The sequence below is a fragment of the Sinorhizobium sp. 8-89 genome, assembly GCF_030124325.1.
Taxonomy (GTDB): domain Bacteria; phylum Pseudomonadota; class Alphaproteobacteria; order Rhizobiales; family Rhizobiaceae; genus Sinorhizobium.
The window spans coordinates 1-56,790 of sequence record NZ_JASKLR010000016.1; the positions used below are offsets into that span (position 1 = coordinate 1).

At 63.1% G+C, this 56,790-nt stretch carries 52 protein-coding genes; 21 read left to right on the forward strand and 31 right to left on the reverse strand.

Going from position 1 to position 56,790, the window contains the following annotated elements; all coding sequences use genetic code 11:
• Window positions 1-542 precede the first annotated feature (542 nt).
• From QN219_RS23880 to QN219_RS23890, 3 genes are all read right to left on the reverse strand, one after another.
• Window positions 543-1,538, reverse strand: coding sequence for a carbon-nitrogen hydrolase family protein (locus QN219_RS23880; RefSeq protein WP_284002556.1), 996 nt, complete (start codon window positions 1,536-1,538; stop codon window positions 543-545).
• A gap of 641 nt (window positions 1,539-2,179) precedes the next feature.
• Window positions 2,180-2,782 (reverse strand): class I SAM-dependent methyltransferase, encoded by a 603-nt coding sequence (locus QN219_RS23885; RefSeq protein WP_284002660.1) that lies wholly within the window; start codon window positions 2,780-2,782, stop codon window positions 2,180-2,182.
• Between the two features lie 179 nt (window positions 2,783-2,961).
• Complete coding sequence (locus QN219_RS23890) at window positions 2,962-3,954, reverse strand: threo-3-hydroxy-L-aspartate ammonia-lyase (RefSeq protein WP_284002557.1); 993 nt, start codon at window positions 3,952-3,954, stop codon at window positions 2,962-2,964.
• Between the two features lie 308 nt (window positions 3,955-4,262).
• Between QN219_RS23890 and QN219_RS23895 the strand changes: the two genes are divergently transcribed.
• Window positions 4,263-5,489 (forward strand): PLP-dependent aminotransferase family protein, encoded by a 1,227-nt coding sequence (locus tag QN219_RS23895; RefSeq protein WP_284002558.1) that lies wholly within the window; start codon window positions 4,263-4,265, stop codon window positions 5,487-5,489.
• A gap of 262 nt (window positions 5,490-5,751) precedes the next feature.
• Window positions 5,752-6,213 carry a nuclear transport factor 2 family protein gene (locus tag QN219_RS23900; RefSeq protein ID WP_284002559.1) on the forward strand — a complete coding sequence of 154 codons (462 nt, stop codon included), beginning with the start codon at window positions 5,752-5,754 and terminating at the stop codon, window positions 6,211-6,213.
• Window positions 6,214-6,243: 30 nt separating this feature from the next.
• Here QN219_RS23900 and QN219_RS23905 read toward each other — a convergent pair whose 3' ends face one another.
• Window positions 6,244-6,552, reverse strand: coding sequence for a hypothetical protein (locus tag QN219_RS23905; protein WP_284002560.1), 309 nt, complete (start codon window positions 6,550-6,552; stop codon window positions 6,244-6,246).
• 283 nt (window positions 6,553-6,835) lie between these two features.
• On the opposite strand from QN219_RS23905, the gene QN219_RS23910 reads away from it, so the two are divergent.
• Window positions 6,836-8,845, forward strand: coding sequence for an acyltransferase family protein (locus tag QN219_RS23910; RefSeq protein ID WP_284002561.1), 2,010 nt, complete (start codon window positions 6,836-6,838; stop codon window positions 8,843-8,845).
• A gap of 55 nt (window positions 8,846-8,900) precedes the next feature.
• Here QN219_RS23910 and QN219_RS23915 read toward each other — a convergent pair whose 3' ends face one another.
• Genes QN219_RS23915 through QN219_RS23925 form a run of 3 tightly spaced genes read right to left on the reverse strand, consistent with a single transcriptional unit; the run spans window position 8,901 to window position 11,822 of the window.
• Window positions 8,901-9,599, reverse strand: coding sequence for an ABC transporter ATP-binding protein (locus tag QN219_RS23915; RefSeq protein ID WP_284002562.1), 699 nt, complete (start codon window positions 9,597-9,599; stop codon window positions 8,901-8,903).
• On the reverse strand, window positions 9,596-10,837 hold the full coding sequence (locus tag QN219_RS23920) for an ABC transporter permease (protein ID WP_284002563.1): 1,242 nt from the start codon (window positions 10,835-10,837) through the stop codon (window positions 9,596-9,598). The genes QN219_RS23915 and QN219_RS23920 overlap by 4 nt, the downstream gene beginning before the upstream one ends.
• A gap of 7 nt (window positions 10,838-10,844) precedes the next feature.
• Entirely contained in the window at window positions 10,845-11,822 is a 978-nt protein-coding gene (locus QN219_RS23925) for an efflux RND transporter periplasmic adaptor subunit (protein WP_284002661.1), read from the reverse strand.
• A gap of 257 nt (window positions 11,823-12,079) precedes the next feature.
• Between QN219_RS23925 and QN219_RS23930 the strand changes: the two genes are divergently transcribed.
• A complete protein-coding gene (locus QN219_RS23930) occupies window positions 12,080-12,766 on the forward strand; it encodes a TetR/AcrR family transcriptional regulator (RefSeq protein WP_284002564.1) in 687 nt (228 codons plus the stop codon).
• Window positions 12,767-12,862: 96 nt separating this feature from the next.
• Here QN219_RS23930 and QN219_RS23935 read toward each other — a convergent pair whose 3' ends face one another.
• The 3 genes from QN219_RS23935 to QN219_RS23945 all read right to left on the reverse strand — a co-directional run bounded on the left by QN219_RS23935 (window position 12,863) and on the right by QN219_RS23945 (window position 14,410).
• Complete coding sequence (locus tag QN219_RS23935; RefSeq protein WP_284002565.1) at window positions 12,863-13,237, reverse strand: VOC family protein; 375 nt, start codon at window positions 13,235-13,237, stop codon at window positions 12,863-12,865.
• A 76-nt stretch (window positions 13,238-13,313) separates the two neighbouring features.
• Complete coding sequence (locus QN219_RS23940) at window positions 13,314-14,009, reverse strand: RES family NAD+ phosphorylase (RefSeq protein ID WP_284002566.1); 696 nt, start codon at window positions 14,007-14,009, stop codon at window positions 13,314-13,316.
• Window positions 14,006-14,410, reverse strand: coding sequence for an antitoxin Xre-like helix-turn-helix domain-containing protein (locus QN219_RS23945; RefSeq protein WP_284002567.1), 405 nt, complete (start codon window positions 14,408-14,410; stop codon window positions 14,006-14,008). Before QN219_RS23945 ends, QN219_RS23940 begins: the two co-directional genes overlap by 4 nt.
• A gap of 248 nt (window positions 14,411-14,658) precedes the next feature.
• Here QN219_RS23945 and QN219_RS23950 point away from each other — a divergent pair, with 248 nt between their 5' ends.
• Window positions 14,659-16,503 (forward strand): adenylate/guanylate cyclase domain-containing protein, encoded by a 1,845-nt coding sequence (locus QN219_RS23950; protein ID WP_284002568.1) that lies wholly within the window; start codon window positions 14,659-14,661, stop codon window positions 16,501-16,503.
• Between the two features lie 28 nt (window positions 16,504-16,531).
• Here the strand turns inward: QN219_RS23950 and QN219_RS23955 are convergent, their stop codons facing one another.
• The 5 genes from QN219_RS23955 to QN219_RS23970 form a co-directional block, all read right to left on the reverse strand.
• Window positions 16,532-17,581 carry an aldo/keto reductase gene (locus QN219_RS23955; RefSeq protein ID WP_284002569.1) on the reverse strand — a complete coding sequence of 350 codons (1,050 nt, stop codon included), beginning with the start codon at window positions 17,579-17,581 and terminating at the stop codon, window positions 16,532-16,534.
• A 91-nt stretch (window positions 17,582-17,672) separates the two neighbouring features.
• A complete protein-coding gene (locus QN219_RS34050; protein ID WP_309486617.1) occupies window positions 17,673-18,284 on the reverse strand; it encodes an EAL domain-containing protein in 612 nt (203 codons plus the stop codon).
• Complete coding sequence (locus QN219_RS34055) at window positions 18,281-19,450, reverse strand: CSS-motif domain-containing protein (protein WP_309486618.1); 1,170 nt, start codon at window positions 19,448-19,450, stop codon at window positions 18,281-18,283. The genes QN219_RS34050 and QN219_RS34055 overlap by 4 nt, the downstream gene beginning before the upstream one ends.
• Before the next feature lie 56 nt (window positions 19,451-19,506).
• Window positions 19,507-20,181, reverse strand: coding sequence for a glutathione S-transferase family protein (locus QN219_RS23965; protein ID WP_284002570.1), 675 nt, complete (start codon window positions 20,179-20,181; stop codon window positions 19,507-19,509).
• Window positions 20,182-20,295: 114 nt separating this feature from the next.
• Window positions 20,296-20,874 carry a TetR family transcriptional regulator gene (locus tag QN219_RS23970; protein ID WP_284002571.1) on the reverse strand — a complete coding sequence of 193 codons (579 nt, stop codon included), beginning with the start codon at window positions 20,872-20,874 and terminating at the stop codon, window positions 20,296-20,298.
• A 79-nt stretch (window positions 20,875-20,953) separates the two neighbouring features.
• Between QN219_RS23970 and QN219_RS23975 the strand changes: the two genes are divergently transcribed.
• The 3 genes from QN219_RS23975 to QN219_RS23985 all read left to right on the forward strand — a co-directional run bounded on the left by QN219_RS23975 (window position 20,954) and on the right by QN219_RS23985 (window position 23,610).
• The gene (locus tag QN219_RS23975) at window positions 20,954-21,862 is read left to right on the forward strand and encodes an SDR family oxidoreductase (RefSeq protein WP_284002572.1); all 909 of its coding nucleotides are present in this window, start codon (window positions 20,954-20,956) and stop codon (window positions 21,860-21,862) included.
• Between the two features lie 197 nt (window positions 21,863-22,059).
• Entirely contained in the window at window positions 22,060-22,872 is an 813-nt protein-coding gene (locus QN219_RS23980; RefSeq protein ID WP_284002573.1) for a methyltransferase domain-containing protein, read from the forward strand.
• A 156-nt stretch (window positions 22,873-23,028) separates the two neighbouring features.
• Window positions 23,029-23,610 (forward strand): VOC family protein, encoded by a 582-nt coding sequence (locus tag QN219_RS23985; protein ID WP_284002574.1) that lies wholly within the window; start codon window positions 23,029-23,031, stop codon window positions 23,608-23,610.
• Between the two features lie 129 nt (window positions 23,611-23,739).
• On the opposite strand, the gene QN219_RS23990 is transcribed toward QN219_RS23985, so the two are convergent.
• The 7 genes from QN219_RS23990 to QN219_RS24020 all read right to left on the reverse strand — a co-directional run bounded on the left by QN219_RS23990 (window position 23,740) and on the right by QN219_RS24020 (window position 32,315).
• A complete protein-coding gene (locus QN219_RS23990) occupies window positions 23,740-24,816 on the reverse strand; it encodes a diguanylate cyclase domain-containing protein (RefSeq protein WP_284002575.1) in 1,077 nt (358 codons plus the stop codon).
• Window positions 24,817-25,229: 413 nt separating this feature from the next.
• The gene (locus QN219_RS23995) at window positions 25,230-28,463 is read right to left on the reverse strand and encodes a multidrug efflux RND transporter permease subunit (RefSeq protein WP_284002576.1); all 3,234 of its coding nucleotides are present in this window, start codon (window positions 28,461-28,463) and stop codon (window positions 25,230-25,232) included.
• A 3-nt stretch (window positions 28,464-28,466) separates the two neighbouring features.
• A complete protein-coding gene (locus tag QN219_RS24000; RefSeq protein WP_284002577.1) occupies window positions 28,467-29,585 on the reverse strand; it encodes an efflux RND transporter periplasmic adaptor subunit in 1,119 nt (372 codons plus the stop codon).
• Window positions 29,586-30,041: 456 nt separating this feature from the next.
• Window positions 30,042-30,281, reverse strand: coding sequence for a 30S ribosomal protein S21 (gene rpsU, locus QN219_RS24005; protein WP_284002578.1), 240 nt, complete (start codon window positions 30,279-30,281; stop codon window positions 30,042-30,044).
• A 188-nt stretch (window positions 30,282-30,469) separates the two neighbouring features.
• On the reverse strand, window positions 30,470-30,757 hold the full coding sequence (locus QN219_RS24010) for a cold-shock protein (protein WP_284002579.1): 288 nt from the start codon (window positions 30,755-30,757) through the stop codon (window positions 30,470-30,472).
• Between the two features lie 142 nt (window positions 30,758-30,899).
• Window positions 30,900-31,109 (reverse strand): cold-shock protein, encoded by a 210-nt coding sequence (locus QN219_RS24015; RefSeq protein WP_284002580.1) that lies wholly within the window; start codon window positions 31,107-31,109, stop codon window positions 30,900-30,902.
• 303 nt (window positions 31,110-31,412) lie between these two features.
• Window positions 31,413-32,315, reverse strand: a complete 903-nt coding sequence (locus QN219_RS24020; protein WP_284002662.1) for a LysR family transcriptional regulator — start codon at window positions 32,313-32,315, stop codon at window positions 31,413-31,415.
• A 92-nt stretch (window positions 32,316-32,407) separates the two neighbouring features.
• Between QN219_RS24020 and QN219_RS24025 the strand changes: the two genes are divergently transcribed.
• Window positions 32,408-33,073 carry a DUF924 family protein gene (locus QN219_RS24025; protein WP_284002581.1) on the forward strand — a complete coding sequence of 222 codons (666 nt, stop codon included), beginning with the start codon at window positions 32,408-32,410 and terminating at the stop codon, window positions 33,071-33,073.
• Window positions 33,074-33,587: 514 nt separating this feature from the next.
• Here QN219_RS24025 and QN219_RS24030 read toward each other — a convergent pair.
• From QN219_RS24030 to QN219_RS24045, 4 genes are all read right to left on the reverse strand, one after another.
• Window positions 33,588-34,010 carry an NUDIX domain-containing protein gene (locus QN219_RS24030; RefSeq protein WP_284002582.1) on the reverse strand — a complete coding sequence of 141 codons (423 nt, stop codon included), beginning with the start codon at window positions 34,008-34,010 and terminating at the stop codon, window positions 33,588-33,590.
• 170 nt (window positions 34,011-34,180) lie between these two features.
• Entirely contained in the window at window positions 34,181-34,450 is a 270-nt protein-coding gene (locus tag QN219_RS24035) for a hypothetical protein (RefSeq protein WP_284002583.1), read from the reverse strand.
• Entirely contained in the window at window positions 34,440-35,282 is an 843-nt protein-coding gene (locus tag QN219_RS24040) for a hypothetical protein (protein ID WP_284002584.1), read from the reverse strand. The genes QN219_RS24035 and QN219_RS24040 overlap by 11 nt, the downstream gene beginning before the upstream one ends.
• Window positions 35,283-35,459: 177 nt before the next feature.
• Window positions 35,460-35,786, reverse strand: a complete 327-nt coding sequence (locus tag QN219_RS24045; RefSeq protein WP_284002585.1) for a hypothetical protein — start codon at window positions 35,784-35,786, stop codon at window positions 35,460-35,462.
• Window positions 35,787-36,371: 585 nt separating this feature from the next.
• Here QN219_RS24045 and QN219_RS24050 point away from each other — a divergent pair.
• The 5 genes from QN219_RS24050 (at window position 36,372) to QN219_RS24070 (ending at window position 43,595) form a co-directional block, all read left to right on the forward strand.
• The gene (locus tag QN219_RS24050; RefSeq protein WP_284002586.1) at window positions 36,372-37,352 is read left to right on the forward strand and encodes an ABC transporter substrate-binding protein; all 981 of its coding nucleotides are present in this window, start codon (window positions 36,372-36,374) and stop codon (window positions 37,350-37,352) included.
• A 7-nt stretch (window positions 37,353-37,359) separates the two neighbouring features.
• The gene (locus QN219_RS24055) at window positions 37,360-39,378 is read left to right on the forward strand and encodes an iron ABC transporter permease (protein ID WP_284002587.1); all 2,019 of its coding nucleotides are present in this window, start codon (window positions 37,360-37,362) and stop codon (window positions 39,376-39,378) included.
• Window positions 39,366-40,436 (forward strand): ABC transporter ATP-binding protein, encoded by a 1,071-nt coding sequence (locus QN219_RS24060; protein WP_284002588.1) that lies wholly within the window; start codon window positions 39,366-39,368, stop codon window positions 40,434-40,436. The genes QN219_RS24055 and QN219_RS24060 overlap by 13 nt, the downstream gene beginning before the upstream one ends.
• Before the next feature lie 573 nt (window positions 40,437-41,009).
• Window positions 41,010-41,618, forward strand: a complete 609-nt coding sequence (locus QN219_RS24065) for a glutathione S-transferase family protein (protein WP_284002589.1) — start codon at window positions 41,010-41,012, stop codon at window positions 41,616-41,618.
• Window positions 41,619-41,888: 270 nt separating this feature from the next.
• Window positions 41,889-43,595: an HAD-IIB family hydrolase gene (locus tag QN219_RS24070; RefSeq protein ID WP_309486620.1), complete on the forward strand. Its 1,707-nt coding sequence runs from the start codon at window positions 41,889-41,891 to the stop codon at window positions 43,593-43,595.
• Window positions 43,596-43,651: 56 nt separating this feature from the next.
• Here the strand turns inward: QN219_RS24070 and QN219_RS24075 are convergent, their stop codons facing one another.
• Window positions 43,652-43,846 carry a hypothetical protein gene (locus tag QN219_RS24075; RefSeq protein ID WP_284002591.1) on the reverse strand — a complete coding sequence of 65 codons (195 nt, stop codon included), beginning with the start codon at window positions 43,844-43,846 and terminating at the stop codon, window positions 43,652-43,654.
• Window positions 43,847-44,139: 293 nt separating this feature from the next.
• Between QN219_RS24075 and QN219_RS24080 the strand changes: the two genes are divergently transcribed.
• Together QN219_RS24080 and ftsZ are read left to right on the forward strand one after the other, a co-directional pair.
• The gene (locus QN219_RS24080; RefSeq protein ID WP_284002592.1) at window positions 44,140-44,523 is read left to right on the forward strand and encodes a cupin domain-containing protein; all 384 of its coding nucleotides are present in this window, start codon (window positions 44,140-44,142) and stop codon (window positions 44,521-44,523) included.
• Window positions 44,524-44,719: 196 nt separating this feature from the next.
• Window positions 44,720-45,763, forward strand: a complete 1,044-nt coding sequence (gene ftsZ, locus QN219_RS24085; RefSeq protein ID WP_284002593.1) for a cell division protein FtsZ — start codon at window positions 44,720-44,722, stop codon at window positions 45,761-45,763.
• Between the two features lie 183 nt (window positions 45,764-45,946).
• On the opposite strand, the gene QN219_RS24090 is transcribed toward ftsZ, so the two are convergent.
• The 3 genes from QN219_RS24090 to QN219_RS24100 form a co-directional block, all read right to left on the reverse strand.
• Window positions 45,947-47,767, reverse strand: a complete 1,821-nt coding sequence (locus tag QN219_RS24090) for a tetratricopeptide repeat protein (RefSeq protein WP_284002594.1) — start codon at window positions 47,765-47,767, stop codon at window positions 45,947-45,949.
• A 130-nt stretch (window positions 47,768-47,897) separates the two neighbouring features.
• Window positions 47,898-48,554, reverse strand: a complete 657-nt coding sequence (locus QN219_RS24095) for a phytochelatin synthase family protein (protein WP_284002595.1) — start codon at window positions 48,552-48,554, stop codon at window positions 47,898-47,900.
• A 199-nt stretch (window positions 48,555-48,753) separates the two neighbouring features.
• A complete protein-coding gene (locus QN219_RS24100; protein WP_284002596.1) occupies window positions 48,754-50,088 on the reverse strand; it encodes a sorbosone dehydrogenase family protein in 1,335 nt (444 codons plus the stop codon).
• A gap of 191 nt (window positions 50,089-50,279) precedes the next feature.
• On the opposite strand from QN219_RS24100, the gene QN219_RS24105 reads away from it, so the two are divergent.
• From QN219_RS24105 to QN219_RS24125, 5 genes are all read left to right on the forward strand, one after another.
• Window positions 50,280-51,422: a TRAP transporter substrate-binding protein gene (locus QN219_RS24105; RefSeq protein ID WP_284002597.1), complete on the forward strand. Its 1,143-nt coding sequence runs from the start codon at window positions 50,280-50,282 to the stop codon at window positions 51,420-51,422.
• Window positions 51,423-51,535: 113 nt separating this feature from the next.
• Window positions 51,536-52,204, forward strand: coding sequence for a TRAP transporter small permease subunit (locus QN219_RS24110; protein WP_284002598.1), 669 nt, complete (start codon window positions 51,536-51,538; stop codon window positions 52,202-52,204).
• On the forward strand, window positions 52,201-53,943 hold the full coding sequence (locus QN219_RS24115) for a TRAP transporter large permease subunit (RefSeq protein ID WP_284002599.1): 1,743 nt from the start codon (window positions 52,201-52,203) through the stop codon (window positions 53,941-53,943). The genes QN219_RS24110 and QN219_RS24115 overlap by 4 nt, the downstream gene beginning before the upstream one ends.
• 89 nt (window positions 53,944-54,032) lie before the next feature.
• On the forward strand, window positions 54,033-54,623 hold the full coding sequence (locus QN219_RS24120) for an ankyrin repeat domain-containing protein (RefSeq protein ID WP_284002663.1): 591 nt from the start codon (window positions 54,033-54,035) through the stop codon (window positions 54,621-54,623).
• Between the two features lie 143 nt (window positions 54,624-54,766).
• Window positions 54,767-55,288, forward strand: coding sequence for a YHS domain-containing (seleno)protein (locus tag QN219_RS24125; RefSeq protein ID WP_284002600.1), 522 nt, complete (start codon window positions 54,767-54,769; stop codon window positions 55,286-55,288).
• Window positions 55,289-55,385: 97 nt separating this feature from the next.
• Here QN219_RS24125 and QN219_RS24130 read toward each other — a convergent pair whose 3' ends face one another.
• The gene (locus QN219_RS24130; protein ID WP_284002601.1) at window positions 55,386-56,624 is read right to left on the reverse strand and encodes an MFS transporter; all 1,239 of its coding nucleotides are present in this window, start codon (window positions 56,622-56,624) and stop codon (window positions 55,386-55,388) included.
• Between the last annotated feature and the right edge of the window lie 166 nt (window positions 56,625-56,790).

The following is a 56,790-nucleotide window of genomic DNA, read 5'->3' on the forward strand; positions in this document are numbered from 1 at the left end:
CGCCAATGCCGTCGTTGCGCAAGCCGGCGGCGCCAGGGTTCTGCCGACGAGTTCGCGCCAGCTCGGTGCCACGAGCTACAGCGTCGAGGTCGATGCCGGCGGCCGCAAGTTCAACTGCGTCGTCGACAGCAGCGGCGGCGTCAAATCCGTCCAGCCCGCCTAATGGGCGCAAAACCGTGATGCCGATTTGCCGCGCCTAGGAGCAACGATAGGCTGGAACTACCTCTTCTGCACGCGCTGCCGCTTGATGGCTCGATGTGGCAAGGGCAGATGCATCTGGCGACGACGACCGCGCGCCTGGACCTGAGGCCAGCTCAATGCAGGCAGCGCAGGCGCGGCACGGACGCCTGAAGGTTGTCCGAAATTGCGGCCATTATGTTCCGCTGGAACAACCGGAATACCTCAACGCAGTGCTGCAAGAGCTGATAAGCGAACAACAACGGTCGGCTCCAGAGCAGCATCTTCGTTGACTTGATCGCTTGACGAAAGTCGGCGAACGGGAAGCGCTCTCCCGCTCGCCGCTTGTGGTCGCCTACGCTAGTTCAGAACATATCGCGGTTGCGGCTTCGTTGGTCGTTGTCCGCCAGGTGCGGCTCGTAAATGCCTCCCCGTGCCGTTCGCCTCCAGGACCGCGCAAGGTCTCCCGGATTGTCGTTGATATCGACGACGGCAATCGAGGGTGCTCCATCCGCTGCACATTGTGCGCCCCATTGACCGCCGGGACCAACGATTCCCGAAGGAGCGGTCAGGCCACGCCGCGCGAGAACAGAGAAGCTAATCCAATATCTGTTGCTTGCGGCGTGTCCCTGCGCTTCGGCGGCGAAAGCCAGGTCATTGATGGAGCCGCCGGTGGTCGAGAACAAAACACAATCGACAGCAAGCCGCTCGTATTCGATGAAAATCTCCGGAAAGTGCGACTCCATGCCCAGCGCGCAGCCGAAGCGGACCCCGTCAACCTCGAACGTCACCGGGGTTGAACCCGGCGTATACATAAACAGGACTTTGGTGTTCGACAGCATGCGCTCGTCGTAACGCGTCACCACTTCCCCACGATCGGAGATGACATACAGGCTATTGTGAGGCCTGTGAGGTGGGGTGAGTTGGTGCACTGATCCGACGATCGTCCAGAGACCCAGCTGCCGTGCTAGCTTCCTGGTAGCTTCCAGTTCCTCACGCAGGACGGTCCATTCGAACCGGCGCCAATCTGAAGCACCGATTTGCTCGGGACCGTTACTGGACATGATGCGCTTGTTAGGGGAGCAGGTCGCGCCTTCGGGAAAATGCACGAGTCTTGCTCCGGCTTCATGCGCTTGACGCATGAGGCGTCTCATCTCCAGCCCGCTGGTGCGAAGCGCCGCGGTGTTGCGAGGATCATCGTGGACAGTGGTTTGCGCTACAGCCAAACGCACTGATTTGGCTTCAGGCTTTATCTCGTTCGACGAACTCCGGCGAACATGCATGAGAGCCGTCGTGTAGGACTCACCTGTCTTAGCCGCGCGGGCGCGTACACGACGTTTGAAGATTCCGTTTTGCGTCATTGTCGGGCCTTTCACGTCCCGGACGGAGTTCCCCAGCAACTACGTCGGAAACGATCGGACCAGGACTGCGACCCGAGACAGAAGCCCCTTTGCCTCCATTTAAGACCGTGCTGGGGAAGGTCCTGGGAGGTTAGGCGTAGGCCACGCCGAGCAGAAAGCTGCCGATGCGATTCTGATTCGTCAACTCCGGGACTGCCCGTCGCAAAATTCGTATTTGATGCTGGCTATACTCGAGCGAGTTTTGCGAGAGAAGTATTGCGCATTTATGTTAGCCGCCGCACGTCACGCCCCGGCTTTCGCGGACATGCAACTTTCCTGAAAAATCTATTGTGCAATGCAGAATAGTGTTGTGCGGTGCAAGAATATCAGCCGTGTCGCATGGTATCTCGAAATAATATTCCGCACTTCTTCTTTCTCTGGAAACCAATTCATGTTCTTATGTGTTGGTTGGCAGGAGGACGCGCGATGCAGGCGATTCTGCAAAACTTCGCTCTCTTCGATCTCCTCATTCTGGCTGGGATCTGTTTCTTGCTGATCTGCAGCTATCTGGACGAGGGCGAGGCCTGAGCGGCACCATTCAGGCTGGAAAGGCCTTTTGGACCGGATGCAATCCGGCCTTCCCCTTTTGTTTTGCCAACGGCTCATGAAATTGGTTTGGCGGCCGACACATGCAGCCAGTGGGTCGGTTCGCCGTCGTAGCCGCTGCCATCCATTTCGGCGATTTCCAGCTTGGCCCAGTCCTTCTTGTCGAACCGTCGCGTCAGCCAGTCCCGCGAAGGATAGTTGTAATAGCGCCCAAAGCGATCGTGACCCTCGCCGTTTCCGGCCTTGAAGCTCGCTTGAAGTATCCCGCCGGCTTTCAATGCGCGCTGGATGCGGGCAAGCACGCCGGCGAGGTCGGCACGCGGCACATGCAGGAGGCATGCTTCCGTCCAGACGGCGTCGAAGACTTCGTGCCATCCGATCTCTTCAAATCGGACAACCTCGACCTGCCGGCCGAGCAGACGTTCTGCCTCCGCCGCAAGTTCCGGCGAGCCGTCGGTTGGCGTCACGTCGAACCCCCTGGCGAGCATATAGGCGCTGTCCTGGCCGCCGCCACAGCCGAGTTCAAGAATTCTGGCGCCGGGTTCAAGCCTGGCGAGAAACCGATCGAGGCGCGCGACTGGCACCTTGCGCTCCCGGCTTGCATAGGCTTCAGCGTTGTCGCGGTAGAAGGCATTCGTCTCGTCGCTCACCGGCGGCATCTCGTCTCCTTCATCGAGCGTCATCCGTGCCTGATAGGGCGCGCCGTGACGTAGGACAAGCGCCGAGGGCGCGCGGGGTGAGGGGATCTGGCGCATGTCGCCCAAAAGTGTGCAGCGGTTTTGGGACAACGACATGGACCTAAAGCGCGTCACATGCGTCCGATTGAACGCGACCCGCTTTAGCGCCCGCTCAGGAGCTCATTGAACATTTTCAGATCGACATTTCCGCCGCTTAAGAGAATGCCCACCCTCGCACCCACACAGCGCAGAACGCCTTGCAGTACGGCCGCCGCCGCCAGGCAGCCGGTAGGCTCCACGATGATCTTCATGCGTTCGGCGAAAAAACGCATGGTCTCGACCAATTGGACGTCGGTCACGGTTACGATGTCGTGGACCGTGTGTTTCAGGATGGCGAAGTTGTGATCGCCGACATGGGTGACGATCGCGCCGTCGGCAATGGATTTCGGCGCCGGTATGCGCACGACCTCGCCCTTGCGGAGCGACTGCTGGCCGTCGTTGCCCGCCTCCGGCTCGACGCCGACAATCTTGCACGCGGGTGACAGTGCGCGGGCGCTGAGCGCGCTGCCGGCGAGCAAGCCGCCACCGCCAAGCGGCGCGACGATGAGATCGAGCTCGCCGACCTCTTCGATCAGTTCCAGCACGGCGGTGCCCTGTCCCGCAATCACATCCGGGTGGTCAAAGGGGGGGACCAGGGTTGCGCCGCGCTCGGCGGCGAGGCGTCGGCTTATTGCCTCGCGATCCTCGGTGTAGCGGTCATAGAAACGGATTTCGGCGCCATAGGCCTTCGTCGCCGCGATCTTTATCTCCGGCGCGTCCTTCGGCATCACGATCGTTGCCGGAACGCCTTGCAATCTCGCCGCATCGGCGAGGGCTTGAGCGTGGTTGCCGGAGGAGAAGGCGACGACGCCCTTTCTCCGGGAAATATCATCGAGGGCGGCGACGGCGTTGTAGGCGCCACGAAACTTGAACGCGCCGGCGCGTTGCAAGTTCTCCGCCTTGAAGAAGAGAGACGCCTCGGCCATTCCGTCCGCCGTTCGCGACGTCAAGACGGGGGTGTGGTGTGCTGCGCCGGAAATGCGCTCCCGCGCGGCTTCAACGTCCGCAAATGTCGGAACCTTAAGTGAAGCGGAAGCTGATGAAGTGTCGATCATGCGAACCTCCCGGCGCCGTCCCTACGCATCGAAAATAGCCCTGGCGTCAGCTCGCGAGTCTAGCACGGCGCGAAGATATCCACGAGCGCCGGAGACGCGTCAAAGATCTCACGTAAGGTTATGAAAGTCACCATGCGGCAGCGACCGGTTTGAAGCCGGAGACGACGAAAAAAGAACTGATTTAGGTCAATAACGTTGACATAAAATGGCGGACGTGATCCTGTCGCCGGACAATCGTAAAGAAACGCGGGACTTCGGAAAGCCGTTTCGTCCGTGGTCCCGTTGCAAAGATCTCGAGGAAACTGCCCATGCTGAATTGGGACCATATCTTCGCGACGCGTTCGAGCCGGATGCGCGCTTCCGAAATCCGTGAGCTTCTGAAACTGCTCGATCGTCCCGATATCATTTCCTTTGCCGGCGGCATTCCCGATCCCGAACTCTTTCCCGATGCGGAATTCAAGGAAGCCTACGCCGAGATCTTCGACGGCCCGGCCGTCAGCGCGGCGCTGCAATATTCGGTAAGCGAGGGCTATCGCCCCTTGCGCCAATGGCTGGCCAAGCAGATGGCGGCCCTCGGCATCCCGGCGACGGTGGACAACATCTTCATCACCTCGGGCTCGCAGCAGGGGCTCGACTATCTCGGCAAGCTGTTCCTGTCGCCGAAGGATACCGCGCTCGTCACCTGGCCGACCTATCTCGGCGCGCTGCAGGCCTTCAATGCCTACGAGCCGACCTACGACCAGCTGAACCCCGGCGGCAACCGCACGCCCGAAGCCTATCGCCAGCAGGCCGCGCTGGCGGGCGGCCGGGTGAAGTTCGCTTACCTCTCGGCCGACTTTGCCAACCCGACCGGCGAGACGGTTGATCGCGCCGGCCGCGAGCGCGTTCTCGATCTCGCCGAGGAACTCGACGTCGCCGTCATCGAAGATGCGGCTTACCAATCGCTGCGCTATGACGGCGAGGCGATCCCGCCGATCCTGGCGCTGGAGATCGCGCGCAAGGGCGACATCAACAGCACCCGCACGATCTATTGCGGCAGCTTCTCCAAGACGCTGGCGCCGGGCCTTCGCGTCGGCTGGGTCTGCGCCTCCGAAACGGTGATCCGCAAGCTGGTGCTGATGAAGCAGGCGGCGGATCTGCATTCCTCGACCATCAACCAGATGGCGATCTGCACCGTTGCCGAGCGCGGCTTCGACGAGCAGGTGCAGAAGATCCACAGGGTCTACAAGCACCGCCGCAGCGCCATGCTCGCCGCACTCGAAAAATACATGCCGGCAGGCGTGACCTGGACCAAGCCGGAAGGCGGCATGTTCGTCTGGGTGACGCTGCCGAAGGGCACCGACGGTGCCGAGCTTCTGGCGAAATCGATCCAGACGGCGAAGGTCGCCTTCGTCCCCGGCCGCGCCTTCTTCGCCGACGGGTCGGGCGAGAACACGCTGCGCCTGAGCTTCTCCTGCGCCAACGACAAGATGATCGACGAGGGCATTCGCCGGCTCGGGGATCTCGTGCGCGGCGAGATGGCGGAGGCGGCCTAAGCCGGGAGAGAACGACATTCCGGTCAGCGAGACCCGGCAAACGCCGGGCCTCGCCGTCGGTTGCCTGTGTCGCGCTATCATTGAAAGCAGAGCGAGCCACAGCAGTCGTCTCGCTCGTCAGTTCGGAGAGGCCGCTTTTGCGTGATTGCGGCCCGGTGCAATCGAGAGCAAACTGCGTGGGTGCAGCGCCGCACTTCGTGGCGCAAGAGTACCATCGTTTCCGATTCACGAGAGTTGTGCAGCAACCGAGGGGAGGACTGCCATGACCAATCGAAGCGAACTTGAAAACATCATGCAGGCGATCTACCAGGCGCGGGCCGACAACGACCTCGACGCGTTGATGGCCTATGTTCATCCTGCCTGCAGCTTCCGCATCGCTGGGAGCGATCGCCTCGGCCCGATGGCGCAGAAGATCGAAGGCGGGGACGCCGTGCGCCTCAATTTCAAGTCATTGATGGACGTTTGGGACCTCTCCAAGGTGGGAACACTCGCGCTTCATGTCGACGGCGAGACGGTTTTCGCACATCGCGCCGGCGAGGTGCGTTTCGTCCCGAGCGATGCCCGCTTCGAAACCGAGTTTGTCGACAAGATCACGTTCAGGGACGGGCTGATGGTGGAGATCATGGAGTTCGTCGACACGCAGCAACTGGTCGAGGTGGCGACGCCGGTCGGTATCACGGTGCCGCTTACGAGCTTCGCGGTGACAGGGCAGGCGGACGCCTGAAACAGCCACGGCGTTCCGGTCGCAACCGAATCATCGACGCGGCGATCTGATTCGTGCGGCGGCCGTCGGGCAAAACAGATGTTTCATGAACGCCTCGAGGGCGCCGGCGACGCCGGGCGCCTTACCGGCATACGTGCTCTCGTGGCGTTTGCGCCTGCGGCGTTTCACATTTCTGAAGCACATCTCTCTCGTGGTCACCGGCAATGTTCCCGCTCCGGCTGGAAGAGGCTGTGCTTCCGACGCCACGCTGCGCAGGGTCGCGTCGAGCCGTTGAGTTTCTTGGGTTTTCGGCACGCCGGCCCTTTCTTTTTGAGGGGGCGTGATATTCTTGTTATTCAATCCAAGATTGCGCTCCGGCCGCACGACGCTGGGGGCGTTCGGACGGCAACTGTCCGGTCTCGGTGAAGGGCATGTGACCGGCCGGGCCGGGGTGATGATACAAAGCCGGCGGAAAAAATCGAAAACGGCCCCATATTGATGCCTTATTTTCGGGCAGGATCACCGCACCATGATGTGCTGCGTTGCGGCAGGGAATGCTGCGTCGCGTCAAGTAACCCCTTGCCCCCAGATCTGTTCGTGCCATGAATGACTGGGGTGCCTGAGAAGGTATGCAACCAGCGGTATGAGTACACAAGCCCTGAGTATACAAGCAGCCCCAGGAAGCTTTCGTCCTGATATCGAAGGGCTGCGCGCCCTGGCGGTCTCCGGTGTCGTGGCCTTTCACTTCGGCATGACCGGTCTGCCCGGCGGCTTCGTCGGGGTCGATATCTTCTTCGTCATATCCGGTTACCTCATCACCAGGCATCTGCAGCAGGAGATTGCCAGGAGCGGCACGGTCAATCTCTGGCGCTTTTACGGCCGCCGCGCCCGCCGTCTGCTTCCGGCGTCACTGTTCGTCATCCTGGCGACGCTGCTTTTCGGCTACTTCATTCTCGCGCCGTCCGAGCAGCAGTTTTATTCGAAAGGCTCGCTGTTCGCCTCGTCCTACATGATCAATCTGTGGCTCATTCGCTGGGCTGTCGATTATTTTGCGTCGGACGCGTCGAACAACCCGTTCATCCATTACTGGTCCCTCTCGGTCGAGGAGCAGTTCTATCTCGTCTGGCCCGCGCTCCTTCTGGTCCTTGCGCGGGTTTGTCCGGGCAAGCGTGGTCTGTTCCTCCTGCTCGCCGCCGTGGCCGCGGTTTCCTTTGCGCTTAGCTGGCGGATGACTGCGATTTCGCAGCCCTGGGCGTTCTATTTCTCGCCGCTGAGAGCTTGGGAGTTCGCCGCCGGTGGCCTGGCTTCGATGGCGGTCTCGCAGGAGTGGGCAAGACGGTTTCGCTTTTCGCCCGTGCTCGGCTGGCTTGGGCTCGTCTTGATCGCGGCGGCCTATCTGACCGTGACGGAGGATATTCCCTTTCCCGGCTCCATTGCCCTGGTACCGGTGTTGGGCACGGTGCTGGTGCTTCTCAGCGGCGCGCATGAAAGCCGCGCCGGCCCGAGGTCGGTCCTCGCCCTTCAGCCGTTCCAGGAGATCGGAAAACTCTCCTATTCCCTCTATCTCTGGCACTGGCCGGTCATCGTCTATGCGGGAATCCTCGAGCCGGACCTGAGCATCGCCGATCGGCTCCTGTGTCTGGCGCTCACACTCGTACTTTCGCTTTTCAGCTATCATTTCATCGAAAATCCGGTGCGCCACAGCGGCTGGCTGGCGGCCAGGACCAGCCGGTCGCTGGGTCTCGCTGCGCTTCTCACGGCGGCGGGGGCGACGGTTGCCTACGGAAGTGCCACTCTTGCAGGCCTCAACCTCGATTCCGAGCAGCGGCAGGTCCTCAAAAGCGCCGAGCGGAAATCGGCGGCGCGGGAATTCGATTCGGCCTGCGTGCTCGAGAGGGACGAGATTGCGCCAAGGGCCTGCGAATTCGGCGCCAAGAACCCGAAAAAGACGATCGTTCTCTTCGGCGATTCCCATGCCGACCATTGGTCGACGCCGCTCAAGCGGATTGCCGAGAACAACGGCTGGCGGCTCGTCACCTATCTGAAGTCGTCATGTCCGGCCGCAAGTGTCACGACCTGGAACTCGGTGTTGGCGCGGGATTATAGCGAGTGCGACCAGTGGAGGAAGCTGGTGCTTGGTGAGATTGCCTCGCTGAAGCCGGATGTCGTGATCCTTTCGCAATATTCGTCGAGCTATGTCCGAAACGACATCAATTACATATCGAGCTACCAGATCGATGTCAGCGCGTGGGCGAAGGGCATCAAGCGCACGGTCGAGACATTGAAAGACACCGGCAGCGATATCGTCTTGCTCCGCGATGGCCCGCTGCACAAATCCTACCTGGACAAATGTGTTGCGCGCGCCCTGTGGCAGGACGAGAACCCCAGCGTTTGCGACACCCCGCGCGACGAGGCGGTGGAGGAGACGATCCCGGCGGCGGAACGGAGGGTCGTTTCGGAAGTGGGCAATGCGTCCTATGTCGATGTCGTCGATCTGTTCTGCAACAAAACCACGTGCCCCGCGGTGATCGACGGCAAATTGACCTTCCGCGATCGTCATCACATCGCCACGCCCTATGCGGAATCACTCGCGGCCTCGCTTCAACGCGCGATCTTCGGCGAGACGATCGTCGGCGCGGTCCGGAAAGAGTAAGGCTGCGGAGGCGGTGCAGTGGCCGGGCCGAACGCCGGTATCTTACGCGAGTGGTCTATAATCCCGGTTTAGCGCCTTCTTCCTCGCTGATCCGGCCGTCCACGAGATGGATGCGCCGGTGCATGCGGGCGGCCATGTCGAGGTCGTGCGTGACGGCGACGACCGTCTTGCCGCGCTCGTTGACGAGCGCTTCCAGGATCGCAAACACCTGCTCCGAACTCTTGCTGTCGAGGCTGCCGGTCGGCTCATCGGCGAGGATGAGCGGCGGATCGTTGGCGAGCGCTCTGGCGACCGCCACCCGCTGGCGCTGGCCGCCGGAAAGCTGGTCGGGTCGCTTGTGGAGGTGATCCTCCAACCCGAGCGAGGAGAGCAGTGCCGTCGCCCGTTCACGCATCTCGGCGCGGGTGAGGCGGGCGAGCTTGCGCATCGGGATCTCGACATTTTGGCGCGCGGTGAATTCCGGCAGCAGGAAATGGAACTGGAAAACGAAGCCGATGTTGGCGAGGCGCGTCGCGGCGCGCTCCCTCTCGCTCATCGGCTCGGCATCGCGGCCGCGAACGCTTATCGTTCCCGCGGTCGGTCGGTCGAGCAGACCCAGGAGATAGAGGAGCGACGACTTTCCCGATCCGGAAGGGCCGGTCACGGCGACAAACTCCCGCTCTCCGATGCTGAGCGTGACGTTTCTCACCAGCGTGACCGGTACCGTCTCGTGGAGGATACGCGTGAGGTCCGTCGTCTCGATCAGGCTCGTCATGTCGCGCCTCTGATGATGTCGACCGGATTGAGATGGGCCGCACGCCGGGCGGGCAGGTAGCCGGCGACCGCCGCGGAGCCGACCGCCGAGGCCGTTGCGATCAGGTAGTGGAGCATGCTCCAGGCGATCGGCAGCCGTGTCATTTCCTGGCCGGTCGCGGCAATTTCGAAGTGCACGAGCGAAAGCGCATAGGTAATGGAAAACCCGAGCGCCCAGCCGAGGAGCGAGCCCGCGGCGCCGATTGCCAGCCCTTCGAGCACAAAGAGGCGCCGCATGTCGGCTTCCGAGAAGCCGAGCGATTTCATGATCGCGATGTCGCGCGCTTTCTCGTGGGTGATGGTCGAGATGATGTTGAAGATGCCGAAGCCGGCGACAAGCATGATGGCGGCCACCACCGTATACATGATGATGTTGCGCACCACGAGCGCCTCCAGAATGGATTCGTTCGCTTCCTGCCAGGCCACCGCCTTGTACCCGAGTTCCGCCTCGACGCGTCGTGCAATCGTGGGGGCGGCATTCGGATCGTCGAGCTTGATACTGATCCGGTTGATCGCGTTCGGCCGGTTGGAAAGGATCTGTGCATTCTTCTGCAGCACATAGGCCTCGCCTTCGTCGCGCGCGGTGGTTCCGGTGTGAAACAGCCCGACGATCTTGAAGTTGCGGGTAAGCCCCTCGGACGATACCGCGGTGATCGTATCGCCAAGCCCGGCGCCCAGCCTCGAAGCCATCGTATCGCCGATCACGACATTGTTGCCGCCGGCGGTGAGCGCGTCGAAGCTTCCCTCCCGGAAATCCTCGACGATCGGCGAGACGCTCGCTTCTCGCTCCGGATCGATGCCGATCACCACGGCGCCGACCTCGCGACCGGAATAGCGGATGACGCCCTCAGCGTTGAGCCTTGCGGCGAACCGTCCCGGAATCCATTCCTCAAGCCACGATTGCGCTGCCGTCGGGTTGATGATGCCGCGGCGGTCGTCGCGCGGCCGCAAGCCCGATATGGCGGCGACCTCAAAGACGTCCTCCGCCGGCTGCCGGCGCGCCGAACGCTGCTCGTCGCTCACCTCGACGTGGGGCATGGTATCGACGAGCTGGCGGACGAAATCGTCCTGTCCGCCCTGCATCAGCGCCGCCATCGCAATGGAGAAGCCGACGCCGACGGCCACGCCGACCATCGCGACGATGGTCTGGCGGCCGCGACCGGCGATGTGGGTCCACGCGATGTCGAGGATAAGGTGCATGATCGCCTCAGTTCCTGCCGCCTCCCGCAATGGTCACGCGCGTCCCCTCGGTAAGATCAGCGGGGAAGGGGGAGATGACCTGTGCCGTTTCCTCAAGTCCTGAAAGCACCTCGACGCCGCCCGCGCCGCGTATGCCGGTCTCGATCTCGCGCAGGCGCACGTCACCACCTTCGACCACGGCGACCCGCTTGCCACTGATGGCGCCCGAGGGAAGGATCAACGTGTTCGGCGACTGGCGCACGATCACGTTGACATCGGTGGACATGCCGATCCGGAGCGGCGTGTCATCGGGCAGGCGGAAGCGGACGCGGTAGGTCTTCGTCACCGGATCGCCCTTCGGCGTGATGATGTCGACGACCGCCTCCAGTTCACGGCCGGGAAACGCATCGGACCTGAGCAGCGCCCGCTGGCCCACCTCGACGCGCGGGATGTCCTCCTCGTTCACTTCGGCCGTGACGATCAGGGGCCTCCGTTCGCCGACCCAGAAGAGCACGGTGCCGAGCTCCGCGACCTCGCCGATCTCGCCGTCCTGGCGCAGCACCTGCCCGGCACTCGGCGCGCGCAACACGTAGCTCGCGAGCCGTGCCTGCTGGGCGGCTATCAGCGCCTCCAATTGCGCCACTTCGGTGCGGGCCCTGTCAACCTCCTGCTCGCTGATCGTGTTGCGCGCGGAAAGAGCGAGCTTGCGGCGATACTCCTCCTGCGCCAGTGACAGCCGCGCCTGGAGTTCGCCGCGCGTGGCGCGTGCCTCCGTGTCGTCGAGGCGTGCGAGCACATGGTCCTTTTCCACGCGCTCGCCCTCGCAATTGCATTGCTCGACGATGCGCTCGCGCACGGTGGGCGTGACCTTGGCCCAGATGCGCGGTTCCACGACGCCGCTCGCATAGACGATTTCGGCCGCATCGCCACGCTTCAGCGTGACCACGGTCACGGGCGCCGGACGGGAGATGTACCAGTAAGCCGCCGCGCCCGCCGCCGCGGCCATTGCAATGGCGATCGCATAACGCTTCAACCGCACGAAATCTCTCCACGGAAACCGAATGCCTTGCCTCCAGAGGCTGCGCGTTGGAGTAAACACGCAAAGGATGCGCCAGACTTTGATCTCGAGCATTCCTGAAGGCAGGATACACTCTAGTAATAGACCGACCGTCGGTCTATTATCAAGTCAATACTTCCACCGCAGGGTTTCGCGCGGCTCGATATCACGTGTAAGCACGTTGCGCCCCATTCCCAGGACGACCCATGGCTCGAATTATAAAATCGCCGGATGTTCGAACGAGTGAGCTTATCGATTGCGCGCAACGTCTCTTCTTCGAACATGGATACGAGAATACGACGGTCAACGACGTCATCCGGGAGGCGGGCCTGTCCAAGGGCGCCTTCTACCACTACTTCGCGTCGAAGGAGGCGCTGCTGGAGGCGCTTGCCGCGCGAATGGCGCGCCAGAGCCTGGACGAAATGCGGCCGCTTCTCGAGGATCCGTTGCTCGATGCCGTCGGCCGGCTGAACGCGCTTTTTGCCAACTCGCGGCGCATGAAGGTGGACATGGCCCCGCAATTGAAGAACACGTTCAACGCGCTCTTCAAGCCTGAAAACATCGTGCTTTACCACCGCATCGACGAGGCGCTGACTGCGGTCACCCTGCCGTTCATGACGGAAATCCTGAGGCGGGGCCAAGAGGAGGGAAGCCTCGATGCGCCCGATCCCGAAGCGATGGCGCTGATGCTGCTCAATCTGAGGCTCGGTGTCGCCAAGGTCATGCATCGCGCCCTGCAGCAGGCGGAAGCCGGCGACGTCGAGAGCGCGGCGGCCATGCTCGACAGCTGGATGCAGAGCTATGGTCTGGCCGTGGAGCGGATTCTGAAGCTCCCGGAAGGGTCGATTCAGGTCACGGAACCGGGCTTTGCCCGTGCGTTTCTCGCGGCTTAGATCATGATGAGTTGAGACGCGGATGCGTATTTTCGAAGATCGACGCGCACAGCGGACGGAGTTTCGAATCACCCACGTCAATCGGCCGCGACGAATTCAACCTTTATTCGATCCGGATCTTCGACAAATAGCGCGTAATATTCCTTGCCGCCGTTTCGCAAACGGATATTTCTCATCATAGAGACTACGAATATTATTCTCAATGCAGTATTGTCTTAACGCATCGATGGCATCTCTGCTTTTGACCTTGAAAGCGAGATGATTAAGTCCGACACCGCATCGATGGTATGGGTGCGATTCATACTTCTTGGCAACCTGCACAAAGGTTAGGTAGGCATCCTCGCCATTAACGAGCGTAAATCCGCCGTCCCAATGGCCCGATTTTTCGTAGCCGATTTCGGCGAGTACGCTTGCCCAGAATGCATGCGAAGCATCAAGGTTTGAAACATAGATTTCGACATGATGTAGCATTCGCTACCTCCAGGGAGTTGACCAGAATTACAAAGAGGCGGTTCGGAAAACCGCACACACTTTTCCTCATCCCGCTCTAGCCTGGCATATCGCTCAAGACCCTCGGGACCGGCGAGCCTGTCCATTCGAAGGTTATCGTGCGGCCCTGGCGGATGTTCTGGATGACCGAGGGGCGGAACACCGCGAGGCATTCGCCCTCGGGATGGCGGGCCGAGGGATAGATCACGCCATTGCCGCCCTTGGCGAGGATGGTGCCGGCGAGCGCCTGGCCGGCCGGATAGGCGACCGCCGGGTCAGGGTCGAGATAGGCCGAGCCCTTTTCGCCGCGCACGTCATGGAAGCGGCAGAGGAAGCCGGCGATCAACTCGCGATAGTGGCCGATGTCGTTGAAATTGCCGGCGTCGCGGAGCGCCCGCGTGCGGTGGAAAATGATTTCGGCCTGGCAGGTCTCGCTCGCCATCGCGCCGAAGGCGCAATACCAGGCGCCGCGCTCCTCGCCGTTGAAGCGGTTGCCCGGCGGGCGGGCATGGCAGAAGGCGGCGTTGATCAGCGACCAGCCATAGCCGAAGGATTCGTTGAGCAGTTCGGCGGGGCTGACGCCGGACGGCAGCGCGACGGGGCTCAGCCGCGCCGAGGTCTGCGCCTCCAGCCGGTTGAGAATTTCGATCTCATCCTCGTTGTCGCAAAGCGGTGTGACCGCCGGTTCGTCGATATAGGCGGTGGAGATCAGCCGAACCGTGGCAGGATCGGTGAAGTCGATCTCGGGGATCATAGCCCACCGCGCAGGCCGTCGACGTAGCGGCGGACGCGGAGCATCGCAGGGATGCCGCCCTCGATCATCGTGGCGACGGGCGTCTTGCCATTGAAGACCGGGCCGGTATTGACCGATTTCGGCCACTGATAGGTGAGGGGACCGTTGAAGAAGAGGCGCAGTCCCTTGAAGATCCCGACGATTAAGCTCGCGCGCGTCCGCTTGTCCTGGTCGAGCCTGCCCCGGAAGTCGCCGGCCTTCATGCGGTTCCAGGTGGCGATCGGCACGTCGAAGAGCTCGGCAGACTCCTTGTTGGTCAGCTTCCAGAACTCGCAGGCGCGCACGACCGCCTTGACGATGACGGCTTCTTCCTGTTTCGCGGCCCCGCGATCAGGGACGATTGCGGGCTGAAGGCTGGACATGATCGTCTCCTCTGATTTCCTTGTTCATATCATATGATATAATCCTTGCATTTCAAGGGGCGTGGGTGTGCTTTATTCGTCGCCTGCCGCCACCCGACTGACGGCGCCCCGGCCAGCCGTGTATGGCGGGCATTAGCGAACATGCGCGGGGCATCCGCTCGGGAGGTGACCGCCAAAGCAAGCCTGATTCTGGTGCCGTTCCGGCCTCAAACCTGATAAGTTCAGACTGCGGAACGAGGGGTTTTGCAATGAAGCGTCGCCTCACAACGATCCTTTCGGCCGACGTGGCCGGCTACAGTCGCCTCATGGGAGCAAACGAGGCGGAAACGCTTGCGGCGCTGACGGCGCATCGCGCGGAGCTGGTGGATGCCATGTTGGCCGACCATCAGGGGCGCATCGTGAAGCTGATCGGCGACGGCATGCTGGTCGAGTTCGAGAGCGTGGTCAGCGCCGTCGATTGCGCCGCCAAGATCCAGAAGGGGATGCGTCAGCGTAATTCGGCCGTACCCATGGATCGGCGGATCGAGTTCCGCATAGGCGTCAATATCGGCGATGTGATTGTGGAGAACGACGATATCTTCGGCGACGGCGTCAACATCGCGGCGCGGATCGAGAATTTCGCGAAACCGGGTGGTGTGGCGGTGTCGGCCGCGGTGCGCGAGCACGTCGGCAACCGGCTCGATCTTGTCTTCGAGGATGCCGGCGAACAGCTATTGAAGAATATCGAGCGGCCGGTACGGGTCTACAATGTAGTTCTCGACGTTCCGCAGACGGCAAACGACCCATCCGGAGCGCCGGCAACGGCGCACAAGCCGTCCATCGCGGTTCTGCCGTTCAACAACATGAGCGACGATCCCGCGCAGGAGTATTTTTCCGACGGCATAACAGAAGACATCATCACGGATCTTTCAAAAATCTCCGGCCTTTCCGTCGTCGCCCGCCACACGGTCTTCGCCTACAAGGGGACCCGGGTGACGGCACAGCGGGTGGCGGCCGAGCTCGGCGTCAGCTTCCTGCTGGAGGGGAGTGTGCGCAAGGCGGGCCAGCGCGTCCGCATTACCGGGCAGTTGATCGACGGCAAGGATGGACGCCACCTCTGGGCCGAGCGTTATGACCGGGACCTCACGGACATCTTCGACATCCAGGACGAGATCACGCAGGCGATCGTCGCGCAACTGAAGATCAGGCTGCTGCCAAAGGAGAGGAAGGCGATCGAACAGCCCGCCACCGCAAGTGTCGAGGCCTATAACTATTGCCTCAAGGGGCGGGAGCTCTTCCACACGATGACGAAGGCGTCACTGCAACACGCCCGGCGGATGTTCACCTACGCGGCGGAACTCGATCCCGATTTTGCGCGCGCCTACGCCGGCATAGCGGACTGCGACTCATTTCTCTGCGGCTTCCACGGTGTGAACATCCCGCCGGAATCCCTGCTGGAGACGTGCGCCAAGGCATTGGAACTCGATCCCGGCCTGCCGGAGGTGCACGCGTCCCATGGTTACGCGCTCTCGACGATCGGACGCTACGAGGAGGCGGCCGCCGCCTTCGAGCGCGCACTCGCGCTCGATCCAAACTCTCACGAGGCCCATTATTTCTATGCGCGCCACTGTTTTGTGCGATGCGACTACGAGAAAGCTGTCGAGCACTACGAGCGCGCCGCCGAGATCCGCCCTGACGACTACCGCTCTCCGGTCCTCGCCGGAAACGCGCTGGACCGCCTTGGCCAGCTGGAAAAGAAGGAAAGGTTCATAAGGATCGGCCTTGAGCGCGTGGAGCGGAGCATGGTGCTGCACCCGGAAAGTTCCGATGCCGCCCAACTTGGCGCGTGCACATGCGCGGCCTTGGGCGAACGCGACCGCGCACTGGATTTAATCGCGCGGGTCAATGCCATCGATCCGGAGGACGCGCGGGCATGCTACAACAACGCCTGCGCCTACGCGCTGCTCGGAGAACAGGACCTCGCGATGGAGTTGCTGGAACACTCCCTTCCGCTCGTTTCGCCGGAGCTTCACGCCTGGATCTGGAACGATTCCGATCTCGATTCGATCCGCTCGCACCCGCGCTTCCAGGAGCTTCTGAAAGCGACGAAGTAGGGATGCTGCGTGCCCCTTTCCGCGCCCTTCAAACATGCGGCCCGAGCAGCGACAGGTCGGCCTCGCCGAGGCGATCCTTGGCAGTCCATAGCTGGTGCCAATAGGGATAGATGACCGGCGGCAGGCTGACGGCGTCGAGCAGCTCGCGCTCCTCGTCGGTAAGCTTGAGGCTCGCGGCGGCAAGATTGTCGCGGAACTGTTCCTCCTTGCGTCCGCCGATGATGACGGAGGTCACACCCTTGCGGCCGATCAACCAGGCGAGCGCCACCTGCGCAGGCGAGATGCCGCGCTCGCCGGCGATTGCCACCAGCATGTCGACGATCTTCCACAGCCGGTCCTCGTCGCGGATCGGCGGCTCGTTCCAGCCGGCGAGCTGGCGCGTGCCTTCCGGCGTCTGGTCGCGCCGGTGCTTGCCGGACAGCAGGCCGCCGGCGAGCGGGCTCCAGACGAGCACGCCGAGGCCCTGGTCGATCGCGAGCGGGATCAGCTCGTATTCGGCCTCGCGGGCTTCCAGCGTGTAGTGGATCTGTTGGCTGACGAAACGGTGGCGGTGGTCGCTTGCGCTGATGCCGAGCGCCTTCATGATGTGCCAGCCGGAATAGTTGGAGCAGCCGATGTATCTCACCTTGCCCTGGCGAACGAGCGTGTCCAGCGCCTCCATCGTCTCCTCGAGCGGCGTCTCGCCGTCCCATTGATGGACCTGGTAGAGGTCGATGACGTCGGTCTTCAGCCGCTTGAGGCTCGCCTCGCATTCGTTGATCAGGTGGTGGCGCGAGAGGCCGCCGTCGTTCGGGCCGGGCCCCATGGAAAAGCGCGCCTTGGTGGCGATGAGCACGCCGTTCTTGCGCTTGCCGCCGAGGACATCGCCGATGATCTCCTCGGAGGCCCCGGCGGAATAGATATTGGCTGTGTCGATCAGGTTGACGCCGGCATCGAGGCAGAGATCGACGTAGCGGCGCGCTTCGTCGATCCCGACATTGCCGACCTGGGCGAACTTGCCGCCGCCGCCGATGGTCATTGTTCCCATGGTGATCGTCGAGATTTTCAGGCCCGAGCGGCCGAGCAGACGGTATTCCATTTCCGATCCTTCCGTGTTTTCAAAATCGACAGGGTAGCGGGCCGGGCTGGCGCCGCGAATCTTTGGGTCACTGCATGTTTCCGGTCCCGATTTAAGGAACCATGCCGTAGGCGGGCATCCGTGGAAGAACGTCCGGGCTCGCGCCGTATTGCTGTTTGCTTTGGTGATAGAAGGCGATGAACTCTTCGAGCGGCAGCGACCGGGCGAAGAACCAGCCCTGGCCGAAGGCGACCCCAAGCGCTGCCAGACTATCCGCCTGTTCCTTTGTCTTGATGCCTTCCGCCACAGCGACGAGAGACAGCGTCTTAGCCATGTCTATGATGTGCGGTGTGACCGAGCTCGTCGCCGTATCCCTGCCGACCGTGTCGATGAAGGTCTTGTCGATTTTGAGGGCATCGAGCGGCAGCCCTTGCAGATATTGCAGGCTCGAATAGCCGGTTCCGAAATCGTCGATGGCGACCATATGCCCGCGTGCGCGCGCTGCTGTGATCGTCTCCCGCGCGGACTCGATGTCCATCAGGCCGCGCTCGGTCACCTCCAGCCAGATTTGCTCATTGTGTATTCCGGTATGGTCGAGCGCGTTCTCGATCACCGACAGGAACCGCCCGGTCTTGAGGTCGAATACGCTGAGATTGATGGCGATGTGCAGCCCGCGATCGGCGACGAGAAGCTTGCCGAGGTCGGAGACGACTGCCTGGATCACCTGATCGGTGATGGGCAGGATGAGGCCGCTTTCCTCGGCCAGAGAGGAATGAAGAGATCGGGGCGGACGATCGATCCGTCCGGACGCCGCCACCGCACCAGCGCCTCCGCGCCGACGCAAATATGCGTCTTCAACGCAACGATCGGCTGGTAGTGAACAATGAACTCCCTGTTCTGTACGGCAAGCGTCAGTTCTCCGAGCGGCGACAGCCGCTTCTTCGAAAGCCAGTAGACGATCCCGATGATGAAGGCGGCGATAGAGGCGCCGACCGGCAGGAGCATCATCTGCTGGCTCCTGAGATCATTCCGCATGCCGGTGCGCGGTGCGGTCGCGATTGCCAGCCAGCCGTCGCGGCGGGCCACGGCGAACAGATGGCTTTCGTTTATGCCGGTCCGCGGTGCGGCAATGATCGATTTGATCAAGGCCGGATCCGGGGCATTCAGCGCGCTGACGAGCGTACCGTTTGCGCCGACGATGGCGAGCGTTATGTCCTCGTCGAGGATCACGTCGACGAAGCGCAAGGGATCGACCAGCACGTTGTAGCTTCGGTGGTGAAGCGCCATCATCGGCTTGCCGCCGCTGACAGCGGGCTGGATCCGGATCGTCACGGCGACGCCGTCGGGCGTCACGTAATCCGCCCCGGCCTGTTCGACCGCTCCGTCCGTCACCCCCCAGGACGTGCACTTTAGGAACCCGTTCTCGAAATAGCCCATTTCCTCCACGGCGCGGCTGTCGAAGACGGCGAGCCGCATGCGGGCGATGTGGTCGGGCGAGCAGGGCTCTACGCCGGAATCGGCAATCGTGAAGAGCACAAGTCTTGCTTCGGCGAACGACCTGTTGGCGCGCGTGATGGCTCGTTCCGCGAAAAGCTCCAGGCGATCCTGCTCGGCCCTGACGGCGAGATTCCAGGAGACATAGAGCATCACCGCGATCGGTATGATGGCGCCGATCACGGCAAGCGCCACAGCGACGATGACGACACGTTGCCGGTTCACTTCCGCGTCCTCGATGAAGCGGGCGATTGGCGGAATCGGCGGGCGCTTTCCGCCGGACGGTTCCTGCCAGCGCAGGCTGGCGCGGATATTACCATAAGGGGCTGGCGCCGTACGATCATGAGTGGAGTTGGGCGCCGGATACGTGCGGAATTTGCGGGAGGCGACCTTCACTGCGCGCAGGTTTGCCCATGTCTATTCGAGCTTCGCCCGCTGGCCGGCGTTCGCCGTCAGAGGAAACGTTCGGGGATATCGTCCTTGTAGGGGAACAGATCGAAATAGGGCTGCGCCTCGGCGAGCGTGCGCTGGAACGACGGACGCAGGAGCAATCGCTCGAAATAGGCAGCGAGGTTGGGATGGGTTGTTTCGAACGGCACGAGAATGCCGGCATAGAAGAGGGCGGGGCAGGCGGCGCAGTCGGCAATCGTGAAGATCTCCCCGGTTGCGAAAGTCCTGTCGGCCACCTGGCGTTCGGCCATGTCATAGGCGACGGCGAGGGCTGCGCGCGCATCGGCGACGCCGCGGCGGTCGCTCTCGTCGGGTGCACGCAGCCTGTCCGTGACGATCTTCTGCATCGGTACCTGGACATAGAGGTCGAAGAAGCGATCCCAGAGCCTTGCTTCGAGCGCCTGCGTTACGTCGAGCGGAATGAGCGGCCTCCTGCCGGGATAGTACCGATCGAGATATTCGATGATGATCGAGGTTTCCGGCACCGTCCGGTCGCGGGCGTCATCGCGCAGCACCGGAATCTTGCCAACCGGCCAGAGTTCGAGAAAACGGGCGTTCTCCTCGGCGTCCGCGAGATCGACGAGCCGGCTCTCAAAGGGCGTGCCGGTCTCGTAAAGCGCGATCAGCACCTTGTGGCAGAAGGAGGCGAGCGGATGGAGATAGAGGGTGAGCGCCATCGGGTAATCCCTTGTCTTCGGTCGGATGCCGTCGTGGGATGACTATAGGGCGCGATCACGGCGCGAGAAAGAGGGGCCTTTTCGGTGCGCCGGTCAGGCTGTGATGCGCGGCCGTCAGCCGTTGTCAGCCCGCGCCTGCACAAATCCGGCGACAAAGCGGTCGAGGCTTTGCCGGACGTAATCCTGCACGGGCATGCGCGGATCGAAGCTCCACCAGAGGAGGGCGCCCTGCCACTGGGCGGCCACCATCAGGCCGATGCCGGCGGGTGCCTGCGGGGTATCGGCGAAGCGCGCCTCGATCGCTTCCGACAGCACGTCGCGCCAGCGTGCGCCGCGTGCGCGGAGCGCCGGGTCGCGCAGGTCCTCGCGCAGGATCATGAGGTCGTCGGCATAGGACTCGATGCCGCCGTAATCGCCGGAAAGCCCGATGAGCAGCGCCACCGCGCCTTCAGGCGTCCTCGGAGTGCTCTCGGCAAGCGCGAGTGTCAGGCGGTCGAGCCGGTCCCAGGCCTGCAGGAGGGCGGCCTGGATGAGCCGCGCCTTACTGTCGAAGCGCTGCACCAGCGTCGAGGCGGAAAGGCCGCAGCCGGCCGAAAGTGCGGCGAAGGTCAGTGCGTCCGGTCCATGCTTCCGCATGATCTCGAGCGCCATGTCGAGCACGTCTTCGTCGGGCAAGGTTTTGGGGCGAGGCATTTTGGACCTTTATTTATAACCGAATAAGCGTTTATATATAACGCTGACGCCGAATGCCAATGGTTTGATGGAGGAAGGGATGTCGCTCACGGGAAAAGTGGCGCTGGTCGCCGGCGGAACACGCGGCGCGGGGCGCGGGATTGCGGTGGAACTCGGGGCCGCGGGAGCGACCGTCTACGTCACCGGGCGGACGACGCGCACGGAACAATCGGAGTACCGCCGGCCGGAAACGATCGAGGAAACGGCGGAACGGGTTACGGCGGCGGGCGGAGTCGGGATCTCCGTCCAGGTTGACCATCTGCAGCCGGAGCAGGTGAAAGCGCTCGTCGAGCGCATCCGCCAGGAGCGCGGCCGGCTCGATATTCTGGTCAACGACATCTGGGGCGGCGAGCGGCTGTTCGAGTGGAACAGGCCTGTTTGGGACCACAATCTCGAAAACGGTCTCCGGATATTGCGGCTCGCGATCGACACGCATCTCATCACCGCGCACCACGCGCTGCCGCTTCTGATCGAACGTCCGGGTGGGCTTCTCGTCGAGGTGACGGACGGCACGGCCGAATACAATGCCGAGCACTACCGGCTCTCCCCGTTCTACGATCTCGCCAAGGTTTCGGCGAACCGTATGGCCTGGGCGCATGCCAACGATCTTGCGTCCCACGGCGCCACGGCGGTTTCGCTCACGCCAGGCTGGCTGCGTTCGGAAATGATGCTGGAGGCCTTCGGTGTGACGGAGGCCAACTGGCGCGAGGCGGCTGAGAAGCAGCCGCACTTCGTCATATCCGAAACGCCGCACTTCATCGGCCGCGCGGTGGCAGCACTTGCCGCCGACCCGGACAAGTCCCGCTGGAACGGCAAGTCTCTCTCAAGCGGCGGCCTCGCCAAGGTCTACGGCTTCACCGATCTCGACGGCTCGCGGCCGGATTGCTGGCGCTATATGGACGAGGTGATGGACCCCGGCAAGCCGGCGGACGCGACCGGATATCGTTAAGCCCCGCGGAGTTCGCCCGCCCACCTTCCGCGTTTCCCATCACAGGCGTATGATCGCGCTACTGCATGTTTCCTTAAATCGGGGCCCGATTTTTAAGGACGAAAACATGCAGCAATCCGAAGCGCTACAGCGACCTTTGGGCGTCTGAAAAGACGCACGGCGCTGTAGGGCATGTGTTTGGCGGGAGGGCGAGCACGATGGCGGAAACGGACAAGGTGTTTGCGGGCGCGATACCCGATCTCTACGACCGACTGCTTGTGCCGCTCATCTTCGCGGATTATGCGCGCGACCTTGCCGCGCGCATGGCACGGCTGAAGCCCCATGACATTCTGGAGATCGCGGCCGGAACCGGTGTCGTCGCGCGCGCGCTCGCGCCGCAAATGGACGCCAACGCGCGGCTCGTCGCGACCGACCTCAACCAGCCGATGCTCGATCTTGCGGCTGAAAGGCAGGGCGACGATCCGCGCATCACCTGGCGGCAGGCGGACGCGCTGGCTCTGCCGTTCCCGGCCTGGAGCTTCGACGTCGTGCTCTGCCAGTTCGGGGCGATGTTCTTCCCGGACAGGGTGCAGGCCTACCGCGAGGCCCACCGCGTGCTGAAGCCGGGCGGCTATTTCCTCTTCAATGTCTGGGACGCGATCGAGGCGAACGAATTGCCGCTGGCTGTGACGGAAGCCCTGGCCAAGCATTTTCCCGACGACCCGCCGCGCTTCCTCGCGAGAACACCGTATGGCTACGGTGATCCGGCCGCCGTCCGCGCCGACCTGGAGGCCGCCGGTTTCCGCAACATCACGCTGGAGACGCTGGAAATGAAAAGTGGCGCGCTCTCGGCGGAGGAGATCGCGACCGGTTTGTGCCAGGGGTCGCCGCTCAGAAACGAAATCGAGGCCCGCGACCCTTCGGGCCTCCACGCGGCGACGCGGGCGGCAGCCGATGCCCTTCGGCAACGCTTCGGCGAGGGGGCGGTCGTGGGGCGGATCAGGGCCCATGTCGTGAGCGCAAGCCGGTAGAGCATTTCCCCGCTCCATTGATCTGACGCGTAAATTCCAGACGGGAAACCGTTACACGCTCTACGGTCTGCAACCCTGACAGCATAGAACAGCCGGATGGGGAAACCTGGCGAGCGGTTCCCGCCTGCATCCTGCAAAAAAGACGGGAGGACGACGATGCGAAAGCTGCAATCGCAAGGGGTTCATCACATCACGCTGGTCGGCGCGGACCGGCAGACATCGATCGATTTCTGGGAAGGCCTGCTCGGCATGCCTTTCGTCTTCGAGCAGCCGAACCTCGACCGGGCGACGGAAAGCCATCTCTATTTCGATCCGGGCGATGGCCGGCTGATCACGGTGTTCACCGACGAGAACCGCAAGCCCGATCCGAAGCGCACGTCGACCGACATCGGCTGCGTGCATCACATCGCCTTCGCGGTCTCGCGCGCGACGTTCCGGCAGGCGGTCGAGCGCCTTGACGAGCGGGAGATCCGGCACAGCGGCGTCAAGGACCGCGGCTTCATGGACTCGATCTATTTCGAGGACCCGCTCGGGCTGTTGGTCGAGCTCGCCTCGTATCGCTTCGAGCCGCCGGCCGGCCACACCCACGCCGAGGTGCTCATGGAGGCGCACAAGGTGCGCGTGGCGCGCGGCGACTACAATATCTCCGAGGTGCATCTTGCCGACGCCATCGAGGTGCTGATCGAGCGGACACGGCCGTCTTTGTCGGCGGACCGGACGCCGAAGAACCCCTATTGACGAGGGGAGAGGTAGACCAGGGGCGGGCGGCTTAATCGCAGTCGATAGCGCGTCTGACAAGACACGCCTCGCTGTCGTGGCGAGGCAGCATGCAGCGCACGGCAAAGGCGTCCCGTCAACGCCGAACGGTCACCGCCGATAGAGCGACCAGTCCTTGCGTTGGCCACTGGCCTTGCCTTCGGCGAAGAAGACGACGGCTTCGCCGGCCTGTTCGGCGGCGGTTTCGAGCGCCTTTTCGGCATGAGCGAAGAGGCTTGCCGCCGTATCGGCATCATAGGTGGTGCTGCAGCCGAAACGGGCCGTGACGGCGGGCATGCCCGGCCGCTGACCGTTGAAGGCGCGCAGACAGCTCATGCGGATATGCTCGGCAACACGCTGGACCTCCGCCTCGCTGGTCGTCGCGACGAGAATGCCGATCTGCGGCCGGTCGAGCCATGCGGCGAAATCGGTGGCATGGATGGTCTGCGAGACGACGGAGCCGAGCCGCTGCAGGATCGCTTCCTTGAGCTTGATCAGCTCCTTCTTCTCGAAGGGTTCGAGCGCCAGCAGATTGCAGAGGATCAGCGACGCACCGTCCGGATAGCGCTCACCGCCGTAAAGCTCGGCGAGCTTGCGGTTGAAGCCGCGCCGGTTGGCGAGATTGGTGGCGGCGTGCGTGAACTTCGCGCGCTCGAACTCGTCGAGGTCGCCGGTGATCGCGCTCACCGCCGAGATATGGGTCGACACGCTTTCCAGCATCTCGTCGCTTTTCGAACGCTGGATCTCGGTCGCGGCGCGGATCGCCTGCAGCTCGGACTGGATCCTCTGGGTGTCGCCCGGATCAATCGAGGAGAAATTGCCGCTCGCCTGGCCGAGCATGGTCGAGTAGCTCGAAAGCGAGTTCTGGCCCGATTGCAGCGACTCCTTCAACGTCGAGAGCTCGCTGTGGATGCGATTGGCGGATTCGTCGACGACCGATTGGCCGAAGTGGTGCGGCAGGTACATGCGCGCCAGCACGTCCAGATCCTCCTCGGTCACGTCGCGGCCGAGGCGCGCGAATTTCTCGCGCAGTTCCGGATTGTTGCCGCTGATGATTTCGCACATCAGCTCGTAATTGACCGGGGAGGCATCGATCTGCATCCGCTCGAGCGTGGCGAAGGCATTGTAATAGACGTCCCTGCGGATCTGCTGCGCAATATGTTTCGGGGAAGGGCTCACGACAGCCATGGTGCGGCACCTTTCAAAAGAAGCGTCCGACGCGGATGGGGAGGAAACGCATGAAGCGGAAACCTCGGTCAGAAAACGGCGGCAATGATTTTCTTCGACCCCGCATGATGCGGACGAACCGATGCCTGATGCATCCGATCGAACGGCTGAGAGTAACTGAACGCGCGTTAAAGGCGGGTGAAGGGAATGGGGAGAATTTTGCGGTCAGGGGATTTTAGAGGCGGAGAAGTAGCCGCTGGAGGTCGGAGCGAGCGCCGTTGCCATCACCGAAAACTCCATCCTCAAGTCTGTTGGATTGGCGGGAATGCCCACACCCACCTCATTCCGTGCTCGTCAACGGAATGAGGTGGGTAGGGCGCCGGCCCAAATCGGCTTGGTGGACCACACGAGCGTCGAGTGTGAGTGCGCGTCCCTCAATCCTGTCCCACCGACTCATGCGCCCGCCGGGCCTCGGCCGCCTCGTGCTCGCCCCGCATCTCGGTCGCTTCCCTCGCTGCCGGCGGTACGCTTGTGCCGTGCTCTTTCAGCCCGGCGAGCTTGTGGCCGCGTTCGCGCAGCCACTGGAAGACGACATAGAGGGCGGGGATGATGAAGATGCCGAGGAGGGAGGCGGCGAGCATGCCGCCGGCGACGCCGGTGCCGACGGCGCGGCGGCTGAGCATGCCGGCGCCTTCGGCCGTGACCAGCGGGATCAGCCCCACGATGAAGGCGAAGCTAGTCATCATCACCGCGCGGAAGCGGGTGCGCGCGCCCTCGACGGCGGCCTCGACGATGCCCGCGCCTTTCTCACGCCGGAATTTTGCGAATTCGACAATCAGGATCGCGTTCTTCGACGCGAGCGCGATCAAGACGACAAGGCCGATCTGGGCGTAGATGTCGAAGGAGAGGCCGGCGATCAGCACCGAGACGAGGGCGCCCGCGACGCCGACGGCCACCGACAGGAGCACCGGAATCGGGATCGTCCAGCTTTCATAAAGCGCGACCAGGAAGAGATAGGCGAAGAGCACGGCGAGCGCCAGGATCACCGTCGTCTGGCCGGCGGCCTCGAGCTCCTGCAGCGCCGTGCCGGTCCACTCGTAGCTAAAGCCCGGCGGCAGCGTCGTCGCGGAAAGTGCGGCCATCGCCTGCAACGCCTCGCCCGAGGAGACGCCGGGGGCGGGCTGACCGTTCAGCGTGATCGAGCGGTTGTTGTTGTAGCGCACCATCGTCTGCGGGCCGACGATATAGTCGACGCGGGCGACCGAGGCGACCGGCACCATGCCGCCCGCGGCATTGCGCACATGCAGGCGCTGGATGTCGTTGACCGAGTCGCGATCGGCCTCGGCCGCCTGGAGGTTCACCTTCCAGCTGCGCCCGAAGAGGTTGAAGTCGTTGACATAGTAGGAGCCGAGCGTGCCCTGGAGCGTTGCGAAGAGATCGCTGATCGAGACGCCGAGCGCCTGCACGCGGTCGCGGTCGACATCGAGATAGAGCTGCGGCGAGCTTGCCGAATAGGTGGTGAAGGTAGGCCCGAGCTTCGGATCCTGGTTGGCGGCGACGATCAGCCCGCCGGCTGTCGCGGCGATGTCCGCGGCCGGGCGGCCCTGCAGGTCGAGCAACTGATATTCAAAGCCGGAGCCGGTGCCGAGCCCGAGGATCGGCGGCAGGTTGAAGGCGAAGACCTGTGCCTCGCGGATCGTCACGCCCTTGGCCATGGCGGTGGCGACCGCGCTGTTGACCGAGGCCGACGGCGCCTCGCGCTCGGCGAACGGCTTCATGGTGACGACGGCAAAGGCGCTGTTCGACTTGGCAATACCGTCGAGGAAGCTGTAGCCGGCGACGCTGGTCACGTCCTGCACGCCTTCGATGCCGCGGAGGAAGCTCTCGACCTGGCGCAGCGCCACATTGGTGCGGTTGTAGGAGGCGCCTTCGGGCAGGCGGACTTCCGTGAAGAACATGCCCTGGTCTTCGCTTGGCAGGAAGCCGGTCGGCACGACGCGGAACAGCCAGCCGCTGGCGCCGATCGCGACCACGAGCAGGATCACGCCGATCACGGCGCGCCGTGCAATCTTCTCGGCCACATAGACATAGCCGTCTCGGCCATTATCGATGCGCCGCGAGAGCCAGCCGAGAATGCCGCGCTTCTCGCCGTGATGCGGCTTCAACAGGATCGAGCAGAGCGCGGGGCTGAGCGTCAGCGCGTTGATGGCGGAAATCACCATCGACACCGAAACGGCGACCGCGAACTGCTGGAAGAGTTGGCCGCTCAAGCCCGGGATGAAGGCGACCGGCACGAAGACGGAAAGCAGCACGAGGGTGATGGCGACGATCGCGCCGGTGATTTCGCCCATGGCGAGGCGCGCCGCTTCCGGCGCCCGCATGCCGGGGTTTTCCTCCATCACGCGCTCGATGTTTTCGACGACGACGATCGCGTCGTCGACGACGATGCCGATCGCGAGCACCAGCGCCAGCAGCGACACGGTGTTGAGCGAGAAGCCCATTGCGAGGATCACCGCGAAGGTGCCGATGAGCGCCACCGGAACGGCGACGAGCGGAACCAGCGTCGCGCGCCAGTTGCCGAGGAAGAGGAAGACGACGATGATGACAAGCACGAAGGCCTCGACCAGCGTGTGCACGACATTCTCGACGCTCGCCTCGACAAATTCGGAGGTGTCGTAGGAGATCTTGTAGGTCAGGCCTTCCGGGAAGGCCTGCGACAGGCGGTCCAGCGCGGCCCTGACGCCGTCGGAGGCTTCAAGCGCGTTGGCGCCCGGCGCCAGGTAGGTGCCGATCATCGCGACCGGCTTGCCATTGAAGCGGGCGCTCGAATCCGCGCTCGCCGCGCCGAGCTCCACCTTGGCGACGTCCCGCACGCGCACGAAGGAGCCGTCGGCTTCGGCGCGCAGCACCACGTTCTCGAACTGCGCCGGATCGGTGAGCCGCCCCTGGGTCTGCAGGTTCAACTGGAAGAGGGGATCGTCCGTCATCGGCTGGGCGCCGATGCGGCCGATCGCCGCCTGGATGTTCTGGGCGCGCAGCGCGTTGATCACGTCCGTCGGCGTCATGCCGAGGCTGGTCAGCCGGTCGATGTCGAGCACGACCCGCATCGAATAATCCTGCGCGCCGAAGAGCGAGGCGTCGCCGACGCCCGGCACGCGCTTGATCGTGTCCATCACGTTGATGGTGGCGTAATTCGACAGGAACAGGTTGTCGAAGCTGTTGTTCTCGCCCTCGCCGTAGATGGCGATCACCTGCATCAGCGCGGAAGACTTCTTGCGCACGCTGACGCCGGTCTGCTTGACTTCGGAAGGCAGCCTGGGTTCGGCGAGCGAGACGCGGTTCTGCACGTTGACGGTGGCGATATCGGGATCGGTGCCGACGGCAAAGGTCACCGTCAGCGTGTAGGAGCCGTCGGCGCCGCTCGTCGACTTCATGTAGAGCATGTCGTCGACGCCGACGATCTGGCTTTCGATCGGCTGGGCGACGGTCGACTCGACCACCTCGGCGCCGGCACCGGGATAGTTCGCCGTCACGCTCACCTGCGGCGGCACGATGTCCGGAAACTGCGCGACCGGCAGCGCAGTGAGCGCGATCAGGCCGGCGAGCGTGAGCACGATGGAAATGACCGCGGCAAAGCGCGGACGGTCGATGAAGATCTCGGAGATCATGGCTCAGCCGCCCGTTGCCGGTGCGGCATCGACGGTGACGCCCGGCCGCACCTTGCCGACGCCGTCCGTGATCACCTGCTCACCCTCCTTGAGGCCCTTGCCGATGACCGCCTGGCCGCGGGTGGTCCGCGCGACGTCGACGCGGCGAAGCTCGACCTTCGAGTCGGCCCCGACCACCATCACGAAGGCGCCCTGCTGGTCGCGCTGGATCGCCTGCTGGGGTACGGCGAGCACCTCCTGCTTGTCGGTTGCCTCGAGCGTTACGCGCACCAGCGTGCCGTCGAGCAGGAGGGCGTCGGGGTTCGGAAATTCGGCCCTGACCGTGATCGTGTCGGTGCCCGCTGCGACGTTGCTGGAGACGAAGTTGATCGTGCCCTTCTGCGGATAGGTGGTGCCGTCCGGCAGCAGGATCTGCACATTGGCGTCGCGGCCGATTTCGCCTCTCAGCGCCCGCTGGCGATATTCGAGGAAGATGGCGGTCGAGACCGGAAACTCGACATTGATCGGATCGAGCCGCGTCAGCGTGACCAGTGCGCCGGAATCCGGCCCGACCAGCGCTCCGACATCGACGGAGGAAAGGCCGAGGACGCCATCGAAGGGCGCGACGATCCGCGTATAGGAAAGATTGAGCTCGGCCGCCTGCCTGCTGCCTGTGAGGCGGACGATATCGGCCTCGGCCTTCTTCACCTGCGCATTGGCGGTGTCGACCGTCGCCTGTGCGACCGTGTTGCTGGAGATCAGCCGTTGCGCCCGGTCGCGCTCGAGCACGGCGAGATCCCGCGCCGCTTCGGCGGCCTCGATCGAGCCCTGGATCTCCTGGACGGCGGCGCGATAGGTGCCGTCCTCGACCTCATAGAGCAAAGTGCCGGCGGTGACCTTATCCCCGTCCGTGAAGTGGAGCTTCTCGAGGAAGCCGGAAACGCGGGCGCGAATATCGACCCTCTGGATCGCCACGACCTTGCCGGTGAAGTCCGCGCTTTCGCGCAGGTCCATGATCGCGGCGGGCGCGACGACCACGGCGGGCGCCGGTGCCTGTGCCTGCTGGGCGAAAGCCGTTTGCGATGGAATTGCGACAAGCAAGCCCGACGAAAGGGCGGCAGCCAGGATCCTCGAACCACGCATGCACCGTCCTCCCTTGAACGAAACAGCTTTGAGGCGGCTTTTATTTCCCCGCTGGAATATTCGAAATCAGAGCACTTTCACCAGTGCAAGTCACGCAACTTGAGATTGGTGGTGCTCGACAAGATAGTTGTGAAAGGCGGGATTGGAAGGGCAAATTTTGCCCTTGGGTTCGCATGGCAACCCGGACACCCCGCCGGCCTTGATGGCGGGTTTTGGAACCGGTGACGGGGAGGGGCGGCGGCGCGCCTTGCTGCAAAAACACGCAGCGGCCCAAGTCCGCGGCGCGGAAGCTCAACCGAAGGCACGAATGGTCGCGGCCACGGACCGCCTGCCGGACGGACGGTTGCGTTGCCAGCCGGTGTCGACAAACCAGGAGTCAAACACGGCGCAGACGCGCCGTGGCTGGATTCCTGTGCATTGCAGGTCGGGCGCTTCCGGAATTGCGCCTTCAGAGCGTCAGCGGGCGGCGCGCACCACCTTCTTCGGCCCGGGCAGCAGGCCTTCGCGCTGGAGTTTCTTGCGGGCCAGCTTGCGGTAACGGCGCACGGCTTCCGCCTTTTCGCGCACGCGCTTTTCGGACGGCTTTTCGTAGGCGCTGCGCGCCTTCATTTCGCGGAAAACGCCTTCGCGCTGCATCTTCTTCTTCAAAACGCGAAGGGCTTGCTCGACGTTATTATCCCTGACGAGAACTTGCAAAGTATATCCTTCCTTTCGACGGCGAATGCCGTGTTTCTGCATTGGTTATATGCGGTTCGTCTTGATTGAAGAGGGGCATCCCCCTGTTCACATTCCCGGTTTCACATTGAACCTCACCGCGTCGCCCGGATGGGCTCAAACGATCGGTTCAGGCGATCGGTTCAGGCGATCGGTTCACTTCAGCGGCTTCACTTGGCCGCCTTGGTGCTCAACGGCTTCAGCCAGGGCCGGCCGCTGACCAACGCCGCCGCGTCGTCCGCCCGGGCCGGCAGGTCCGTCTCGGTGGCATCGATATCGCCTTCGAAGATGCGCCGGTCGAAGTTCTCGGCGCCGAAGCGAACGCGGTACTGCGGCTCTCCGTATTCGGCCGCCGGCAGGACCCCGACGATGCAGCACTTTCTGTCGGCGCTCGCCGTCCGGGTGAGGTCGGCCCTCAAAACCACCGTGTCGCCAATGCTGTACCTGTTCCGGCTCATCGCCATCTCCTTTGTCGGAAACTTCCGGCGTCGGGAATTTCCGGAGGCAAAACAAAAAGGCCGGGCGTTACCCCGACCTCTTCCCTGTCATTCGCGCGCGCCACTGCCAGTACATCCGTGGTCAGCGGCGGCGAATGACAAATTACGCAGAGCGCAGGTTGTCCGCCGAGCTCTTGCCGGACTTGCTGTCGCGCACGATGTCGTAGGTGACCTTCTGGCCTTCCACGAGCGAGCGCATTCCTGCGCGTTCGACGGCAGAAGCATGCACGAACACATCGGTCTGGCCGTCGTCGGGCTGGATGAAACCGAAGCCCTTGGTGCTGTTGAACCACTTTACAGTGCCTGAATTCATAACGATTTCCTTTCAATCGCGAGAGTTTCCGGACAAATATTTCATCCGGCTTGATCGATATTTGAGAGGAAATCTGACAAGCGCATCGGCGCTTCGGCAAAGGTCACAAGCAATGTTCGATGCGCTATATATAGACGCTATTGCCGGATATGCAATGGACAGGCCGAATTTAATCGGGGAGGCGGGTTCTGGGGGCGGGGAAATACCATCGAGCCCGACTGGAACCCGAGATAATGTTTCGGAGGACCATCGTCACGCTGGCCGAGGTGGGTCGGCAGCGGTTTGAGAGTGGGTGCAGACGAGCTAACCAGGCCGTCCGAGCACGTCGAGGAGCCAGACGAGACCGGCGTCCATCAGCGCCGCCTTCGGCACAACCGCCTGGACGCTGGGGCTGCCGAGGCCCAGCGGCAGCTTTGTGGTGGCGACGGCGAAGCGCTCCGCATGCATCTCGACGAACCGCTTCGGCAGGAAGCAGATCAGCTGCGTCTTGCTGACGAGATCGAGCGCCAGCAAGAAATTCGGCACGGCCAAGGCTACGCGGCGAGAAAGGCCGCGGCTTTCGAGTAGCTCGTCGACAAGGCCCCGGAGGTCGCCTCTGGGGGCGACAAGCAGATGCTGCATGCGGCAATAGTTCTCGAGCGTCGGGTTTTCGAGGAAGGGATGGCCGCTCCGCGCCGCGACTACGAACTCTTCCTCGTAAAGCGGTTGCGCGGTAAAGCGGGCCGGCAGCTCGTAAAAAGGGGCGATCGCCACATCGATCAGCCGCCCATCGAGATCGGAAAGCGCCGTCTCCATTTGCATGTGACGCACGACGAGATCGATGCCCGGTGCGTTGCGGGCGATCTCGTCGAGCAACGGCGGCAGGAAAACCGAGAAGCCATCGGCCGTGCCGATCGTGAAACGGCGACGGGCGCGCGCCGGATCGAAGGGCTCGGCGGTGGAGATGACGCTTCTCACCCGCGCGAGAATATCGGCTATCGGCGTCGCCAGTTCCTTGGCGCGATCGGTCGGCACCACGCCCTTCGGATTCTTCAGGAAGAGCGGATCATTGAGCAGCCGCCGCAAGCGGCCGAGACCGTGGCTGACGGCGGAGGCGGAGAGGTTCAGCCGTTCGGCGGCGCGGCCGACATTCCCCTCGTCAAGCACTGTTTCGAAGAGCACCAGCAGGTTGAGGTCGGCGCGCGATAGGTCGATTTCATTCAGCATAATCATGAAATCATATCACTTCATTCAGTATTCACAAAGTCGTAGGTCTTCGGGCGAGGCCCATGCGGTCTCCCAACAGCCTGGAGGACGAAATGAGCGACTTCATCGGGTATATCGAAAGCCTGGCGCTGCGCAGCTTGCAGCCAGCGGAGGGGCGGGGCCACCCAACGGCGAGTGCCAATCCCGCCGTCAACGCGCGGCTCCGCGAGGCGCTCGCCGGCGAGGACAAGGCGGCGGCGGTCATCGGCTTCTGGCGCGACGCGGGGCCGACACGTTGGTTTGCCAAGGAGCCGGAGTTCGATCGCGCCTTTCGCGAGCACTTCCTCGCGAGCCACGAGGCGGCGGCCCGCGGCGAATTCTTGGATTGGACGGTTTCGCCGGAGAAGACGCTGGCGCTCCTTCTTCTCCTCGATCAATTCCCCCGCAACGCCTTTCGCGGCACGCCGCGCATGTATGAGACCGACGCCCTGGCGCTCGGCATCGCACGCGCCGCCGTGGACGCGGGCTACGATCTCAAGGGGCCGGCCGACCTGCAGCTCTTCTTCTATCTTCCGTTCGGCCATTCGGAAGAGCTTGCCGACCAGGAGCGCTCCGTCGAACTTGCCCGCCGTCTCGGGGAGCCGAGTCTTTCCCACGCTATAGGCCACCGCGATATCGTCCGCCGCTTCGGCCGCTTCCCGCACCGGAACGGGATTCTCGGGCGGACGATGACGGAAGAGGAGCGGCGGTTTCTCGACGCGGGTGGGTTTGCAGGGTGAGAGGGGGCGACGAGCGGACCCCTCCTGCATGTTTCCTTAAGTCGTAGCCGATTTAAGGATAGAAACATGCAGCAATTCAAAGTGCTACAGCGTCCTTTGCGCGTCTGATCACAATACACGACAGTAGCCAGCTTCTACCTTGTTGGTTGCGGTACGGAACGCATCTCCTCCTGGCCTCATTCCTGTGCTTGTCACAGGAATCCAGCCAGCCCAAGTCTTTGGGCTGAAAAGACTCTTCCGCGCCGCAGACGCGGCGCTGCTGGATTCCTGTGACGAGCACAGGAATGAGGGCAAAAAGAGCATCCGCGAAGCCAATTGAGCTACTGTCGTGTACTGTGGCGTCTGATAAGACGCGCGGCGCTGTAGTATAGGCGAATCTCCTCCGACGAAGTGAGCTTCGATGTCGTTGTTTTCAACTCAGCGAGCTACCGCATCCGAGGCAAGAAACAAAAGCCTCGGGTTACCCAAATTTCTTCCTGTCATTCACTTGGTGCCGCTGCCAGTCCATCCGTAGTTAACGGCGGCGTGTTCTCCGCCCGATCAGTTCCCGGTAATGCGGAAAGATGTGATCCGCGGTGAGAGGGGCAAGCGCCACGCCCGCAGCATCAAAGGGCGACACCCATCTCAATTCCTCGATTTCGGCCGCGGGGTGGAAGTGAACCTGCTCCGTCCTGACGAGGAAGACATCCGCATGGACGCGGTGCCCCGGTTCATTGGATGCCTCGGCGCTGAACTCACCCAGGAGCTCAAAGGACGCGGGTTCGACGTCAAGGTCGATCTCTTCCCTGAGTTCCCGCGCCAAGGCCGCATCCGGCGTTTCACCGGGAGCGATCTTTCCGCCCGGCTGCATGAAGGCGCTCGCCCCGCGCTTGCGCACGAGGAGCGTTTGGCCGTCGGGGCGGAGCAAGAGGGCAGCGGCGATGCGGATTGTGGTCAAGTTGGGCACCTTGGTTGGCGAATACAGATGGGTGGGAGCGGACCTACGAGAGCTAATCCACTGAGGCGAATAAGGCAGGAGAGGGCTTTTGGACCCAGTGGCCTCATAGTTCGTCCGTCGGAGGTCTGAATAGCACTCCTCGCCTTCCCCCAAAAGCTCGTCTTCATATTTCATGACTGACTGGAATATTGCGAATTCTCGTTCGCATTGGCAGCCTCTGTCCTATTCGCCGCCTGAAGATGCGCGAGAAGGTATTTTAATAGGAGCTTTTGGATGGCGCCTGTCGGGAACACATCAGCGGGATCATCTGTGCCGTGAAACACGCCATCTCGAGATTTCTTAAGCCTTCGAAATTCAGTGTCGTCGTCCGCCGCACTTTCCGGAAGGAGTATGGTGGCGATGATTAGGAATTTGTCCGCCAATCGATATTTATCGCTCATTACCTCGACCAACCGATCGATCACAGGCTTTGCGGCCGCTGGAACTCCCGCCTCCATGATCTCGCGCCACCGGGGCGTCGTAAGTCGATTTGAACACCGATTGGACAAATATCTCCAGAGCATTCCACCCGTCCAAATAGGCTTGGAGGGGGTCAGACGTGTTGTTAATAGATGATGTCAGCAATGCAATTGGACGTCGCAACTTGGTGTCGTCCAACATTTTTTCCGCCATGCTGCCCGCCACGTCTAACAGATCGGCCGGAGGCAACGATGCGACGGACAGCGTAGCATTTCCCCTTGTGAATGAGAACGCGTACAAAGGCTTAGCGCCATTCGTCGTTAGGAAGATCACAGACCCAATCTCTTCGCACCTCAAGTCAGCATTCGACGGAAGACGCAAGGCTAGTCCTGTGAGGATCGCGTCGATTGCCGGTCGATAAGTTTTATGAATCGCCTCTTTGTCGAGACCGTCTATCGCGATCTCAAAATCCCCTGCATCGCGACGAGCTTTGAATTCCGGCTCAGGCACATCCGTCACTGCCAGTGCGATCAAGTAGGAGCCTAGCCGTCGGTTTTCCGCTCGACGCGCCTTGGCGGCCCCGATTTCACTATCAAGCCGCTCTTCCAGAGAACCATCTTCTCCGCCCTTTAACAGCCCCTTCAGCAGCCCGTTAGCGACTGCTTGGAACTTGTCGATGTGAACAAAATACGGCTCCGGGTCTTCGGTCAGTGAGAAGTCCATTGGAGGATCGCCGAGCGTCGAGGTCTGGGGTCCCGCTGGTAGCTTGCTGACGCCCAAGAGCTTCCAAACCTTTATGTAGTCGAGCCGCACAGGGATCCTCCTCCATCGAATGTTAGAAAGAATGATCAAGCTCAAGCATGATCGAAATCTAGCTCAAACCCGAGAAAAGAATGGCCGCCTTGGGTCGGGTCGTGACCTTCGCGGCCTCCGGTGGCAAGGTTCGCATTTGGCCCAAAGCGGTCATTGATAGCTAGCCGTGAGGCGGGTCTATTTGCAATCAATCACCAGCCCCACAACAGCCAATACCAACCGTCGGGCCTCCTCAAGCGTTGGCGGATTTTGAGGCAGTGGATGCCTCTCACTCGGCGCGTGCCGATACCGGTTAGCGGTCTGTCGCGTTTTCTTCCAACCGCTATTTATCTCTTGAACTTTGCGCTCACCTCCAAGGAAGTCTTCAATCCTCTCCATGCCCTTATAGAGATCGAACCAATTGTCGGCCCTGGCCAGGAAGATGAGGAAATCAGCAATCGCATCCTGCGAATCCGCCTTCGCCAGCCGTCTTTGCATAATTGATGGCGTTAGCTTGGTCTCCACATTGCCGCCTCCTACTGTGGCGAAAGAGACAAGCCGATCTGGTTCTTCAGTAACGTTCAAACTTGCTTCGATCGTAACAGGTAGTCTCGCGCTATCTTCTCCGAAACGAAAGATGCGGCCACACACGATACGGCGCGCGTGGGGTTGACTAACAAGCAGTGCGCCCGTTGATCTGTTCGACAAGCCGCCGAGCGTCCGACGCCGTCTCGCCAGTAGTCGCGAACGCCTGCCAAGCCTTTGAGCGAAGCAGCAGAAGAGTCTCATTTCCCTCGCGATATTCCTCCAGCCACGGATCAAATGGAGCCTTCAATTCTTCGCGTAGGTCGTCTAGATCAAGCTTTCGGCCTAGAAGCTCGACGGCCCATCCTTGGCTTATTGTCATCAATTGTCCCTCCTCAGCTATTCAGATAGCCGCCTTCGACCGGACTCGCTAGCATTACGGATTCTATAGGCCCTGCGGAATCATCAAATGGCGCCATTGGCGCAAAACTCACCCGCGCTCGCTTCCACGCCCCCCTGTCACACCCTTGTAAAACACCCGCTCTATCCCTCGGCGCCATCTTTCTCCCACCGAGGGCAAATCCCATGAAAACGCTTCTCTCCGCCGTTGCCGCCACGCTTGTCGCCGGCCTCATGTCCACCGCGGCTTATGCCGAAAGCCTGGTGCTTTATACCAGTCAGCCGAACGAGGATGCGCAGGCGACGGTGGATGCGTTCAAGGCGGCTAACCCCGGCGTCGAGGTCGAGTGGGTGCGCGAGGGGACGACGAAGATCATGGCCAAGCTGATGGCCGAGATCGAGGCGGGCAATCCGGTGGCGGACGTGCTTCTGATCGCCGATATGGTGACGATGCAGCGGCTGAAGGAGGGCGGGCATCTGCTGCCTTACAAGTCGCCCGAGGCGGCGGGCTATGATGCCGCGCTCTATGATGCTGATGGAGCCTATTATTCGACCAAGATGATCACCACCGGCATCGTCTACAACACCTCGGCCGCGATGAAGCCGAAAGGCTGGCAGGATCTTGCCAAGCCCGAGGCCAAGGGCCTCGTCACCATGCCGAGCCCGCTTACGTCCGGTGCTGCGCTGATCCATGCCGAGACGCTCGCCACCATTCCCGGCCTCGGCTGGGATTATTACAAGGCGCTTGCCGAAAACGGCGCGACGGCCGCCGGCGGCAATGGCGGCGTCTTGAAGGCGGTTGCGACCGGCGAGAAGGCCTATGGGATGCTCGTCGATTTCATGGCGATCCGCGAGAAGGCCAAGGGCGCGCCGGTGGAATTCGTCTTCCCGGCCGAGGGCGTTTCCGCCGTCACCGAGCCGGTCGGCATCCTTGAGACCGCGAAGAACGTCGATGCCGCGAAGAAATTCGTGGACTTCCTCATCTCCGAGGAAGGCCAGAAGGTTGCGGCGAAGATGGGCTATATCCCGGCCCGCAACGGCGTGGCGCTGCCGGAAGGCTATCCGGCCCGCGAGACGATCAAGGTGCTGCCGGTCGATGCCGCGGCGGCGGTCAAGAATTCCGAAGCGGACCTCAAAACCTTCTCCGGCATTTTCGGGACGAACTGACGGCCTGATGACACGAGCGGACGAGATCGCCCGCGGCCGGCGCGGCGGCGCTCCGGCGGAATCTGATGCGGAAGGCGGCTCCGGACTGCTGGGGTCGCCTCGACGCCTTCTGTCGAAGGCGTGGCGCTTCGGCCCATTGCGGTTTCTCTTCGGTGGCGGGGAGGCGGCGGAAAGCCGGCTTCCCCAAACCACTTCCGCAAAACTGCCGAACGCGCTGACCCGGACGTTAAGCGGCGTCGAGCTGCCGGCGATGCCTTATGTAACGGAAGGTGGTTCCCTCAACGCGATGCCGCGGCACGGCGGCCAGGCAGGGCGGTGGTTCGCCTTCTCTTTGCGGAGGCCGCGAGTGGCGTCTGGCGGCGAGCCGGCCTGGCTGCTGCCCTTCGTGCTTGGTGCCGTGCTGCTGCTCTCGGTGCTGCCGCTTGCCCGCCTTGCCGGAGCGGGGGTGAGCGGGCTTGTGGGTGGCGAGGCGGCGCGGCTGATCTTCGAGCCGGCGACCTTCGCGGCGCTCCGCAATACGCTCGTCACCGCCACGGGCGGCATGGTCGTCTCGCTTCTCCTCGGCTCGCTCTTCGCCTTCGCGGTGGCGCTCACCGACGTCAGGGGCAAGCTGATTTTGAGCTTCGCCTTCATGCTGCCGATGATGATCCCGCCGCAGGTGACGGCGCTTGCCTGGGTGGAGATGTCCGGCCCGGCAAGCCCGTTGCTCAAGACGCTTGGGCTCGCGCCGCCGCTCGGCAGCCCGCAGCCGCTCTATTCGCTTTCCGGCATCGCGCTTCTCTTGGGCGTGCAGCATGCGCCGCTCGTCTTCCTGGCGCTCAAAGCCGGGCTTGCGGCGAGCCCGCGCGAGGGCATCGAGGCGGCGCGGCTTGCGGGCGCCGGCCCGTTCCGGGTTTTTCGCGATATCGTGCTGCCGCTTGGGCTGCCGGGGCTGATCGCCGGCGGGGCGATCGCCTTCGTCTCCGGCATCGGCAATTTCGGCATTCCGGCGATCCTCGGCATTCCGGCCGGTATCGAGACCTTGCCGACGCTGATCTTCAGCCGGCTGGCGAGTTTCGGCGCTGCCACCTTCGGCGAGATCGCGCTGATCTCGACGCTGATCGCGGCGATCTCCGCCGGCGGGCTCATCGTGCAGCAGCGCGCCCTTGCCGGCCGCGACTATCGCCTGATCGGCCATTCCGGCGCGCGCGCCGCCTTCGCGCTCGGGCGATGGCGCGTCGTGCTGGAGGCGCTGCTATGGGCGGTGCTGGCGCTGGTGCTCGTCGCGCCCCTCTTGGCGCTCGTCGCAAGCTCGCTGGTGCCGGCCTATGGCGTGCCGCTCAATCTCAAGACCGTGTCGCTCAGCGCCTATGGCGAAATCCTGTTCCGGCAGTCGATCACGCTGACGGCGCTGAAAAATTCGCTGTTCCTTGCCTCGGCCGCGGCGCTCGGGCTGCTTGTGGTCACCGTGCCGGCCGCCTATCTGCTGACACGGCGGAACGGCGCGCTCGCCAATCTCATCGCGATCCTGATCGAAGTTCCCTATGCGCTGCCCGGCATCGTGCTCGCCGTCGCCTTCATCCTCACCTTCGCGGCACCGCTGCCGCTTGTCGGTGTCTCGCTCTACGGCACGATCTGGATCATCCTCGCCGCCTATTTCTCTTCCTTCCTTGCCGTCAGCCTGAAGCCGGTCATGAGCGCGTTTCTCCAGATGGACCCCTCGCTCGAGGAGGCGGCGCGGCTTGCCGGAGCGGGTTTTTCCCGCCGCATGCGCGATGTGCTGCTGCCGCTGATCGCGCCGGCGGCCGGGGCCTCCATCATCCTCGTTTTCCTGATCGCGGCGAACGAACTCACCGTCTCGGCGCTGCTTTGGTCGGCGGGCACGCAGACGCTCGGCGTCGCGATCTTCAATCTCGACGACAGCGGCTCGTCCGATCTCGCCTCGGCCCTCTCGGTGCTCGTCGTCCTGCTCGTGATCGCGCTGATGGCGGCGCTTGAATTTTTCGCAAAGTACCTGCCGGAGGGCGTGCTGCCGTGGCGCAACTGATCCTCAATCACCTGACCAAGGATTTCGGCGGAGGAAGGCCTGCAGTCGCCGACGTTTCCCTCACGCTGCGCAAGCAGGCCTTCCTCGCGCTCCTCGGCCCGTCGGGCTGCGGCAAGACGACGGTGCTCCGGATGATCGCCGGATTCGAGCAGCCGAGCGACGGCTCGATCTTCTACGGCGAGCGGCGGCTTTCGGACGCCGAGCGCGCGCTGCCACCGGAAAAGCGCAACATGGCGATGGTGTTCCAGTCCTATGCGCTCTGGCCGCATATGACGGTCGCGGAGAATGTCGGCTATCCCTTGAAGGTGAGGGGGATTTCCGGCGCGGGCTGGCGGAAGCTCGTGGGCGAGGCGCTGTCGCTGGTGAAACTCACCGACTTTGCCGAGCGGCGGCCGTCAGCACTTTCCGGCGGCCAGCGCCAGCGGGTGGCGCTCGCCCGCTGCCTCGTCACCCAGCCGGATGTCGTGCTGCTCGACGAGCCGCTTGCCAATCTCGACCAGCATCTCAGGAAGGCGATGGAGGAGACGTTTCACGCCTTCCACGAGCGCTCCGGCGCGACCATGGTCTATGTCACCCACGACCAGGCCGAGGCGATGGCGCTCGCGACCGACGTCGCGGTGATGTCGGAAGGCCGGCTATTGCAGGTGGCGCCGCCGGCAGAGATCTATGCCAGGCCGGAGGGCCGCGTCGTCGGCGGGCTGATCGGCCGCGGCAGTATTTTGCAGCTGCCGCTGGCGGAGACCGGCGAAAGACAGCTCGGCTGGCCGGTACTGCGCGAGGCGCTCGGGTCGCACGCGGCCAATGGTGCGGTCGGCGGGCCGCCTGCCGACGTGCCCCGAGCCGACGTGCCACTTGCCGATGTTCTCGTGCGGCCCGAGCACGTCCACCGCGGTACCGACGGCATTCCGATGCGGGTGATCTCCTGCGTCTTCGAAGGCGAGCGCTTCGCCGTGGCGCTTGCGCTTCCCGACGGCCAGCGGCTGAAGGCTTTCAGCAGCGTGGCGATCGCGGAGGGGCAGACCGCGCCGTTCGTGATCGCGAGCGGTTGGCGGCTTTGAGGCTGGCGGTGGCGGCGGTGCCACACATACGGCGTCGCTGCCGGCTAACCAGCGGCGAAGTATGCGCACCTCATTCCTGTGCTTGTCACAGGAATCCAGCGCGCCCAAGTCCTTGGGCGCCGGAGACTCCGTATGGTCGACAGTCGGATGTTTTGGGCCGCGCGGAGCGTCTACCGGTGTTTCCGATGCCGCGTCGCACATGCTGAAAGCGAGTCATTCACGCCGCCGACGCGGCGCTGCTGGACTCCTGTGACAAGCACAGGGGTGAGGGAGGTTGGGGTGTGGGCCGTGCCAGGGTTAGTGGCGAGAGGATGCCAGCGCAAGCAGGTGCACGATCTCTCTTGTCGTCATCCTCGGGCTTGATCCGAGGATGACGGAGTGGAAGGCCAGAACTTCGCCCAAGGCCAGAATTTCGCCCAAGGTACGGGGGCGACGATGATGGAACGCCTGTCCGTGATGACGCAAGGGTGGAGCCTCCATCGCCGAAAACTGTATCAAAAAGTTAACTGGTTGCTTTAAACAATCAATAATGCGATAGTGCAAACAATGCTTGACCAATCAAGGGAGGAAGCAATGAAACTCTACCAGGGCATGGGACCGAACTCCTACCGTGTGCGCATCTTCATGGCGGAGAAGGGCATCACGCTGCCGATGGCGAACATCGATTTCTTCAAGAATGAGCACAGGTCGCCGGAATTCCTGAAACTCAATTCGCTCGGTCAGATTCCGGTGCTGGAACTCGACGACGGGACGATCATCACCGAAAGCGTCGCGATCTGCCGTTACCTCGAAGAGACGCATCCAGAGCCGCCGCTGTTCGGAACCGACGCGGTCAGCCGCGCCAAGGTCGAGATGTGGAACCGCCGGGCCGAACTGGTGATCTTCGCCACGGTCGGCAATGTCGCGCTCCACACCGAAGACTTCTTCAAGGATCGCCTCACGCAGTTTCCGGCCTTTGCCGAGACCGAGCGGCAGGCGGTGCCGAAGAAGTGGGCCTGGCTCGACCGCGAGCTTGCCGACGGTCGGCCGTTCCTTGCCGGCGACAGTTTCTCGATCGCCGATATCACCGCCGGCGTGTGTGGCTGGCTGGGCGAAGCCTTCGGCATGGAAATCCCGGCGTCGCTCACAAACGTCCAGCGCTGGAACGAGCGGGTCCGGAGCCGCCCGACCTGGAACGCGTGAGCGCCGGAACGCAAGGCATTTGAAACGACGCAATTCCGGACGGAAACCGTTACGCATTTTCCTGGAATTGCTCTTGGCTCGCAGGTCGGCTCCATGTCGGCCTTGCGGCGGGAGTTCGCCGCTCCGACGTCGAACATTCCCTGAACACGCACAGCGTCCGCCCATGCCCGGGAACCAGCGTCCCGCTCGCACGTTCGGTTTGTCCAGGAGATCAACGGCGACGGCCAGGAACATGCGCGTTTGATGGCCGGGAAGAGAGGCGGCGAGCAAATGTATGTCATGGCCCTTGCGACAGATTATGATGGCACCCTGGCCGAGGACGGGGTTGTCAGGCCGGAAACCCTCGAGGCCTTGAAAAGACTGAGGGAGACCGGCCGCAAGCTCCTCCTCGTTACCGGCCGCGAGCTGCCGGACCTCAAGCGCGTCTTTCCCCATACGGACCTCTTCGACAGGGTCGTCGTCGAGAACGGCGCCTTGCTCTATTCGCCCGATTCCGAAGAGGAGCGGCCGCTTGCGCCCGCGCCGCCGCCGGAATTCGTCGAGCGCCTGAGGCAGAAGGGCGTCGAAGAGATATCCGTCGGGCGGTCCATCGTCGCCACCTGGGAGCCCCATCAGGCCACGGCTCTCGAGGCGATCAACGAGCTCGGCCTCGAACTCGAGATCATTTTCAACAAGGGCGCGGTGATGGTGCTTCCGAGCGGCGTCAACAAGGCGACCGGTCTGAAATCGGCGCTCGAGGAGATGCAGCTTTCCTTCCTTAACGTCGTGGCGGTCGGCGATGCGGAGAACGATCACGCGCTCCTGAGAACGTGCGGCTGCGGCGCTGCGGTCACGAATGCCGTGCCTGCGCTCAAGGAAACGGCCGATCTCGTCCTCGAAGGCGCGCGGGGCGCCGGCGTGGAGGAATTGATCGGGCAGATCATTGAGCTCGATTACGCGCTCTGCGCCAATGCACGTCACCAGGTGCCGATCGGCGAGGACGACGAGGGGACGGTCGAAATCGGGCCGCCTGATGTCCTGCTGATCGCCGGAAGTTCCGGCATCGGCAAGTCGACGCTGGCAACGGCCCTTTCGGAGCGCATGCGGGAGCGGCATTGCCAGTTCTGCGTTTTCGATCCCGAGGGCGACTACGAGGGTCTCGAGGGCGCGGTGACCTTGGGCAGCAGTTCGGCGACACCCACCGATAGCGAGGTGCTGGAACTCCTCGCCAATCCGGAGGACAACGTCGTGGTCAATGCGCTCGGCTTCGAAGTGGAGGAACGGCCGGCGTTCTTCGCCGAACTGATGCCGGGCCTTTCGGCGCTTCGGGCCAAAACCGGCAGGCCGCACTGGCTGATCATCGACGAGGCCCATCACCTCATGCCGGCGTCACGCGACAGTGCCTCGCTTGCGCTTTCGGACGACCGCTCGGGCATGATCATGATCACCGTCCATCCGGATGCCGTTTCTCCCGACGCGCTTGCGGCAGTCACCGCCGTCGCAGCGCTCGGCCCCAAGGCGCGCGAGGTGATCGAGGCTCTTTGCACGACCGTCGGCGAAGCGCCGCCGGACGGCCTCGACGAGCCGCAGGAGGAGGATGAGGTTCTTTTCTGGCAACGCTCGACTGGAGCGCCCGTGCGCCGCATCCGGGTCGAGAAACCGCGGCAGACCCGCAAGCGCCACACGCGGAAATACGCCGAAGGCCATATGGACGAGCAGACAAGCTTCTATTTCCGCGGGCCCAAGAACGAAATGAACCTGCGCGCCCACAATCTGATGATGTTCCTGCAGATCGCCGAAGGAATCGACGACAAGACCTGGGAGCATCATCTGCGGGCCGGCGACTATTCGAAATGGTTCGAGGAACGCATCGGCGATCCGGACCTGGCGGCGGAAGCCGCCGGCATCGAAGAGGATCGTGCGCTCTCGCCCGCCGAGAGCCGCGACAGGATCGCCGAGGCGGTACGCCGTCGCTACACCGCACCCGCATTGGGGTAGGATTGAGCCGGCCGGCAATCGCCGGCGCTTTTCCAGGCGTAGAGATCAAAAAGGCTCTACCGGTTCGGCTTCTGCTTGGAGCCGGCACTCCTACCGTCCGAGCTTTTCGAGCGCTCGTCGAACCGGTCGGCGCCTTTGGCGAGATCGGAACCCTTCTGTGCTTCCACCTTTTTCTCTTCCTTGGCGGCGCTTTTGTGCAGGCCGCGCGACGATTGCTTGCCCTTCGCCGTCGGGGCTTTTTCGACACCCATTGCAGCCACTCCTCCGTGAGCGAAACTGAGTTTGAACGTGCGGGAGCTTTGTTTGTTCCTTCGGCGACCGAGCAGCCTCGGCGGCCGAATTTCTTTCAGTTATCGCGACCGCAGTCATCATCGCCTGCGCCCTGTTCGTCGCCCTTGCCGCTGCGGCAGGAGAGGAGGGCCGGGATCCTGCATGTACGGCAATTAGGAATAGCAGGCATATTTGCTACAGGGGTCGTAGGAGCCTACGATCCGGAGTGGGATAGAACCGCGAAGCGGTCCTGCGCCGAGCAAGGGGCACGCAAATGGATGTCGTCTCGAATACCGATCACCCGCTTGAGGAATGGCGCCCGGGCGTCCAGACCCGGATGCACGTCGCCGCCTCAGTTGGCTCGACAGAGCTCTGCATCTTCGAGCAGTGGGTCGCACCTGGCGCCGGCGCGCCTGACCATTTCCATTTCGTGGAGGAGGTGCTGACCGTGCTGGCGGGCGAAGCGGAGACCTGGCTCGGTGGGGAGCGCATGGTGCTGACGCATGGCCGCTCGCTGATCGTTCCTGCTGGCCTCCGGCATGGCTTCCGCAATGTAGGCAAGTCGACCCTTCACATGCATGCGGTTCTTGCCTCCGCCTGTTTCGAGGCAGCGTTCGACCATCGCGAACCTCCGGTTCGTCGATGGGCGAGGCTGTAGCCGGTCATCCGGCCATTTGTATGAGGCCCGCCGCACGTAGCTGTGGACTTGCCTCGTTTTTGCCGTTCTTGCCTTCTCCGTGGCCTTTTTGAGTTCCTAAAATAGCTGACTGATTCGCGCCCGCACCGCTTTCGTCGCAGTTTCCGGGGGCCGACAAGCCTTTGACAACCCGCGGAACTGCCCAAGGAGAAGAGCCATGACAGAGTACAAGAAGCCTATCATCACGGAGATGCGTCCGAAAATCACTGTCATCGGTGTCGGCGGCGGTGGCGGCAACGCCATCAACAACATGATCGCGGAAGAGCTGCAAGGCGTCGATTTCATCGCTGCCAACACCGACGCGCAGGCGCTTTCGATGTCAAAGGCGGAGCGGCGCATCCAGCTCGGCGCGGCCGTGACCGAAGGCCTCGGCGCCGGCTCGTTGCCCGATATCGGCAACGCCGCGGCCCAGGAATCGATCGACGAGATCATGGATCATCTGGGCGGCACGCATATGTGCTTCGTCACCGCGGGCATGGGTGGCGGCACGGGCACCGGGGCGGCGCCGGTTATCGCGGAGGCAGCACGCCGCGCCGGCATCCTGACGGTCGCGGTGGTCACGAAACCCTTCAGCTTCGAGGGCAAGCGGCGGATGCAGACGGCGGAGCAGGGCATCGAGCGGCTGCGCGAGAGCGCCGACACCGTCATCGTCATCCCCAACCAGAACCTCTTCCGCATCGCCGACGCCAAAACCACCTTCGCCGATGCCTTCATGATCGCGGACCGGGTGCTCTATTCGGGGGTCAGCTGCATCACCGACCTGATCGTCAAGGAAGGCCTGATGAACCTCGACTTCGCCGATGTGAAGACGGTGATGAAGGGCATGGGCCGGGCGATGATGGGAACGGGCGAGGCGACCGGAGACAACCGCGCGATGATGGCGGCCGAAGCGGCGATCGCCAACCCGCTGCTCGACGAAGTGTCGATGCGCGGCGCCAAGGGCGTGCTGGTCTCGATCTCCGGCGGCATGGACATGACGCTGTTCGAGGTCGACGAGGCGGCCACCCGCATCCGCGAGGAGGTCTATGACGAGGCCGACATCGTCGTCGGCGCGATCTTCGACCGGACGCTCGACGGCACCTTCCGCGTGTCGGTGGTGGCAACGGGCCTCGACAGCCCGCGCACAGCCGGCGAAATGCAGGGCCAACCCGAGATGGTCAACGGCCAGCCGGCGCAGATGCCATCGCGCACGCTGCAATAAGTCCGCGAAATCAGGCAATCCCCGGCGGAAAGCCGTCGCACGCTATTCGTGGAATTGGTTTGAATTACGCAATTCCGGAGGGAAAACCGCTACACACTTTTTCTGGAATTGCTTAGGCGGGGGAGCCGGAGAAGCAGGCGGTGCAAGGCGAGCCTTCTCGTTCCGCAGCTTCTCCGGCACTGCCTATCCCGGCAAGCCGGCGCGCTCGAGGTCGGTGGCGAAGCGGTCGATGAAGTGTTCCGGCATGGCCGGGACGCCGCCGAAATAGAATTCGGCTCGTGCTTTTTCGATCGTCATCTCCGGCCGAAATTTTAGAAGTTCGGTGAGCGCCGCAGGTGCCGCCTCGGCGTTGCCTTGGGCGCCGACGACTGCCGTCAGCAGCATTGCCGGCCAGAAGGTGGTGTTTTCCTGCCTCAGCGATGCTCGGGCCGCAGCTTCGGCTTGCATGAGCCGGCCCGACTGGTAATGCGCGATCGCCAGCATGTTGTGGAACGTCCAGAGATGCGGATCGCGCGGGCTCAGCCGGAACGCCTCGTTGATTTCGGCGATGCCTTCCTCCGGGCGTTCGACGTAGCAGAGCGCCTGGCCCAGGGCGAAATGGCCCTGGGCAAAGCTTGCGTCGAGCTCGAGCGCATTGCGCAGATGGACGATGCCACGTTCCGGCTGACCGCGCAGAGCCAGCGCCCGGCCGAGGGCGACATGGGCGGCGGGCTCGCGGCTGTCGAGGGCGATTGCGCGCTCCGCGAGCCGGATGGCGTCGGCGATCCGCAAGCCGCGCTCGTCCATCGGGCCATACCAGCCGAGCTGGATGTGCACATAGGCGAGGCGCGCATAGGCCTGCGCGAATGTCGGGTCGACGCGCACCGCGCGTTCGAAGAGCTCTTTCGCGATCTTCAGGTCGTCCAGATTGAACTTGTAGAGGTGCCAGAGACCTTTGAGGTAGATGTCCCAGGCATCCATGTCGGCGGCGGTCTGCCCGCGAAGGGCAGCAAATTCGATGATGCCGAGTTCGGGCTGGACCGTGCCGGTGATCTGGCCGGCGATCTCGTCCTGAAGCACGAACAGGTCGTCCAGCGTCCGGTCGTAGCGTTCCGCCCAGAGAAGCGTGGCGCTGTCTGCGCGCAGAAGCTGGGCGGTGATGCGGATGCGGTCGCCCGATCGCCGGACGCTGCCTTCGATCACGTATTTCACCCCGAGATCCTCGGCGGCCTTCCGGACGTCCACGGGCTTGCCCTTGTAGGCGAAGGAGGAATTGCGGGCGACGACGTGCAGCCACCGGCAGCGCGCGAGCGTGTGGATGAGCTCCTCGGTGAACCCGTCGGCAAAATGCTCCTGTTCGTCGACGCTGGACATGTTGATGAACGGCAGCACCGCAATCGACGGCCGCTTGCGATCGGGCAGGGTGCGGGCGGCGTGAGCGGATGGGGGCTGATCGCATCGGTCGTCGTCACCGAGCCGACGCGCCGCCGCCGTGCTGCCGGGCGCCGCCTCGTCCGGCATCCAGCGCCAGACGCGAACGGGGTGGCGAATGTCGGGGAGCGTGCGGCGGCCGAGATCGGTCGAAGGAAAATCGAGCTTCGTCCCGATATGGTCGTGCACCTGTTGCGAGATGCAGATGCCGCCCGGCGGTGCGATCTCCTGGAGCCGCGCGGCGACGATGACGCCATCGCCGTGAATCCCGTCGTCTTCTACGATGACATCGCCGAGGTGAATGCCGATCCGCAGGTGCATGTGGCGGTCGGAATCTGCGGTTTCGTTGCGCCGGAGCATTGCCTGCTGGATCTCGAGCGCCGAGGTGACCGCCCCGAAGACGCTCGGAAATTCGGCGAGCAGGCCGTCGCCGATCTGCCGGACGACCCGGCCGCCGCGCTCGGCAATGGTCGGGAGAATGACCTCCGTCTGGTGCGCCTTCAGCGCCGCGAAGGTGCCGGCCTCGTCATGCCGCATCATCCGGCTGTAGCCGGAAAAATCCGCGTCCAGGATTGCTGCCAGCCGCCGCTTCATGCGCCCCGTCTCCTACAGCGCCGTGCGTGTTTCAGACCCACGAAGATCGCTGTAGCACTTTGAATTGCTGCGGAAGAGTAACAATCGCGGAATTGGGAGTCCATGAAGACGGCCGGCGTCGCGGGACCATTCATTCGATCAGCAGCAGCCCGCGCTTCTTTTCGCCATCGAACGTATCCATCGCCGAGAACAGCCGTTCGCGCTCGATCAGCCAGGGCTTGTAGTCCTCGTTCACGTCGAGAACGAAGACCATGTCTTCCGCCTCGAGATACGCTGCGATCGGCGAGTGATGGCCGACGCCGGCGCCGAAGATCTTTTCGCGGGTGAAATTGACGATGTAGCGGCGGCCGGGATCGTTGGCGCGCTTCATATGATCGTGGAATTCCTCCGCCGTCAGGTCCCGAAGAACCGATACCTCCCGGCCGGTCTTCGCTCGCGCGACTTCGGCAAGTTCATCAAGCGTGAGCCCCATGAAGCAGAACCCGGTCCAGCACTTGCCCGTGCCTTCGAGGACTTCGGCCTCGGTCGTCTCCTCTTCTCCAATGGAGCGGAACGCGTTGGCGATGCTGGCGGGGCCGCAGCGCGAGCCGTTCGACTGCCAGGTGACGTCCTTGCCGAAGCTGGCGGCCACCGGGAGCTGCCAGGCGCGGTCCATCAGTTCCGGCGTGCGAATGACCGCGGATTGGATCGCTTCGGACGAAACGCCGGACGGGACAGCGGCGAAATAGGTGGCGCCGCAGAGCACGCCGACGCCGACCGCTATGGCGAAAACCAGACCGCGCTTCATGGCGGGAACCTCGACCGGGCAGACTACAGCGCCACGCGTCTTATCAGACGCGCAAAGCACGCTGTCCTTAAAACGGATACGATTTAAGGAAACATGCAGTAGGAACAATGCCTGATGGAGGTCGCAGGATCAATCAGAACCGCGGCGCGTCGCCGTTAGTCGGACGGGAGAATTTCACTGCCGCGTGTTATGCGGTCGCCTAGCGCCCGTTTGCCGACGTCACGCGCCAGATGACGTTGCCAACGTCGTCGGCCACCAGCAAGGCGCCTTTCTTGTCGATCGCCACGCCGACCGGGCGCCCCAGCGCCTTGTCGTCCTTGTCGATGAAACCGGTCAGGACGTCCTTCGGCGGGCCGGCGGGTTTGCCGTCCCGGAAGGGCACGAAGATCACCTTGTAGCCGCTGCGCACGCTGCGGTTCCATGAGCCGTGCTGGCCGACGAAGGCGCCGTTGGCGTAGTCCGGCCCGAGCCGTGCGCCGGCCGCGAAGGTCAGCCCCAGCGAGGCGGTGTGGGCGCCGAGCGCATAATCGGGCTTGATCGCCTTCTCGACGAGGTCCGGGCGCGGCGGCTTGACGCGCGCGTCGACGTTCTGGCCGAAATAGCTGTAGGGCCAGCCGTAGAAGCCGCCACCCCGCACGGAGGTCATGTAGTCCGGCACCAGATCGTCACCGAGCTCGTCGCGCTCGTTGACGGCGACCCAAAGCCTGCCGTCGTCGGGATTCCAGGAGAGCCCGTTCGGGTTTCTCAGGCCCGAGGCGAAGACCCGTGTGCGGCGGGTCGCCGCGTCGACCTCGAGAACGGCGGCGCGATTTTCCTCCGCGGCCATGCCGTTTTCCCCGACATTGCTGTTCGATCCGACGGTGACATAGAGCTTGCTGCCGTCGCGGCTGGCGATCACGTCCTTGGTCCAGTGATGGTTGAGGTCTCCCGCCGGCAGATCGACGATCTTCTCAGGCGCTGCCTTCATTCGGGTCTCGCCTTCGGTATAGGGGAAGGCGACAAGGGCATCGGTGTTCGCGACGTAGAGCCTGCCTTTGGAAAGTGTCATGCCGAAGGGGGAGTTGAGACCCTCGATGAAAGCACTGCGCTGATCGGCGACACCATCGCCGTTGGTGTCACGCAAGAGGGTGATGCGATTGGCGCTTTTGGTGGCGGCGCCGGCCCGCTTCTGGGCCTGATCCATGAACACCTTCTTGATGCTGAAGCCTCCGTTGCGTTTGGCGGGGGCATTGCTTTCGGCAACCAGCACGTCGCCATTCGGCAGCACATGCAGCCAGCGCGGATGGTCGAGGTCGCCGGCAAAGGCGTTCACCTTCAGCCCGCTTGCCGCCTTCGGCTTGGCGCCATTTGGCCAACCCTTGGCCTCGGCGATGTTGACCGTCGGTATCAGCGTGCTGGTGGGCGCCGGCAAGGTCGGGTCGGGGCCGTAGCTGCCGCTTTGCTCCGCTCGTCCTTGCGCCGAAACGCCGGCGCAAGCCGCGGCGAGCGCACCGGCGAGGACGGTAGCTGCAATTCCAATCGCACCGGTATTCATCTTGCGTCCTTCGAGCGGAATATTCGTGCCGCGCTCGCATCGTCTCACGAGGCTTCGATGCGCTCCAGCTTCTTTCTCTCGCGCTCCTAACGGCGGTGCCCGGCCATCGTTCCCTGCAATCTTTGCGCGGGGCGTCATTAGGAGTATTCTTAAATGCTTAGGCGAAAAGCCTATGTTTTCGGGAGGAAAAGATGAAACGCAGAACCCAGACCGGGGGGAGCACGTCGCGTCGCAAATTCCTGAGTGGCGCAGCAATGGCCGGAGCGGCGATGGTCGCTGCACCGAGCATCGTCAAGGCACAGGGGCCCGTGAGCATGCGCTGGCAGAGCACATGGCCCTCCAAGGACATCTTTCACGAATTCGCGCTGGATTTCGCCAAGAAGGTCAACGACATGACCGGCGGGGACCTCAATATAGAGGTGCTGCCGGCGGGTGCCGTGGTACCGGCATTCGGCCTGCTCGACGCCGTCTCGCAAGGGACGCTCGACGGCGGCCACGGCGTCGTCGCTTACCACTATGGAAAACAGTCGGCGCTGGCCCTGTGGGGCTCCGGGCCGGGCTTTGCCATGGATGCCAACATGCTGCTCGCCTGGCACAAATACGGCGGCGGCAAGGAGTTGCTCGCGAAACTTTATGAATCGATCGGCGCGAACGTCGTTTCGCTCCTCTACGGACCGATGCCGACGCAGCCCCTCGGCTGGTTCAAGAAGCCCGTCGCCAAGGCCGAGGACATCGAGGGGCTGAAGTTCCGCACCGTCGGCATCTCGATCGACGTCTTCACCGGTCTAGGTGCCGCCGTCAACGCACTGCCGGGCGGAGAAATCGTCGCGGCTCTGGACCGCGGCCTGCTCGATGCGGCCGAGTTCAACAATGCTTCGTCCGACCGGGTGCTAGGTTTCCCGGACGTCTCGAAGATCTGCATGCTGCAGAGCTATCACCAGAATGCCGAACAGTTCGAGATCCTGTTCAACAAGGCCAAGTATGACGGCCTGCCCGAGCAGATGAAGGCGATAATCTCCAACGCGGCGGAGGCTGCGTCGCAGGACATGCATTGGAAGGCAATCGACCGCTATTCGAAAGACTATGTGGCGATGCAGACGGACGACCAGGTGAAGTTCTACAAAACGCCGGACGCGATCCTGAAAAGGCAGCTCGAAGTTTATGACGAGGTGGTGAAGAAGAAGGCGGCGGAAAACCCGCTGTTCAAGGAGGTCATCCAGTCCCAAATTGCCTTTGCCGATCGGGCGACGCGATGGGAACAGGATACCGTCGTCGGCCGGCGGCTGGTCTTCGACCATTACTTCGGCCAGGAGGGTGTGGCCAAGGAGCTTTAGCTCGACAAGGCCTCGGGCCGCTGGGCCCGAGGCCGCAAACGTCACCGATTCCAATGAGATAGAGCGGTGATGCGGCCACGGCCGTGTCTGCCGCCGCCGGTGGGAGGCGCGGGGTGAACGTTCAGCATTTTCTCCTGAGGGTCGATGCAATCAGCGTTTGGGTCGGGAAGGCTTCGGCCTGGCTGATCATCGGACTGATGGCACTCGTCTGCGTCGAGGTCTTCAAGCGCTACATCATGAACATGCCGACGGCGTGGATCTTCGATGCCAGCAACATGTTCTACGGCACGCTTTTCATGCTCGCCGGCGCCTATGCGCTGGCGCAGAACGCCCATGTGCGCGGCGATTTTCTCTATAGTTCGCTTAAGCCCCGCACGCAGGCGGCGCTCGACCTTTTGCTCTACATCCTCTTCTTCCTGCCCGGCGTCGCCGCCCTGATCTATGCCGGCTACGACTATGCGGCGCTGTCCTGGCGGATCGGGGAGCATTCGACGGTGACGGCGGAAGGACCGCCGATCTATTATTTCAAGACGGTAATTCCGATCGCGGGCGCGCTCGTGATGCTGCAGGGGCTCGCCGAGATCGCCCGCTGCGTTGTGTGTCTCAGGACCGGGGAGTGGCCGAGCCGGCTGCGCGACGTCGAGGAGATCGACGTCGTCGCCGAGCAGCTCGCGCACAGCGAATTTGTCGACGAGGAAGCCCGCGAGGCGGCGATCGAGCGGGCGCAGAACATCGAAAAGGCGGCCCGGCAACGGGGCATGGGGGGAGAGGCCGAAACGTGAGCGATCCGTTCCTTGGACTGACGATGCTGGCGCTCATTATCGTCGTCATCATCATGGGCTTCCCGACCGCCTTCACACTGATGGGGCTCGGCATGCTCTTCGGCTTCTATGCCTTCTACAATCCGGCCGAGCACTGGATCGACAACCGCGTCTTCGACCTGATGGTCCAGCGCACCTATGGGGCGATGACCAACGACGTGCTGATCTCGATCCCGCTCTTCGTGCTGATGGGCTATGTGATGGAGAGGGGCGCGCTGGTCGACAAGATGTTCTACAGCATCCAGCTCTCCTTCCGGCGGGTGCCGGCGTCGCTCGCCGTGGCGACGCTGATCGTCTGCACCTTCTGGGGCATTGCGAGCGGCCTTGTCGGCGCCGTGGTGGTGCTGATGGGCGTCATCGCCATGAACCCGATGCTGCGCGCCGGCTACGACGTCAAGCTCGCCTCGGGAGTGATCACCGCCGGCGGCACCCTCGGCATCCTCATTCCGCCCTCGGTGATGATCATCGTCTATGCGGCGGTGGCAGGGCAGTCGGTGGTCAAGCTCTATGCCGCCACGATGTTTCCCGGCTTCTTCCTGTCGCTCCTCTATCTTGCCTATATTCTCGGCTGGGCGGCGATCAATCCGAAGATCGCGCCGGCTTTGCCCGAGGAGCAGACGCGGGTTCCGGTTGCCTCCTGGATGCCCCGCCTTCAGGCAGCCTATTCGCCAAACATGCTGGCCGGGCTTTTCCGCGCCCTGGTCTCGCCGTCGAAGGCGATGGCGCTCGATACCGGGGAGGGGCGGCTCACCTATTGGCGGCTCGTCAAGAATTTCGGCGCGGCGCTGGTGCCCTTCTCGCTGACGGCCTTCACGCTCGCGCTCGTGTGGTGGTATGCCGTCATCCATCCGCAGGCCTCCGCCGAGACGGAAGCGCCGGAGGGGCTGGAGCAACTCGGCGCGCCGGCGGCGGATGCAGGTCCGGCTGCGGTCGACGGGCCGGCGACCACTTTCTACGTGTCCTTCGGCATCGCCGCCGCGATCGCCGCCGTGGTGCTCATCCGCTACTACCGCAATATGAGCGCGGAGCGGCTTCAGGTGATGAAGATGCTCGTCTCCTCCGTCCTGCCGCTCGCCATACTGACGGTCGTCGTGCTTGCCGTCATCCTGTTCGGCATCACGACCGCGACCGAATCCGCGGCTGTCGGCGCCGCCGGTGCCTTCCTGCTCGCCTTTCAGGCGCGCACGCTCAACTGGAAACGCACCAAGGAAGCGGTGTTCCTGACGGCAAAGACCACGGCCATGGTGTGCTGGCTCTTCGTCGGCTCGGCGCTCTTCTCCGCCGTCTTCGCCATCCTTGGCGGACAGGCGCTGATCGAGCAATGGGTGCTGGCGCTCGATCTCACGCCCGTTCAGTTCATGATCCTGTCGCAGGCGATCATCTTCATTCTCGGCTGGCCGCTCGAATGGACCGAGATCATCATCATCTTCGTGCCGATCTTCCTTCCGATGCTGAGGCACTTCGACATCGACCCGGTTCTCTGGGGCGTGCTCGTTTTCGTCAACCTGCAGGCGGCCTTCCTGTCGCCGCCGGTCGCGATGTCGGCTTACTATCTGAAGGGCGTCTCGCCGCCGCATGTCACCTTGAACCAGATCTTCGCCGGCATGATGCCCTACATGCTGATCGTCATCCTCTGCATGGTCCTCATGTATCTCTGGCCCGGCATGACGCTCTGGCTGCCGGAGTATCTCTACGGTTGAGCGGGACCCGCGCAATTCTTGCCTCGCCTGACGGGGGTGTGGTAGTTTGACTGCTTTCCGCCCATGGGAGAACGAAGATGGCGCGGAGCATGTCGTATCTTGTTTCCGTCATTCTTGGTGCCATGCTTTCGGCCTCGGCCGTCGTGGCAGGGCCGCTGCACGACGCGGCGAGGGAAGGCGACGTCGGGCGGGTCAAGGAACTCATCGACCAGGGCGCCAAGGTGGCGGAGCCGGACGACACCGGCGAGCCCGCATTGCTGATCGCGGCGCTTGCCGGAAAGAGCGATGTCGTGATGCTTCTCCTGGAGCGGGGCAACGACATCGAGATCCGCAACAAGGGTGGGCTGACCGCGCTGCACGCGGCCGCCTATGGCGGAAATCTCGAGATCGTGAAGCTGCTTGTCGAAAAGGGCGCGGCGGTCAACGACGACAAGAATTTCTACAGGATGACGCCGCTCCATGCGGCGGCCGAGGAGGGCCACGCGGACGTGGTCGCTTTTCTGCTCGCCAACGAGGCGGTTGTCGAAGCGAAGGAAAGAAACGGCTACACGCCTCTGACCCAGGCGGGGTGGCGCGAGCACTGGGATGCCGCCGGGCTGCTGCTCAAGGCTGGTGCCGTCTGCCAGGGCGCCGATCTTGTCGGCGAATGGCTCTACAACGAGTGCACCAAGCGGAAATGACGCCTACAGCGCCGCGCGTCTTTTCCGGCGCGCAAAGGACGCTGTAGCACTTTGATTGCTGCATGTTCTTATCCTTAGATCGGCAACGATTTAAGGGAACATGCAGGATGTAGCCGACAACGGTCGGAATTCGGAGAACTGTCATGACGAACTATCAAGGAAAATGCGGGATGCGGATCGCCCTCGCGTTCGGCGCGGCGACCATCCTCTTCTCCTCGGGAGGGGTTGCGAGTGCCGAAGCGCTCGTCAACACCGGCTATTTCGGCGACGTCGCCATCAAGGGCTACGATCCCGTCGCCTATTTCACCGAGAACAAGGCGGTCGAGGGATCGCCGGAATACTCGCACCGCTGGCTCGGCGCGACCTGGCATTTCGCCAGCGCCGAACATCGCGACCTTTTCATGCGCGAGCCCTCGAAATACGCCCCGCAATATGGCGGCTACTGCGCCGATGGCGTCTCCCTCGGGACGGTGACCACCAATATCGATCCGAGGGCATGGCGGATCATCGACGGCAAGCTCTACATCAGCTACGACCCGGGTGCGGCCGACGGCTTTGAAAAGAACCCGAGCAAGGTCGTCGAGTCGCAGAAACACTGGTCCGAGGTGCAGCAGACGCTGGTCACCGAAAAGCTGCAGACGAACTGGCAAGCCAGCGCCAAGTGAGGCGCCACGAAGTACCAACGTACGCGGCGGCGGTGTGAGCTGATCAGCAGCAACGGCCGCGACACATTCCGTGCGCGGCCGAGCGAGTTCGTTATCTTCATGCGGGCAAAGGCGCCGGCTCGGCCTTGGCCTTGGGGAAGGGCCTGAAGGTCAATGCGATCAGGAAGGCACCGATCCCGATGCCCCAGGCGCCGATATAGAGCCAACCGTAACTGGCGAAGGTGTCGTAGATCAGGCCTCCTGCCAAGGGACCGGTCGCCATGCCGAGACTGCCGGCCATTGCCGTTCCGCCGATGACGGTGCCCATCATGCGCAGTGGAAAGTTCTCGCGGGCAATCACGGCGTATAGCGGCATAACGCCGGCGTAGATGAAGCCGAACACCGCCGCCACGGCATAAAACGCGCCAAGATCGCGCACGAAGAAATAGGCCAACGCGCCGAACGCCTGCAGCAGCAGCCCCGAGACCAGAACCCGTTTGGCGCCGAACCGGTCTCCGAAAAGACCGAAGGCAACGCGGCCGCCCATGCCTGCCAGCCCCTCCACGCTGTAGATCGAGACCGCCGCGATCATCGGAATGCCGCAGCTTATCGCGTAGCTCACCGTATGGAAAATCGGGCCCGAGTGCGTGGCGCAGCAGAAAAAGTTCGTCAAAAACAGGATGATGAACTGCGGCGACCTCATCGCCTGTCCCACGGACATGGCGGATTGCTGCTCTCCATCGGGAGAAGCGACGGCAGCTGGGCCTTCGAGAGCGGGCGGGCGGCGCACGAGCAGCGCGACCGGGATCATTACGGCCCCGGCAAGGGCGGCGATGATCAGGAGGGACGTTCTCCAATCATAGATGGTGACGAGCCAGGCCGCGAAGGGAGACATGGTCATGGGCGCCATGCCCATGCCGGCCGATACAAGCGAGACGGCAAGGCTGCGGTGCGTGTCGAACCAGCCGGTCACGCAGGCCATCATCGGGGCAAAAATCGCGGCGGTCGCGCCACCGACAGCCAATCCGAAGACGAGTTGAAACTCGACAAGGGAGGTCGCCCTGCTTGCCAGAGCCAGTGCCGCGGCCAAGACAGCCGATCCGATCGACACGACCACGCGAGGCCCCCAGCGGTCCGACAGAGTACCCCAGATCATGCTTGCCAGCGCCATGGCGACAAACCCGATGGTCATGGCACTGGATACGCCCGTGACCGACCATCCGGTATCCCGGGAGATGGGCACGAGAAAAACCGGCAGTGAAAACATGGCGCCTATTGCGATGCAGCCCAACAGGCCGCCGGCGGCAACAATCACCCAGCGATATGAACTTTGTGTCTGAAACTCAGCGTGCGACATGAGAATACCTCGTGGCAAAATTGGCAGCGACGCTCCTCCAAGACGAACGAGCCGCATGAAAAACGACATGCCTGCCGAAAAATCTTGCACGACATCGCCGCGCGGCTTGCCGTGGCCGGGGACGGTTATCTGCGCCTGGAGCGGGTGCGGGTTCGGGGCGGATCGC

Excerpts from the sequence above, each read along its gene's own strand:
- QN219_RS23880 (WP_284002556.1), bottom strand. The coding sequence starts at position 1,538 with ATGACGCAAAACGGAATCTTCAAACGTCGTGTACGCGCCCGCGCGGCT.
- QN219_RS23885 (WP_284002660.1), bottom strand. The coding sequence starts at position 2,782 with ATGCCGCCGGTGAGCGACGAGACGAATGCCTTCTACCGCGACAACGCT.
- QN219_RS23890 (WP_284002557.1), bottom strand. The coding sequence starts at position 3,954 with ATGATCGACACTTCATCAGCTTCCGCTTCACTTAAGGTTCCGACATTT.
- QN219_RS23895 (WP_284002558.1), top strand. The coding sequence starts at position 4,263 with ATGCTGAATTGGGACCATATCTTCGCGACGCGTTCGAGCCGGATGCGC.
- QN219_RS23900 (WP_284002559.1), top strand. The coding sequence starts at position 5,752 with ATGACCAATCGAAGCGAACTTGAAAACATCATGCAGGCGATCTACCAG.
- QN219_RS23910 (WP_284002561.1), top strand. The coding sequence starts at position 6,836 with ATGAGTACACAAGCCCTGAGTATACAAGCAGCCCCAGGAAGCTTTCGT.
- QN219_RS23915 (WP_284002562.1), bottom strand. The coding sequence starts at position 9,599 with ATGACGAGCCTGATCGAGACGACGGACCTCACGCGTATCCTCCACGAG.
- QN219_RS23920 (WP_284002563.1), bottom strand. The coding sequence starts at position 10,837 with ATGCACCTTATCCTCGACATCGCGTGGACCCACATCGCCGGTCGCGGC.
- QN219_RS23925 (WP_284002661.1), bottom strand. The coding sequence starts at position 11,822 with ATGGCCGCGGCGGCGGGCGCGGCGGCTTACTGGTACATCTCCCGTCCG.
- QN219_RS23930 (WP_284002564.1), top strand. The coding sequence starts at position 12,080 with ATGGCTCGAATTATAAAATCGCCGGATGTTCGAACGAGTGAGCTTATC.
- QN219_RS23935 (WP_284002565.1), bottom strand. The coding sequence starts at position 13,237 with ATGCTACATCATGTCGAAATCTATGTTTCAAACCTTGATGCTTCGCAT.
- QN219_RS23940 (WP_284002566.1), bottom strand. The coding sequence starts at position 14,009 with ATGATCCCCGAGATCGACTTCACCGATCCTGCCACGGTTCGGCTGATC.
- QN219_RS23945 (WP_284002567.1), bottom strand. The coding sequence starts at position 14,410 with ATGTCCAGCCTTCAGCCCGCAATCGTCCCTGATCGCGGGGCCGCGAAA.
- QN219_RS23950 (WP_284002568.1), top strand. The coding sequence starts at position 14,659 with ATGAAGCGTCGCCTCACAACGATCCTTTCGGCCGACGTGGCCGGCTAC.
- QN219_RS23955 (WP_284002569.1), bottom strand. The coding sequence starts at position 17,581 with ATGGAATACCGTCTGCTCGGCCGCTCGGGCCTGAAAATCTCGACGATC.
- QN219_RS23965 (WP_284002570.1), bottom strand. The coding sequence starts at position 20,181 with ATGGCGCTCACCCTCTATCTCCATCCGCTCGCCTCCTTCTGCCACAAG.
- QN219_RS23970 (WP_284002571.1), bottom strand. The coding sequence starts at position 20,874 with ATGCCTCGCCCCAAAACCTTGCCCGACGAAGACGTGCTCGACATGGCG.
- QN219_RS23975 (WP_284002572.1), top strand. The coding sequence starts at position 20,954 with ATGTCGCTCACGGGAAAAGTGGCGCTGGTCGCCGGCGGAACACGCGGC.
- QN219_RS23980 (WP_284002573.1), top strand. The coding sequence starts at position 22,060 with ATGGCGGAAACGGACAAGGTGTTTGCGGGCGCGATACCCGATCTCTAC.
- QN219_RS23985 (WP_284002574.1), top strand. The coding sequence starts at position 23,029 with ATGCGAAAGCTGCAATCGCAAGGGGTTCATCACATCACGCTGGTCGGC.
- QN219_RS23990 (WP_284002575.1), bottom strand. The coding sequence starts at position 24,816 with ATGGCTGTCGTGAGCCCTTCCCCGAAACATATTGCGCAGCAGATCCGC.
- QN219_RS23995 (WP_284002576.1), bottom strand. The coding sequence starts at position 28,463 with ATGATCTCCGAGATCTTCATCGACCGTCCGCGCTTTGCCGCGGTCATT.
- QN219_RS24000 (WP_284002577.1), bottom strand. The coding sequence starts at position 29,585 with ATGCGTGGTTCGAGGATCCTGGCTGCCGCCCTTTCGTCGGGCTTGCTT.
- QN219_RS24010 (WP_284002579.1), bottom strand. The coding sequence starts at position 30,757 with ATGAGCCGGAACAGGTACAGCATTGGCGACACGGTGGTTTTGAGGGCC.
- QN219_RS24015 (WP_284002580.1), bottom strand. The coding sequence starts at position 31,109 with ATGAATTCAGGCACTGTAAAGTGGTTCAACAGCACCAAGGGCTTCGGT.
- QN219_RS24020 (WP_284002662.1), bottom strand. The coding sequence starts at position 32,315 with ATGCTGAATGAAATCGACCTATCGCGCGCCGACCTCAACCTGCTGGTG.
- QN219_RS24025 (WP_284002581.1), top strand. The coding sequence starts at position 32,408 with ATGAGCGACTTCATCGGGTATATCGAAAGCCTGGCGCTGCGCAGCTTG.
- QN219_RS24035 (WP_284002583.1), bottom strand. The coding sequence starts at position 34,450 with ATGAGCGATAAATATCGATTGGCGGACAAATTCCTAATCATCGCCACC.
- QN219_RS24050 (WP_284002586.1), top strand. The coding sequence starts at position 36,372 with ATGAAAACGCTTCTCTCCGCCGTTGCCGCCACGCTTGTCGCCGGCCTC.
- QN219_RS24055 (WP_284002587.1), top strand. The coding sequence starts at position 37,360 with ATGACACGAGCGGACGAGATCGCCCGCGGCCGGCGCGGCGGCGCTCCG.
- QN219_RS24065 (WP_284002589.1), top strand. The coding sequence starts at position 41,010 with ATGAAACTCTACCAGGGCATGGGACCGAACTCCTACCGTGTGCGCATC.
- QN219_RS24070 (WP_309486620.1), top strand. The coding sequence starts at position 41,889 with ATGTATGTCATGGCCCTTGCGACAGATTATGATGGCACCCTGGCCGAG.
- QN219_RS24075 (WP_284002591.1), bottom strand. The coding sequence starts at position 43,846 with ATGGGTGTCGAAAAAGCCCCGACGGCGAAGGGCAAGCAATCGTCGCGC.
- QN219_RS24080 (WP_284002592.1), top strand. The coding sequence starts at position 44,140 with ATGGATGTCGTCTCGAATACCGATCACCCGCTTGAGGAATGGCGCCCG.
- ftsZ (WP_284002593.1), top strand. The coding sequence starts at position 44,720 with ATGACAGAGTACAAGAAGCCTATCATCACGGAGATGCGTCCGAAAATC.
- QN219_RS24090 (WP_284002594.1), bottom strand. The coding sequence starts at position 47,767 with ATGAAGCGGCGGCTGGCAGCAATCCTGGACGCGGATTTTTCCGGCTAC.
- QN219_RS24095 (WP_284002595.1), bottom strand. The coding sequence starts at position 48,554 with ATGAAGCGCGGTCTGGTTTTCGCCATAGCGGTCGGCGTCGGCGTGCTC.
- QN219_RS24100 (WP_284002596.1), bottom strand. The coding sequence starts at position 50,088 with ATGAATACCGGTGCGATTGGAATTGCAGCTACCGTCCTCGCCGGTGCG.
- QN219_RS24105 (WP_284002597.1), top strand. The coding sequence starts at position 50,280 with ATGAAACGCAGAACCCAGACCGGGGGGAGCACGTCGCGTCGCAAATTC.
- QN219_RS24120 (WP_284002663.1), top strand. The coding sequence starts at position 54,033 with ATGTCGTATCTTGTTTCCGTCATTCTTGGTGCCATGCTTTCGGCCTCG.
- QN219_RS24125 (WP_284002600.1), top strand. The coding sequence starts at position 54,767 with ATGACGAACTATCAAGGAAAATGCGGGATGCGGATCGCCCTCGCGTTC.
- QN219_RS24130 (WP_284002601.1), bottom strand. The coding sequence starts at position 56,624 with ATGTCGCACGCTGAGTTTCAGACACAAAGTTCATATCGCTGGGTGATT.